This window comes from Rhodobacter ferrooxidans, from assembly GCF_000176015.1.
Taxonomy (GTDB): Bacteria; Pseudomonadota; Alphaproteobacteria; order Rhodobacterales; family Rhodobacteraceae; genus Pseudorhodobacter_B; species Pseudorhodobacter_B ferrooxidans.
Window position 1 is genome coordinate 1 of record NZ_ACYY01000021.1, and the last position, 55399, is coordinate 55399.

A 55399-nucleotide genomic window follows, 5' to 3' on the forward strand; every position below is an offset into this window, starting at 1 on the left:
TTCTTTCTTCTTTCGCCTTGGTTTAGGAAATATCCCACGGGGGTCCGGGGGGTGAAACCCCCGGCCTGTGGTGGTGTTATTCCGCCACGGTCACTTTCGCCATGCGGTCGGGGTCGGTGACCTCGCCATTGCCGCCCTCGCCCTTCTTCAGCGCGTCTACCACCTCCATGCCGGAGATCACTCGGCCGACCACGGTGTATTGGCCGTCCAGATGCGGTGCCGGGGCGAACATGATGAAGAACTGGCTGTTGGCAGAATCGGGGTCCGAGGACCGCGCCATGCCGACCACGCCGCGGTCGAAACTGACGTCCGAGAACTCGGCCTTCAGATCCGGCAGCTCCGATCCCCCCATCCCGGCCTGCGCCGAGGCGGCACCCTTGCCGTATTGCACGTCGCCGGTCTGCGCCATGAAGCCGTCGATGACGCGGTGGAACACCACGTCGTCATAGGCGCCTTGCGCGGCCAGCGTGGTGATCTGCGTCACATGCAGCGGCGCCACATCCGGCAGCAGGTCGATGACGATGGTGCCGGTCGTGGAACCGGCCACCTCGATCACCAGATTGGGGCCGGGGCCATCGGCGGCCGCATCGGTGGCGGTTTGCGCCAGCGCATAGCCGCCGACCACGGCCAGACCCAGGGCGAAAATGCCGCCCGCTATGAAACCATCACGCGACATCGGCGGCCACCTTCACCTTGATCATCCGGTCGGGGTTCGGCGCGGGCTCGCCGCGGGTGATCTTGTCCACATGCTCCATGCCGGAAATCACCCGGCCATAAACGGTATACTGGCCGTTCAGGAAATCGTTATCCTTGAAGTTGATGAAGAACTGGCTGTTGGCCGAGTTGGGGTTGGACGAGCGCGCCGCCCCCAGCGTGCCGCGCGCATGCGGCAGTTTGGAGAACTCGGCCGGCAGGTCGGGCAGGTTCGACCCGCCGGTGCCCGCACGCCGCAGGTTGAAGCCCTTTTCGGCATTGCCGTTTTCCACATCGCCGGTCTGCGCCATGAAGCCGTCGATGACGCGGTGAAACACCACATTGTCATAGGCGCCGCTGCGGGCGAGGGCTTTCATGCGTTCACTGTGTTTCGGCGCAACATCTGCCAGCAGTTCGATCACCACATCGCCGTCTTTCAGCGTGATGATGATGGTGTTTTCCGGGTCCTTGATTTCGGCCATCGGCGGCATCTCCTTTTTGCTGGCGCCAAGGTAATGATGCGAAGGCCGAAGGGAAAGGGCAAAGCTTCGGCGGCGGTTGACGAAAGCTTGCGAACGGCGGAAACAGGGACAAATGGATTTGGAGGGACGAATGGCCTGGAAGACTCTGGACGACGTGGCGCTGGCGGGCAAAGTGGTGCTGCTGCGCGTCGATGTGAACGTGCCGATGGAAAACGGCGTAGTCACCGATGCCACCCGCATCGAAAAGATCGTGCCGACGGTCGAGGATATTCTGGCGCGCGGCGGCAAGCCGGTGCTCTTGGCGCATTTCGGGCGGCCCAAGGGCAAGCCGGTGGCCGAGATGAGCCTTGGGCTGATCATTCCGGCGATGCAGGCGGCGATGCCGGGGCGCAAGGTGAAATTCTGCGCCGAAAGCACCGGGCCGGTGGCGGCGGCGGCGGTGAAGGCGATGGTTGCGGGCGAGGTTCTGGTGCTGGAAAACACCCGGTTCCATGCCGGCGAGGAAAAGAACGACCCCGAACTGGCCAAGGCCTTTGCCGCTTTGGGCGATGTCTATGTCAACGACGCCTTCTCGGCGGCGCACCGGGCGCATGCGTCCACCGAAGGCATCGCGCATCTGCTGCCATCGGCGGCGGGGCGGTTGATGGAGGCGGAACTGCGGGCCTTGGAGGCCGCGCTTGGCAACCCGAAGCGGCCGGTGGTGGCGGTGGTGGGCGGGGCCAAGGTCTCGACCAAGCTGGACCTGCTGGGCAATCTGGTGACCAAGGTCGATCATCTGGTGATCGGCGGCGGCATGGCCAACACCTTCCTGGTGGCGCAGGGCATCGAGGTCGGCAAATCGCTGGCCGAGCGTGACATGGCGCCGACAGCACTTGAGATTGTCGCCAAGGCCAAGGCGGCGGGCTGCACCATCCATCTGCCGATCGACGTGGTGGTGGCCTGGGAGTTCAAGGCGGGTGCCGCCAACAAGGTGGTGGATGTCAAGGATTGCCCGGCTGACGCAATGATCCTCGATGCCGGGCCTGCCACGGTGGCGGCCCTGGCCAAGGTGTTTGCCAGCGCCAAGACCCTGATCTGGAACGGCCCGATGGGGGCGTTTGAAATCGAGCCGTTCGATGCCGCGACCAATGCCGCGGCCTTGCAGGTGGCGGCGCTGACCAAGGCGGGCGGGCTGATCTCGGTGGCGGGCGGCGGTGACACGGTGGCGGCACTGAACAAGGCGGGGGCTGCGGATGATTTCACCTTCATCTCGACCGCGGGCGGCGCCTTCCTGGAATGGATGGAAGGCAAGGAACTGCCCGGTGTGGCGGCGCTGAACGTCTGAACCGGCGAAAAAAGGCGTTGGCGCGCAATGGTCGCGCCAATGCGCTTGCCGCTGCAAGTCGCAGGCTTGCCGCACTGCAAGGAATTGATCACGTGTGATTCTTTTGGGATTCACAAAGTGATTCGGCTGTGCCATGGTGCGGTATCCGCCTGCATAGAACGACAGGCAGAACCAGAGGCCGCGCATGACCATCCGCTCCAACCGCCCCGCGATCAGCAATGCGCTGATCCTGATGGCCGCCGTCCTGATCGGTGGCTATTTCACCTTTGCCGCGGTGCAGGGTGATTTCGGGGTGTTCCGCCAGGTGCAGATCAAGGCCGAGGCCGAGGCGCTGCGGGCCGAGCGTGACCGGCTGAAGCAGGCGCTGGCCGAGATGCAGAACCGCACGCTGCGGCTGTCGGATGCCTATCTGGATCTTGACCTTTTGGACGAACAGGCCCGCGACGTGTTGGGCTACATCCGCGCCGACGAGATCGTGATCCGTTAGGGCGGGCGTGCTGGAAGGCAGGGCCTCCGGCGGGGATATTTTCGAACAGATGAAGCTGGATTTCGCCGATTCAAATGCGGCGCGAATTTCCGCTCGAACTTTGTTTTCCGATGCGGTAAGAGTAGTTTAACACTAAACTATCTTTGCCGCCGAGGGAGGACCGCCACGATGGCCACCAAGAAAACGCCCGAGAAATCAAATGTTTCCAAGGATGAACTGCTGCATTTCTACCGCGAGATGCTGCTGATCCGGCGATTCGAGGAGAAGGCCGGGCAGCTTTACGGTATGGGGCTGATTGGCGGGTTCTGCCATTTGTATATCGGGCAAGAGGCGGTTGTGGTCGGGCTGGAGGCGGCGGCCAAGCCCGGCGACAAGCGGCTGACCAGCTATCGCGACCACGGCCACATGCTGGCCTGCGGCATGGATGCCAAGGGGGTGATGGCCGAACTGACCGGGCGCGCGGGCGGCTATTCGCGCGGCAAGGGCGGCTCCATGCACATGTTTTCCAAGGAGAAGCATTTCTACGGTGGCCATGGCATCGTGGGGGCGCAGGTGCCGCTGGGGGCGGGGCTGGCCTTTGCCGACAAGTATCTGGGCAATGACAACGTGACCTTCGCCTATTTCGGTGACGGGGCGGCCAACCAGGGTCAGGTTTACGAGACCTACAACATGGCGCAACTGTGGAACCTGCCGGTGATTTTCGTCATTGAAAACAACCAGTATGCCATGGGCACCAGCATGAAACGCTCGACCCGGGGCCCCAGCCTGTGGGAACGCGGTGCGGCCTACGGCATCAAGGGCGAGCCGGTCGATGGCATGGATGTGCTGGCGGTGAAGGCGGCGGCGGAAAAGGCGGTGGCGGTGTGCCGCGCCGGCGAGGGGCCGTATATTCTGGAGATGATGACCTATCGCTACCGCGGCCACTCGATGTCGGACCCCGCGAAGTATCGCACCCGCGAGGAGGTGCAGAAGATGAAGGACGAAAAGGACGCGATCGAGCATGTGCGCGATCTGCTGCTGGGTGCCGGGTTGGCCTCGGACGAGGATCTGAAGGCCATCGACCGCGACATCAAGGCCATCGTCAATGAAGCGGCGGAATTCGCCAAGGAAAGCCCCGAGCCGGATGTTGCCGAGCTTTGGACCGACATCTACGCCTGAGGGGGAAAAGACATGGCCACGCAAATCCTTATGCCCGCACTGTCGCCCACCATGGAGGAGGGCACCTTGGCGAAATGGCTGGTGAAAGCCGGTGACAAGGTGAAATCCGGTCAGATCCTGGCCGAGATCGAGACCGACAAGGCGACGATGGAATTCGAGGCGGTGGACGAGGGCGTGATCTCGGCCTTGCTGGTGGCCGAGGGCGCCGCGGGTGTGAAGGTCAACGCGCCGATTGCCGTGCTGGTGCAGGAAGGCGAAAGCGCCGCGGTGGTGGCAGCGCCGCAGGCCAAGGTGGCGGCGGTGGTTGCCGCGGCCCCGGCGCCGGTGGCGGTGCAGGTCTCGCGCTCGCCCGATTGGCCGGAAGGCACGGCGATGAAGCCGATGACCGTGCGCGAGGCGTTGCGCGAGGCGATGGCCGAGGAGATGCGCGCCAACGACCGGGTTTTCCTGATGGGCGAGGAAGTCGGCGAATATCAGGGCGCCTACAAGATCAGCCAAGGCTTGCTGGAGGAATTTGGCGCCCGGCGGGTGATCGACACGCCGATCACCGAGCATGGCTTTGCCGGGCTGGCAGTGGGTGCTGCCTTTGGCGGGCTGAACCCGATCGTCGAATTCATGACCTTCAACTTTGCCTTGCAGGCGATGGATCACCTGATCAACTCGGCGGCCAAGACGTTGTACATGTCGGGCGGCCAGATGGGGTGCCCGATCGTGTTCCGTGGCACCAATGGTGCTGCGGCGCGGGTCGGCGCCCAGCACAGCCAGGATTTCGCCGCCTGGTTTGCCCATATTCCGGGGCTGAAGGTGGTGATGCCCTATTCGGCCTCCGACGCCAAGGGCCTGCTGAAATCGGCCATCCGCGACCCCAACCCGGTGATTTTCCTGGAAAACGAAATCCTTTACGGCCGCAGCTTCGAGGTGCCGGTGCTGGAGGATTTCACCATTCCGTTCGGCAAGGCGCGGGTGTGGCGGATCGGCACCGATGTGACCATCGTCAGCTTCGGCATCGGCATGAGCTATGCTTTGGAGGCTGCCGACAAGCTGGCCGCCGAGGGCATCAGCGCCGAGGTGATTGATCTGCGCACGCTGCGGCCCATCGACTATGACACGGTGATTGCTTCGGTGCAGAAGACCAACCGCTGCGTGACGGTGGAAGAGGGCTGGCCGGTCGGTGCCATCGGCAACCATCTGTCGGCCACGATCATGCAGCGGGCGTTCGACTATCTGGACGCGCCGGTGATCAACTGCACCGGCAAGGACGTGCCGATGCCCTATGCCGCCAATCTGGAAAAGCTGGCGCTGCTGACCACCGCCGAGGTGGTCGCCGCCGTCAAATCCGTCTGTTACCGGTAAGGAGGCACCGCCATGGCCACGCAGATTCTGATGCCCGCGCTGTCGCCCACCATGGAAGAGGGCACCCTGGCCCGCTGGCTGGTGAAGGTGGGGGATGCGGTGAAGTCCGGCCAGATCCTGGCCGAGATCGAGACCGACAAGGCGACGATGGAGTTCGAGGCCGCCGATGACGGGGTGGTTGGGGAATTGCTGGTGGCCGAAGGTGCTGCCGGGGTGAAGGTCAACACGCCGATTGCGGTGTTGCTGGAAGAGGGCGAGGCGCTGAGCGAAAGCTCTTCGGTCGCGGCCGCTCCCTCATCGCCTGTGGCCGCGCAGAGCGCAGCACCTGCAAACGACAAGCCCGCGCCCGTGGTGGCGAAACCCGCAGGCGCGCGGGTGTTCGCCTCGCCTTTGGCGCGGCGGATCGCGGCGGACAAGGGCCTTGACCTGAGCGCCGTGCAAGGCTCCGGCCCGCATGGTCGCATTGTGAAATCTGATGTCGAGGGGGCGAAACCCGTGGCCGCCCAGACCCCTGCCGCGGCTGCCCCTGCCCCGGCCATGGCTGCACCCATGCCCACTGGCGCCAGTGCCGATGCGGTGAAGAAGCAATACGCCGACCGCGCCTATACCGAGGTGCCGCTGGACGGCATGCGCCGCACCATCGCCGCGCGGCTGACCGAGGCCAAGCAGACCATCCCGCATTTCTACCTGCGCCGCGAGGTGCGGCTGGATGCGCTGTTGGCCTTCCGCGAGGCGCTGAACGCCCAGCTTGCCCCCCGGAACATCAAGATTTCCGTCAATGATTTCATCATCAAGGCCTGCGCCTTGGCGCTGCAGGCGGTGCCCGATGCCAATGCGGTCTGGGCCGGCGACCGCATCCTGCGGCTGACGCCCTCGGATGTGGCGGTGGCAGTGGCGGTGGAAGGCGGTCTGTTCACCCCGGTGCTGCGCGACGCGCATCTGAAATCACTGACCGCGCTTTCGGCGGAAATGAAAGACCTCGCCGCCCGCGCCAAGACCCGCAAACTGGCCCCCGTCGAGTATATCGGCGGCAGCTTTGCCATCTCGAACCTCGGGATGATGGGCATCGACAGCTTCGATGCGGTGATCAACCCGCCGCATGGCGCTATTCTGGCGGTGGGGGCCGGGGTGAAAAAGCCGGTGGTGGCCGAAGATGGCAGCCTGAAAGCCGCCACGCTGATGACGCTGACTCTGTCGGTGGATCACCGGGTGATCGACGGCGCCCTTGGGGCGGAGCTGCTGAAAGCCATCGTCGGCCATCTGGAAGCGCCGCTGGCGATGCTGGCCTGAGGGGCGCGCGGCCCCTCAGATATCCTCGTCCAGCAACTGATCCATCATCACCGCAGGCTGGGCGCAGCCCGCCTCGCCCACCACCCGCGCCGGCACCCCGGCCACGGTGGAGCACGGCGGCACGTCATGCAGCACCACCGACCCCGCGGCAATCCGCGAGCAGTCGCCGACGTGGATATTGCCCAGCACCTTGGCCCCGGCACCGATCATCACCCCGTTGCCGATCTTCGGATGCCGGTCGCCATCCTCCTTGCCAGTGCCGCCCAGCGTCACCGAATGCAGCATCGACACGTTGTCGCCCACCACCGCGGTTTCACCGATCACAATGGAATGGGCGTGGTCGATCATCACGCCGCGGCCGATCTTCGCTGCCGGATGGATATCCACCCCGAAAACCTCGGAGACCCGCATCTGCACCAGATAGGCCAGATCGCGCCGCCCCTGCCCCCACAGCCAGTGGCCGACCCGATAGGCCTGCACCGCCTGATAGCCCTTGAAGAACAGGATCGGCTGCAGATAGCGGTGGCAGGCCGGGTCACGGTCATAGACCGACATCAGATCGACCCGCGCCACCTGCCCCAGCTCCGGTTCGGCCAGATAGGCCTCGTCGGCAATCTCGCGCAGGATCTGCTCGCCCATCTCGCTGGAGGCCAGCTTCATCGCAAAGCGGAACGACAGCGCCCGTTCCATGCTGGCGTGGTGCAGCAAGGCCGAATGCACCATGCCGCCCATCAGAGGCTCGACCCGGATCGCCTCGGCGGCTTCCTCGCAGACCCGTTGCCAGACCGGATCGACGGCGGAAAGATTGGGGTGCTTCTTGGCCATGGCAATTGCTCCGGTTTTTTCCCTTTTAGCACACCGGGACGAAAGCCGACAGACCCACGCCCCTTGGGCTTCTTCTCTGCGAAAATATCCCCGCCGGAGGCCCCGCCCTGTCAGGTCGGATCAGCGATCACGTCCTGGCGCTGCTGGCCCAGCCCCTCGACCCCCAGTTCCACCACATCGCCGGGTTTCAGGTAACGCGGCGGCTTCATCCCCAGCCCGACTCCCGGCGGCGTGCCGGTGGAGATCACATCGCCCGGATGCAGCGTCATGAACTGCGTGAGGTAGCTGACCAGATGCGCCACGCCATAGACCATGGTGCGGGTGGAGCCGTTCTGCACCTTTTCGCCGTTCACCGTCAGCCACATCGCCAAAGCCTGCGGGTCCGCCACTTCGTCGCGCGTCACCAGCCAGGGGCCGATCTGGCCGAAGTTGTCGCAGGATTTGCCCTTGGTCCACTGGCCCGAGCGTTCGGTCTGGAACGCCCGCTCGCTGACATCATTGGTGATGGCATAGCCCGCCACATGGTCCAACGCCTTGTCCTCGCTGACGTATTTCGCCTTCGTGCCGATGATCACCGCCAGCTCCACCTCCCAGTCGGTCTTGACCGAGCCGCGCGGGATGATGATCGGGTCGTTCGGGCCGCAGATGGCCGAAGTGGCCTTCATGAAGATGATCGGTTCGGGCGGCACCGAGGCCCCGGTCTCGGCGGCATGGTCGGAATAGTTCAGCCCGATGCAGATGAATTTTCCAGTGCCCGCCACGCAAGGCCCCAGCCGCGTGCCCGGCGCCACAACGGGCAAGCTGGCCGCATCCACCGCGCGCAGGGCGGCGATGCCTGCATCCGACAGCGCAGCGCCGCCGATATCGGCCACCACGCCCGAAAGATCGCGGATGCTGCCATCGCTGTGCAGAAGGCCGGGCTTTTCGGCCCCGATGGGTCCGTGGCGCAGAAGTTTCATCGTCTCATCCCTTCAGGTATTGACCCAGCCGCCGTCGATCACATGCGCGACGCCGGTGGTATAGCTTGATTCGTCCGAGGCCAGATAGACCACCAGCGCGGCAATCTCCTCGGGCTGGCCGATGCGGCCGATCGGCTGGCGGGCGACAAAGGCAGCCCGCGCCGCTTCGAAATCGCCGGTGGCGCGCAGCCGGGCCTCCAGCGACGGGCTTTCCACCGTGCCGGGGCAGATGGCGTTGGCGCGGATGCCTTTGGTGATGAAATCGGCGGCAATCGCCTTGGTCAGCCCGATCACCCCGGCCTTGGTGGTGCCATAGACAAAGCGGTTCGGCGCCGCGATCACCGACGACACCGCCGAGGCCATGTTGATGATCGACCCGCCGCCCTTGGCCAGCATCCCCGGCAGAAAAGCCTTACACATCAGATACATCGCCGTCATGTTCAGGTCGAGGCTGAAGGCCCATTGCTCTTCGTCACAGTCGAGAATCGTCCCCGACGCCACAAACCCCGCGCAGTTGAACAGCACGTCCAGCGGCCCCACAGCCTCCACCGCCGCGGCAATGCTGGCCGGGTCGCGCACGTCCAGCAGCCGGGTTTCCAGCCCCTCGGCAGCGAGGTCCGCCAGCGCCGTGGCGTTGACATCGGTCGCAATCACCCGCGCCCCCTCCCGCGCCATCGCCAAGGCCGAGGCCCGCCCGATGCCCTGCCCAGCCGCCGTCACCAGTGCCGTCTTGCCCGAAAGCCTGCCCATCATCCGCCCTCGCCTACACGTTCACCCAGGCCGCATCGGCCTGCGACGAGGCCACGCAGGCCACCTGAAACCGCATCCCCAGCATCCCGTCGGCCAGCCCGGGTGCTGTCACCGCAGGGTCCAGCGGCGTGCCGTATTTGGCATGGGCGATCAGCGCTGCCGCTTCCGCGTAGATGGTGGCAAAGCCTTCCAGATAGCCTTCCGGGTGCCCTGCGGGCGTGCGGCTGACCCGCGCGGCTTGCGGCCACGACCCCGCCCCCGCCCGCGTCAATATCTGCGTCGGCTGACCCAGGGGCGTGAAGCGCAGCACGTTGGGATTTTCCTGCTGCCACTCGATGCCGCCCTTGTCGCCATACACCCGCAGCCGCAGGCCGTTTTCATTGCCGGTGGCGACCTGGCTTGCCCAAAGCAGGCCCTTGGCGCCACCGGCAAAGCGCAGCCGCACCTGCGCATCGTCATCCAGCCGCCGCCCCGGCACAAAGCTGGTCAGGTCGGCCGAAAGCTGCGTGACCTGCAAACCGGTGACAAACCCCGCAAGGTTCAGCGCATGGGTGCCAATGTCACCAATCGCGCCACCAACGCCCGACCGCGCGGGGTCGGTGCGCCACTCGGCCTGCTTGGAGCCGGTCTGTTCCAGCGGCGTGGCCAGCCAGTCCTGCAGATATTCGGCATTGACCAGCCGGATGGTGCCCAGCGCGCCGGATGCCACCATGGCACGGGCCTGCCGGATCAGCGGATAGGCGGTGTAATTGTGGGTCAGGATGAACTGCTTGCCGCTTTCGGCCACGACCTTGGCCAGATGCTCGGCCTGCGCCATGGTCGCGGTCAGCGGCTTGTCGCAGATCACATGGATCCCGGCGCGCAGGAAGGCCTCGGCCACCGGCGCGTGCAGGTGGTTCGGCGTCACGATGGCCACGGCGTCGATGCCATCGGCGCGGCCGGCCTCGGCCACGGCCATGTCGAGGTAGTTTTCATAGCTGCGGTCGATGCCAAGCTCTGCCGCCGAGGCCGCCGCCCGCGCGGGGTCGGACGACAGCGCCGCCGCCACCAGATCCCAATGCCCGTCCAGCCGCGCCGCGATCCGGTGCACCGCCCCGATGAACGCGCCCTGCCCGCCACCCACCATCCCGAGTTTCAACCGCATGTCATCCCCCCTTGGCATTTGTTGAAAGACTAGCGGCAACAGCATTGGTTGGCAAACCCAAGCGGTGGCGAAAAGCAGGCGGCCGCCGCTGCGCTGGCGCAGCGGCGGCCGCCTTTTGCCGGACCGACCGTCTGGTTCAAACTGCTCCGGCCGCCGCAAGGCCAAGCGCGATGTCGGCCAGGATGTCGTCGATATGCTCCAGCCCGATCGACAGCCGCACATAGCCTTCGGTCACCCCGGTTTTCAGCCGGTCCTCGGCCGAAAGCTGCGAATGGGTGGTGCTGGCCGGATGGATCGCCAGGCTGCGGGCATCCCCGATGTTGGCGACATGATACAAAAGTTCCAGCGAGTTGATAAACCGCTGCCCGGCCTCGCGGCCCGCCTTCAACTCGAACCCGACCAGACCGCCATAGCCGCCCTTCAGGTATTTGTCGGCCCGCGCCTTGGCCGTGCCGGTTTGCAGGCTGGGGTGGATGACCTTGGAAACCTCGGGTCGCCCGGCGAGGAACGCCGCGACTTTGGCCGCATTCTGGCAATGCCGCTCGATCCGCAGCGGCAGGGTCTCGATGCCTTGCAGGGTCTGGAAGCTGTTGAACGGCGAGGGTGCCGCGCCCAGATCGCGCAGCAGCGTGGTGCGGGCCTTGATGATATAGGCCACCGGGCCAAGCGGTGCCGTGGCCTCGACCCAGACCGCGCCATGATAGCTGGCGTCCGGGGTGTTCAGCGCCGGTTGCCGCTCGGGGTGTGCCTTCCAGTCGAAATTGCCGCCATCCACGATCACCCCGCCGATCGAGGTGCCATGGCCGCCCAGATATTTGGTGCTGGAATAGACCACGATGGCCGCGCCATGCTCGAAGGGCCGGGCCAGCAAGGGGGCGGCGGTGTTGTCAACGATTAGCGGAATCCCCAGCGGGCGGCCAAGGGCGGCCACTTCGGCAATCGGAAACACTTCCAGCTTGGGGTTCGGCAGGGTTTCGGCATACCAGGCCCGGGTGCGGGCGTCGGACGCCGCCACGAAGGCCTGCGGGTCGGCGGGATCGACAAACCGCACCTCGATGCCCTGATCCTTCAGGGTGTTGGCGAACAGGTTCCAGGTGCCGCCGTAAAGGTTGGTCGAGGACACGATGTTGTCGCCGACTTTGGCAATGTTCTGAATTGCATAGGCACTTGCCGCCTGCCCCGAGGATACCGCCAGCGCCGCAACGCCCCCTTCCAGCGCCGCCACCCGCTGCTCCAGCACGTCGGTGGTGGGGTTGCCAAGCCGGGTGTAGATATTGCCCAGCTCCTGCAAGGCAAACAGTGCCGAGGCATGTTCGGTATCGCGGAACTGATACGAGGTGGTCTGGTAGATCGGCACCGCCACCGCCCCGGTGGTCGGATCGGCGCGGTAGCCCGCGTGCAGGGCAAGGGTTTCGGGATGCTTGGAGGCCATGGGATTTCCTTTGTGCGGATTTGGCGGCGCGCGCCTTGATAGACGATCAACTTGGTCGATTTTGAACCTAGCGGGATCGCGGGCTGGTCGCCATTCTAAAGACCGGACAGCAGACAGCAATGATTTTTCCGGGTGCCGCGGCGGCGGAGAAGGATCTTCTGTTTCGGCGCCGGATTTGGCCGCTGGCGGGCGTCAGGGCCGGAAAAGTTCGGCCAGATCGTCGGGCAAGGCAAACTCGGCCAAGGCCCGCGCACGAGCTGCATCAGACATCTTGCGCGCGGTCTGCGCCACGATCTTGTGCAGGCTTTCGGCGTCACGCTCGGCGGCGAAGGGCTGGAAATACCAGCGCAGGAACACGAAACAGATGGTGTCCTCCAGCGCCTGCACTTGCGCGTCGCGCTTGATCCCCTCCTTGCGCAGCATCTGGCCCGCCGCCTCGATCTCGGCGCTGGCAAAGCCCGCCGCGGCCATGATGCCGCCCACACGCGCCGCATGCCGCCGCCCCTGCTCGCGCCGCCAGTCCAGGTAACCTGCGCGGCCTTCGGGGTAGCTGTCACGCGGCAGCAGCCAGCGTTCGACATGCTGACCGCGCGCCGCGATCTGCAAGGCCGGGGACGCCGCCGGAAACAGCCGCGCCAGTTCGGCGCTCATCCGCTGGCCATACAGCAGCGCCGCCGGTGAACCGTCTTCCAGCGTCGGATCGGCGGCATTGGCCGCATCAATCGCCGCAAAAGCCTGCTTCAGATCGCCCATCCGCCCACCCTTTCGCCGTTTCGCCGCACCCTGCCGCGGAACCATCGCCGTCCCCTTGCACTTTGCCGCAAAAACCCCCAGCTTCAAGGCTTCACAGCGCCGGAGGCCCGCATGATCACCCTTTCGATCCCCGACATGAGCTGCGGCCATTGCAGCGCCTCGGTGCAACAGGCCTTGGGCGCGCTGCCGGGTGTGAGCGGCATCGTGGTGGACTTGAACAGCCGCACCGTCACCGTGGACGCCGCCCCCGCCCCGCAGGCGCTGATCGCGGCGCTGGACGGCATCGGCTTTCCCGCCAGCCTGATCTGACGCGCAAAAATGTGATGTGACGTCGCGGCCTGACAGTTGCAGCGGCTGCGGTTTCGGCTTATTTAACACGGTAAGCGCCCAAATTTCGCCCCAACCTGCTGTTAATCAGGGCGGCATGCAAACAAGAGGCGCTTACCTTGAGTCGAGCCAGTAAACCGGAGCCTTCCATGCCCAAATCCCCCGTCAAAGCCGCCCCGCAACAGGGCAGCGCGCAGCCGTCGCAACAACAGGGCCAGCAAAGCGCGCCCGTGCAGCAAGGCGATCAGCCGGTGTTCCGCGACTGGGCAGCGATCTGAGGCTTTGCGCGGGCGGGCCCAGCGGTTAGGCTAGGGCTTTTCGCGCAAGGTTTCCTGATGCCGTCAGCGGTTTCAACAATTCCCAACCTCGGCCCGGCCTCCGAGGCCGCGTTCGCGCGTGCGGGCATTGAGTCTGCTGAAGAAATCCGTGAAATGGGGGCAGATGCCGCCTATCTGCGGCTGCTGCAAGCAGGCACGTCCCCGCATTTCATCGGCTATTATGTGCTGGTCATGGGATTGCAGGGCCGGCCCTGGACCGATTGTCAGGGTGCCGAAAAGGCTGCCCTGCGCGTGCGCTTCGATGCGTTGAAGGCGCAGGTCAAACACAAGGGCCGCTCCGAAATCGAAGCGGCCCTTGATGCGTTGGGGGTGGTGGAACGGCGCCGCTAGCGCCGTCCAAAATCCTTCGAAGGATTTTGCAAAAGTTTTCGAAAACTTTTGCGCACCCGGATCAGCCGACCAGTTCAAGCCCCGAGAAGAAGAAGGCGATCTCGCGCGCCGCCGAGGCCTCGCTGTCGGAGCCGTGCACCGAGTTTTCACCGACCGACAACGCAAATTCCTTGCGGATGGTGCCATCAGCGGCATTGGCCGGGTTGGTGGCCCCCATCACGTCGCGGTTTTTCGCAATGGCACCTTCGCCTTGCAGCACTTGCACCACCACCGGCTCGGAGGCCATGAATTCGCACAACTCGCCGTAAAAGCCGCGGGCGGCATGTTCGGCATAGAAGGCACCGGCCTGCGCCAGCGACAGGTGGATGCGCTTGGAGGCGACGACGCGCAGCCCGGCATCCTCGAACTTGGCAACGATCTTGCCGGTCAGGTTGCGTTTGGTGGCGTCGGGTTTGATGATCGAAAGCGTGCGCTCGATGGCCATGGTGATCTCTTTTCCAGTTTCGCAGCCAGGCCCCTGCCCGGCTTGCCGATTGCGCCGCCCTGCTAGCAGAAGCGGCGGCGCTTGAAAAGGCGGGGCTTGAAAAGCCGTGACCAAGCAGGATTGACGCCGCCGCGCCCTTCGGGCAGGGAACGCCATGCTCAGGATTTCAGACATCAGCTATTCCGTCGAAGGCCGCCCGCTGTTTTCGGGCGCTTCGGCCACCATTCCCTACGGCCACAAGGTCGGGCTTGTCGGGCGCAATGGCGCGGGCAAGACCACGCTCTTTCGCATCATCCGCCGCGAACTGGCGCTGGAGGGTGGCGACATCAGCCTGCCCGCCCGCAGCAAGATCGGCGGCGTGGCGCAAGAGGTGCCGTCCTCCGACACCTCGCTCTTGGACACCGTGTTGCAGGCCGACACCGAACGCACGGCGCTGCTGGCGGAATCGGAGACCGCGCAAGACCCGCACCGGATTGCCGATATCCAGCACCGGCTGGCCGATATCGACGCCTGGTCGGCGGAAGGCCGGGCCTCCAGCATCCTGAAAGGCCTGGGTTTCGATGCCGAGGCGCAGTTGCGGCCCTGTTCGGATTTCTCGGGCGGCTGGCGGATGCGGGTGGCTTTGGCGGGGGTGCTGTTCGCCCAGCCAGACCTTTTGCTGCTGGACGAGCCGACCAACTATCTTGATCTGGAAGGCGCGCTGTGGCTGGAGGCTTACCTTCAGAAATACCCCCACACCGTCATCATCATCTCCCACGACCGCGGGCTTCTGAACCGCGCGGTGCAGGGCATCCTGCATCTGGATCAGAAAAAGCTGACCTACTGGACCGGCCCCTACGACCAGTTCGCCCGCCAGATGGCCGAACGCCGCGCCGTGCTGGCCTCGGAGGCCAAGAAGCAGGAAGCCCGCCGGGCGCATCTGCAAAGCTTTGTCGATCGCTTCAAGGCCAAGGCGTCGAAGGCCGTGCAGGCGCAAAGCCGGGTCAAGATGCTGGAGAAGATGACCACCATCACCCCGCCGGAAGAGGCGAAAAAGCAGGTCTTCACCTTCCCCAAGCCCGAGGAATTGTCGCCCCCCATCATCAACATGGAAGGCGTGGCGGTGGGCTATGGTGGCCCGCCGATCCTGCGCAAGCTGAACCTGCGGATTGACCAGGACGACCGCATCGCCCTGCTGGGCCGCAATGGCGAGGGCAAATCGACGCTGTCCAAGCTGCTGGCAGGCAAGCTGGAGGCTTGCGAGGGCAAGATGGTCAGCTCGTCGAAGCTGCGCATCGGCTATTTCGCCCAGCATCAGGTCGATGAATTGCACATCGACGAGACGCCGTTGCAGCACATCATGCGGCTGCGGCCCAACGAAGGCCAGCCACGGCTGCGGGCACGGCTGGCCGGCTTCGGGCTGATGGCGGATCAGGCGGAAACCGTGGTGGGGCGACTGTCGGGCGGCCAGAAGGCGCGGCTCAGCCTGCTGCTGGCCACCATCGACGCGCCGCACTTGTTGATCCTGGACGAGCCGACCAACCACCTCGATATGGAAAGCCGCGAGGCGCTGGTGGAGGCGCTGACCGAATATTCCGGCGCCGTGGTGCTGGTGTCGCACGACATGCACCTGCTGGGGCTGGTCGCCGACCGGCTGTGGCTGGTCAAGGGCGGCGCTGTGGTGCCCTATACCGAGGATCTGGAAACCTATCGCGCGCAACTGCTGGCGGGCGACGAGGATGCCAAACCCAAAGCCGCCGCCGCGGTGGAAAAGCCGAAAAAAGCCAGCCGCGACGAGGTGTTGGCGCTGAAAGCTGACGTGCGCAAATGCGAGGAGCGCCTGGCCAAGCTGAACGACATGCGCGACCGGCTGGCGAAAAAGCTGGCCGACCCGGAACTGTATGAACCGGGCCGCGGCACCGAGGCCGAGACCTGGCAGAAGAAATACGCCGAGGTGATGGACGGGCTCGACCGCGCCGAGGCGATGTGGCTGAAGGCGCAGGAAAAGCTGGAGGCGGCAAGCTGATGGTCAGCACCGGGTTCCTGATCACCGCCTTTGCCACGCTGTTCGTGGTGGTCGATCCGCCCGGTCTGATCCCGCTGTTCATCGCCCTGACCCCCGGCATGACCGCCGCCCGCCGCCGCACCATCGGCTGGCACGCCTGCGTCATTGCCATCGGGCTCTTGACGCTGTTCGGGCTAGCGGGCGAGACGGTCTTGAATTTCATCGGCATCTCGATGCCCGCCTTCCGCATCGCGGGCGGCATCTTGCTGTTCCTGACCGCCCTCGACATGCTGTTCGAACGCCGCACCCAGCGCCGCGAGGGGCAGGCGAACGAACACCCCGACGACCCCTCGGTTTTCCCGCTGGCCACGCCCTTGATCGCCGGACCCGGGGCGATGGCGACGATGATCCTGCTGGTGGGGCAAGCCGGGCCGGGCTGGTCCGGGGTGATTGCGGTGCATCTGGTGATGATCGTGGTGATCGCCAGCGCCTTCGCGCTGTTCCTGGTCGCCGGACCGTTGGAGCGGCTGCTGGGCCGCACCGGCACCATGGTGATCACCCGGCTCTTGGGCATGCTGCTGGCGGCGCTGTCGGTGCAATTCGTCATCGACGGCATCCGCGGCACCGGGCTGATCGGCTAAGGCGGAACTTGCGCGCGCCGCCCTGCGCCCCTACATCTTGTCGACCGCAAGGGGGCTGACATGGACGGCAACAGCATCGCGCAACTGGCTTATCTGTCGCTGTTGCTGGCGGCGGTGGGCGGCTGGGTGCTGGTGGAATACCGCGGCCGCCTGAGCTTTGCGCTGCGCTCGGCGCTGGCCTGGGGGATGATCTTCATCGGCGTGATCGCGGGTTACGGGCTTTGGGGCGACATCCGCTCCAGCATCGCGCCGCAGCAGCAGATCAGCGGCGAACGCATCGAGGTGCCACGGGCCGAGGACGGGCATTATTACCTGACGCTGACCATCGCGGGCACGCCGGTGCAGTTCATGGCCGACACCGGGGCGTCGAATGTGGTGCTCACGCGCCAGGACGCCCGCCGCCTTGGCATCGACCCTTCGGTGTTGAACTACTTCGGCGAGGCCAATACCGCCAATGGCGTGGTGCGCACCGCGCGCATCAAGTTGACCGATGTCGAACTGGGGCCGGTGAAGGACGCGGTGCTGACCGCCTATGTCAACGATGGCGAGATGGAAGGTTCGCTGCTGGGCATGGACTATCTGGGCCGCTTCCGCATCGAGATTGCCGGCGACCGGATGATCCTGACGCGCTGACGCTCGCAATTTCACCTTTGCCCAAATATCCCCGCCGGAGGCTCCCGACCGCAACGCAGGTGCCTCCGGCGGGGATATTTGCGCAAAGGTGAAGCCAACAGCGCCGGTCAATCCGGCGGATTGCGTTCGGTCTTCATCTGCCAGCTGCCACTGTCTTCGGACCAGTATTTTGCGTGCAGCCCCTGCGCCGTCAGGGTTTTCCACTGCGCCCGCGCGGTCTCCAGCGCCGCAGGGTCGTTGCCGTCGAACAGCACCCAGACCCGTTCCAGCGCCTCGGCCTCGCCGGTCAAGGGTTCGGCCCCATCGACCAGCATCAACGCATGTGCAGCGTTGCCGATGGCACCGGTGCCCAGCAGCACCGGCTGATCGGCATCCTGCGGCCCGCCTTGCAGGCCATGCGGCAGGAAGCCTTCCTCCGGCCCCAGCCAAAGCCGCTCATCCAGCAGCGCCAGCCGCGCCGGGTCGGTGCCGCGCAGCATCACCCGCCAGCCCAAATCCAGCGCGCGCGACAGCAGCCCCGCCGCCGTCGCCTCGACCGGCGAGCGGGTCAGGTGGTAGAACAGCACCAGCACCAAGCGCTCAAGCCTCGAAACGGTCAGCGATCAGCCGGTTCAGCGCCAGCACGCCCCAGCCGGTCGCGCCCTTGGGGGCGAGTGTGGTGTCGGCCTTGACCAGCGCCGTGCCGGCGATGTCCAGATGCACCCAAGGCATGTCGGGCTGAATGAAGCGTTTCAGGAACTGCGCCGCGGTGATCGCGCCGCCGTCGCGGCCCCCGACGTTCATCATGTCGGCAATCCGCGATTTCAGCTTGTCGTCATAGGCTTGCCCCATCGGCATCCGCCAGGCGCCCTCGCCCTCCGCCGCCGCCGCCTTCAGGAAAGCATCGCACAGCGCGTCGTCGTTGGAGAAAACCCCGGTATTTTCATGCCCCAGCGCCACGATGATGGCGCCGGTCAGGGTGGCCAGATCAATCACCCCCTTCGGCTTGAAGCGATCCTGGGCATACCAAAGCACATCGGCCAGCACCAAGCGGCCCTCGGCATCGGTGTTGATCACCTCGATGGTGTCGCCCTTCATGGATTTAACCACGTCGCCCGGCCGCTGCGCCCGCCCGTCGGGCATGTTTTCCACAAGGCCGACCAGCCCCACCACATTGGCCTTGGCCTTGCGCATCGCCAGGGTGCGCATGACGCCCGCCACCACGGCGGCGCCGCCCATGTCCATGGTCATTTCTTCCATGCCCGCCGCGGGTTTGATCGAAATGCCGCCGGTGTCGAACACCACGCCCTTGCCGACCAGCGCCAGCGGCGCCTCGCCCTTCTTGCCGCCGTGCCATTGCATCACCACGACCTTGGAGGGCGTTTCAGACCCCATGCCGACGCCCAGCAGCGCGCCCATCCCGAGGTGCAGAAGCTGGTCTTCCTCAAGGATCTCCACCTCCAGCCCCAATTCGTGCATGGCGGCCAGACGGGCGGCGAAATCGAAGGTGGTCAAGACGTTGGCGGGCTCGTTCACCAGATCGCGGGTGAAGAACACGCCTTCGACCAGCGCCGCCATCGGGCCTGCGGCGGCGGCCACGGCTTCGGGGGCGTTGACCATCAGGGTCACCGGGCCGGGGCTGGTTTTCTCGCCGGTCTTGTGGGGCGTGAAGTCATAGGCGCGCATGGCGATGCCAAAGGACAGCTCGGCGGCGCGGGGATGCGCCTCGGCCAGCACCAGCGTGCCGGCCTTGGACAGCGCCTTGCCGATCACGCCGCCGGCCTTGCGGGCGGTGGCTGCATCGGCACGCTTGTCCAGCCGCACCACCTGCACCGCCTCGGCGGCCAGACCCGCGGGCCAGGCCAGATCCTGCGCCTCGCCCGGTTTCAGCTTGGCAAAGGCCTCCGATCCCAGATAGCGCACCAGCGCCCCGCGCATCAGCTTGTCCAGCTTGCGCGCCGCCAGCCCGAGGCTGCCACCCTCGGCCACAAGCACCGCAATCCGCCCGGGCGCCTTTGCCAGGACCTCGGCATCGACGGCTTGAAACTGGATCGGAACGGGATGGGACATGCGATTTCTCCAAGGTCATTGCCACCTGCGTCGGGGTTCGGGCCCAGGTTCAGCCCGGGCACGGCAGGGTTCTGCCCGACGCTAGCCCCTGAGGCCGGGCTTGACCAGATATGAGTTTTCCCCGCCGCCAATTTCGGCTAGCGTCGCGCGCAAGAGCAAAACCCCGGAGGCCTGCCTGACGTGTCGAGATTCGACAGATACCTGCTGTCGCAATTGCTGGCGCTGTTCGGCTTTTTCTCGCTTGTGCTGGTGGCGGTCTATTGGATCAACCGCGCGGTGCTGCTGTTCGACAAGCTGATCGGTGATGGCCAGTCGGCGCTGGTGTTCCTGGAGTTCTCGTTGCTGACCCTGCCCAGCGTGATCATGCTGGTGCTGCCATTTTCGGCATTTGTGGCAACGGTTTACGGCATCAACCGCCTGACGCGCGACAGCGAGCTGGTGGTGATGCAGGCAACCGGCTTTTCGCCGCTGCGGCTGGCACGACCGGTGGCGATCTTCGGGCTGATCGTGGCGGCGATGATGGCGGTGCTGCTGCATGTGCTGGTGCCCGAAAGCCGCGCCACGCTGGCGCAGCGCACGCTGGAGGTTTCGGAAAACCTGGCGGCGCGGTTTCTGATGGATGGGCAGTTCATGCATCCGGCCAAGGGGATCACGCTTTACATCCGGGAAATCAGCCCGAAGGGCGAATTGCGCGACGTGTTTCTGGCCGACACCCGCAGCCCGACCAGCCATGCAACCTATACCGCCAGTCGCGCCTTGCTGGTGAAGGGTGACAGCGGGCCGAAACTGGTGATGCTGGACGGCATGGTGCAGAACCTGAACAACAAGGAAGGCCGGATGTCGGTCACGCGTTTTGCCGATTTCACCTATGATCTGGCGACGTTGATTGCCGGGCCGAAAGTGCTGAAACGCAATGCCTCGGCCCTGTCCACATATGATCTGCTCTGGCCCAGTGCCGAGATTCTGCAGGAAACCGCCGAAACGCCCGAGGCCCTGTGGTTTCAGGCCCACAACCGGCTGGCGCAGCCCATTCTGGGGTTGGCGGCGGCGCTGATCGGGTTTTCGGCGCTGTTGCTGGGGGCGTTCAGCCGCTTTGGCCTTTGGCGGCAGATCGCGGTGGCGGTGGCGCTGATGATCACGGTGCAGGGCATTGCGACCACCATGCTCAGCCTGGGCCTGAAGCAGCCGGAATTCTGGCCCTTGGCCTATGCGGCGCCGCTGGCGGGGCTGGCCATGGCGGCGGGGTTGCTGTGGCTGGCGCAACGGCCGCAGCGGCTGCGGCAACCGGGCTCTGCCGAGGCCGTGGCATGACGCTGAGCCTGTATATCGCGCGGCGGTTCGTCTGGCTGTTGCTGGGAATCATTCTGGGGTTTGCCACCATCCTGTTGCTGATCGACAGCCTGGACCAGTTGCGCAGGCTTTCCGGCCAGGGGATCAGCCTGGGACAGGCCACGCTACTGGCGGCGATGAACATGCCGTCCAGCCTGTATCGCATCCTGCCGCTGCTGATGATCCTTGCGGCGATCACGCTGTTCATGGGCCTCGCACGGTCCAGCGAACTGGTGGTGGTGCGGGCCTCGGGGCGGTCGGGGCTGCGGTTTCTGGCCACGCCGGTGCTGGCGGCCCTGCTGTTCGGGGCGGTGGCGGTGGCGGTGCTGAACCCGCTGGTGGCCGCGACGCTGAAACGCTACGACACGCTGCTGTCGAAATACGCGCAAGACGGCGAAAGCGTGCTGTCGATCAACGATGACGGGCTGTGGTTGCGGCAAGGCGGGCCGGACGGGCAGACGGTGATCCACGCCGCCCGGGCCAATGCCGATGGCACCGAGCTGTTCTCGGTCACCTTCCTGTCGTTCGATGCCGCCGGTCTGCCCAGCGCGCGCACCGAGGCCCGCGAGGCCCGGCTGGGCGATGGGGCCTGGGCCTTGGTGGATGCCAAGACCTGGCCGCTGAATTTGGCCAACCCCGAGGCTTCGGCGGCGCGGGAAACCGGAACCCGGCTGCCCTCTGATCTGACCCGCGATGCCATCCGCGACAGTTTCGGCACGCCGGCGGCGATCTCGATCTGGAACCTGCCGTCCTACATTGCCGGGCTGGAGCGCGCCGGGTTTTCCGCCCGCAGCCACCGGGTGTGGTTGCAGACCGAGCTGGCGCTGCCGTTGCTGCTGGCCGCGATGGTGCTGATCGCCGCGGGTTTCACCATGCGCCCCACCCGGTCGGGCAAGACCGGCACCTATGTGCTGCTGGCGCTGCTGGGCGGTTTCGGCATCTTCTTTCTGCGCAACTTCGCGCAGGTGCTGGGCGAAAACGGCCAGATCCCGATCGCCATGGCGGCCTGGAGCCCGCCTGCCGCCGCCGTGCTGTTCGCGGTCGGATTGCTGCTGCATCTGGAGGATGGCTGATGCGTGGCCTGCGGCTTCTGGCGCTGACTGTTGCCCTGTGGCTTGGCCTGCTGGTGCCGCCGGCAGCCGCGCAGGACATGGCCACGCTGATTGCCAACCGGGTGTCGGTGGTGGGCGATGACACGCTGGTGGCCGAAGGGGCTGTCGAAGTGCTGTATCAGGGCCGCCGTCTGCGCGCCGCCCGCATCACCTATGACCGGCCCGCCGACCGGCTGCACATCGAAGGCCCGATCACCCTGATCGACGGCACCGGCAGCTTCCTGCTGGCCAGCCAGGCCGATCTTGCGGCCGATCTGTCCGAAGGCGTGCTGATTTCCGCCCGCATGGTGCTGAACCAGCAATTGCAGATCGCCGCGGCGCAGATCATCCGGGTCGGTGACCGCTATACGCGGATGTCGAACAGCGTGGCCTCGTCGTGCCAGGTCTGCGCCGACAATCCGGTGCCGCTATGGGAGATCCGGGCGGCCAGTGTCGTGCATGACCAGTTGCGCCAGCAGCTTTACTTTGACAGCGCCCAGTTGCGGGTGGGCGGCGTGCCGGTGTTCTATCTGCCGCGGCTGCGGATGCCCGACCCGACGCTGAAGCGCGCCACCGGCTTTCTGACCCCGGAGCTGCGCACCACCTCGGGCCTGGGGCCTGGGGTCAAGGTGCCGTATTTCATTGCGCTTGGCCCGTCGCGCGACCTGACGCTGACGCCGTATCTGACCGCCAAATCCGGCCGCACGCTTGGGCTGCGCTATCGGCAGGCCTTTGCCACCGGCCAGATCGAGGTGACGGGGGCGGTTTCGACCGACGACATGCGGCCCGACAAGACCCGCGGCTATGTTCTGGCCACCGGCGCTTTTGATCTGCCGCGCAATTTCAAGCTTGATTTCAATCTGCAGGCGGTCAGCGACCCGGCCTATTATCTGGACTATGCGGTGTCCGATCAGGACCGGCTGGACAACCGCGTCGAGATCAGCCGCACCCGGCACAACGAATACATCTCGGGCCGGGTGATCCAGTTCCGCTCGATCCGGGCGGGCGAGGACAATGCCACGCTGCCGTCGCTGATCGGCGATTTCACCTTCCATCGCCGCTTTGACGGCGGGCCGCTGGGCGGCGAGGGCGGGCTGCGGTTCCAGACCCACAGCCATTACCGCACCTCGTCCAACCCGCTGGACGCCGATCTGGACGGCCATGCCGATGGCCGCGATCTGAGCCGGGTGTCGCTGCGGGCCGACTGGCGGCGCAACTGGGTGTTGCCCGGTGGCGTGCTGGGGGCGGTGATGGGCGAGGTGTCGGGCGACATCTATGCGATCCGTCAGGACGCGCTGTATCAGGGCCAGACCACCCGGCTTGACGGCGCGGCGGCGGTCGAACTGCGCTGGCCCTGGGTGTCCACGGCGACCACCGGTGCGGCCTATGTCATCGAGCCGGTGCTGCAACTGGTGGCCAGCCCGCGCCGCCTGGCCCCGCTGCCCAACGAGGATTCGGCGCTGGTGGAATTTGACGAGGGCAACCTGTTTTCGCTGAACCGCTTTGCCGGGTCGGATGCGCGCGAACGCGGGGTGCGGCTGAACCTCGGGATCGGCTGGACCCGCTATGACCCGGCGGGCTGGAACCTGGGCGCCACGCTGGGCCGGGTGCTGCGGCGCACCGACCCGGCGCAATTCGGACCGGCCTCGGGGTTGGCGGGGCGCAGCTCGGACTGGCTGGCGGCCACGCAACTGTCGCTGGGCAGTGGCATCAAGATGACCAACCGGCTGCTGTTTGACGACAGCTTTGCCGTCACCAAGGCCGAAGTGCGGATGGACCTGAACCGCGACCGCTACGGGATCGGATCAAGCTATGTCTGGATGCTGGCCGATGCCGGCGAGAACCGGCTGACCGACACCTCCGAGCTTTACCTTGATGGCCGCTACGACCTGACCGCCGCCTGGACCGGCAAGGCCGCGACGCGCTATGACCTGATCGCCGACCGCGCCACCAATGCCTCACTCGGGCTGGAGTTCCGCAACGAATGTCTGGCGATTGATCTTTCCCTCTCGCGTCGCTTCACGTCCTCGACTAGTGTGGAGCCGACAACCGATTTCGGCCTTTCGGTCGATCTTCTGGGGTTTGGCAGCGGCACCAAGGCCGGTCCGGCACGGGTTTGCCGCCGATGATCCCGAACCTTTCTGCGGCAGCCCGCCGCGGGTATGCGCCTGCACGACCAAACAAGACCTGCTGATCCCATGATGAGAATGCCCCAGATGATGCGTATCAAGACCGTGATCTTCGTGTTCCTGCTTGGACTGACCGGGGCCATTCCCGCGGCCGCACAGGATGGCCCGTTCGCGCCGCGGGTCTATGTCAACGACCGGGTGATCAGCCAGTATGAACTGGACCAGCGCATCAGTTTCATGACCGTTCTGGGCCTGCGCGAGAATGTCGAGGAAGTCGCCCTGAACGCGCTGATCGACGAGCGGTTGCAGATGACGGTGGCCAAGCAATACAACGTCAAACTGACCCCGAAACAGGTCGAGGCCGGGATGGCCGAATTTGCCGGCCGCGCGCAACTGAGCACCGAGGAGTTCCTGACCGCCCTGGCTCCGGCAGGTGTCGAAGCGCAGGGGTTTCGGGATTTCGTGACCGCCGGTCTGATCTGGCGTGAAATCGTGCGGGCGAAATTCGGCCCCCGCGCCAGTATTTCCGAGGCCGAGATCGACCAGGCGATTGCCCAGATCGACAAGAATACTTCGGTGCAGATTCTGGCCTCGGAGATCGTGATTCCGGCGCCGGAAGGCCAGTTGCCGGTGGCGCTGGCCACGGCGCGGCGGCTGAAGGCGCAAAGCCGCACGCCGGAAGATTTTGCCAAGGCCGCACGCGAGAATTCGTCATCCAGTTCCGCCGGGCGCGGCGGGCGGCTGAACTGGACCCCGGTCGGCAATCTGCCGCCCGATGTGGTGCCGGTCTTGCTGGCGCTGAAGCCCGGTCAGGTCTCGGCCCCGGTCAAGCTTGAGGGCAGCGTGGCGCTGTTTCTGCTGCACGAGATCAAGGCGCAAGAGCAGGACGGGCCGGTGACGATGTCGGTGGATTACGCGCAGTTCCTGCTGCCCAACACCACCGCCGCCGACGCCGAATTTGCCCGTATCCGCAACGAGGTGGATGTCTGCAACGACCTGAACAAGGTGGCGCTTGGCCTGCCGGCCGAGCAGTTGCTGCGCGAGACAAAGCCGATGGCGCAGGTGCCGTCGGACATCGGGCTGGAACTGGCCAAGCTCGATCCCGGCGAAAGCTCGACAGCCCTGGTGCGTGGCGGCAACCGGGTGTTCCTGATGCTGTGCAACCGGATTCCGGTGCTGGACGTTCCGCCGTCGCGCGAAGCGGTGCGGGCGCAACTGCTGAATCAGCGGCTGGCGGCCTATGGGGCGGGCTATCTGGCCGATCTGCGCGCCAACGCCATCATCCGCGAGCCGTGAGCCCGGCTATGCGGGCGCCGATCGCGCTAAGTTGCGGCGAGCCGTCGGGCATCGGTCCCGAGATTGCGGTCAAGGCGCGGTTGGCGCTTGGGCCCGAGGTGCCGCTGTTCTGGATCGGCGATCCGCGGCATCTGCCGGCGGGCAGCCTGTGGCAAGAGATTTCTGCACCCTTTGAGGCTTTGGCGGTGCCTGCCACCCACCTGCCGGTGCTGCGGCATGACTTTCCGGCGCTTGCCGTGGCCGGGAAGCCCGATCCGGCCAATGCCGCCGGCGTCATCGACGTGATCTCGCGTGCCGTGGCGCTGGTGCAGGCGGGTGCGGCTTCGGCGGTCTGCACTTGTCCGATCAACAAGCAGGCGCTGCACGACGGCGCGGGCTTCGGCTTTCCGGGCCATACCGAATATCTGGCCGCTTTGGCGGGGGTGCCGCATGTGGTGATGATGCTGGCCTGCCCGCAATTGCGGGTGGTGCCGGTGACCATTCATATCGCCATTGATCAGGTGCCCGAGGCGTTGACCGCCGATCTGCTGGAGCAGACCATCCGCATCACCCATGCCGGGCTGATCCGCGATTTCGGCATTGCCAAGCCGCGCATCGCCGTGGCCGGGTTGAACCCGCACGCGGGCGAAGGCGGGGCGATGGGGTCGCAGGAGGCGACTTTGATCGCGCCGGTGCTGGGCTGGCTGGCGGGCGAAGGCATGCAGATCACCGGCCCCTGGCCTGCCGACACGTTGTTTCATGCGGCCGCGCGGGCGAGGTATGACGTGGCGGTGTGCATGTATCACGATCAGGCGCTGATCCCGATCAAGACGCTGGATTTCGCCGGGGGGGTGAACGTGACGCTGGGCCTGCCGTTCATCCGCACCTCGCCCGACCATGGCACGGCGTTTGACATTGCCGGGCGTGGGGTGGCGGATGCGGCCTCTCTGGTGGCGGCGTTGCGGATGGCGCGGGACATGGCGGCGTCGCGCGGGCTTTGATGCCGGTGCCTCCGGCGGGGATATTTGTGCAGAGAAGAATACGGGTGCGGGGTGGGGTTTGATGGCGGCGATTGATGGGTTGCCGCCGTTGCGCGCGGTGATTGCGGCGCATGATCTGGTGGCGAAAAAGCAGCTGGGGCAGAACTTTCTGCTGGACCTGAACCTGACGGCGCGGATTGCCCGGGCGGCAGGCGATCTGTCGGGCTGCGACGTGCTGGAGGTAGGGCCGGGGCCGGGCGGGTTGACCCGCGGCTTGCTGGCCGAAGGCGCGCGGCGGGTGCTGGCGGTGGAGAAGGACGCGCGTTGCCTTCCGGCGCTGGCCGAGATTGCCGCGGCCTATCCGGGGCGGCTGGAGGTCATGCAGGGCGACGCGCTGGCGCTGGACGTGGCGGCGCATCTGGTGCCGCCGATCAAGATCGTGGCCAACCTGCCCTACAATGTCGGCACCGAGTTGTTGATCCGCTGGCTGACGCCGGCGCACTGGCCGCCGTTCTGGGACAGTCTGACGCTGATGTTCCAGAAAGAGGTGGCCGAGCGGATCGTGGCCAAGCCGGGGCCGAAAGCCTACGGGCGGCTGGCGCTGTTGTCGCAATGGCGGGCCGATCCGAAGATCGTGCTGACCCTGCCGCCCGAGGCCTTCACCCCTGCCCCCAAGGTGCATTCGGCGGTGGTGCATTTCCGCCGCCTGGACGCGCCACGCTTTGCCGCCGACGAGGCGGTGCTGGGACGGGTGACGGCGATGGCGTTCAACCAGCGGCGCAAGATGCTGCGATCGAGCCTGAAGGCGCTGGCGCCGGATATCGAGGTGCGGTTGCGGGCGGCGGGCATCGAGCCGACCGCGCGGGCCGAGGAAATATCGCTGGAAGGCTTTTGCGCGCTGGCCCGCGAGGTGGCGGCGACATGAAAAAGGGGGCCGCGGCCCCCTGTTCCTATTCGGCTGCGGCGTTGCGCGGCGGGGTTTCGGGCGCATCGCCCTCGGCCTGCGGTTTGGGTTTGCGGCGCGGCTTGGGGGCTGCGCCTTCGGGGCGCGGCGCCTTGGCCGGGGCATCGGCGGCAGGCTTGGCGGCCTGTTCGGCGGCCGGGCGCGGCCGCGGCACGCGGTGTTCGAACCGCGGCTTCGGCGCCGGTTCGACGCCGGTGTCGTCAGCCTCGAAACCGCGGCGCGGCGTCGAGTGACGCGATTCCGGGGTTTCGACCAGGCCGCTGTCGTCGGGGATCAGTTCGAAGGCTTCGGGCTGGCGCAGGTAGGGTTGGTCGCCGTCGCGGTCGTCCCGCTCGGGGCGCTGGTCGTTGCGGTCGTTGCGCTGATCGTTGCGCTGCTGGTCGGGGCGATAGTCGCCACGGTCCTGGCGGTCGCGCTGCTGGTTCTGGTTCGGGTTGCCCTGCTGCTGCGGCTGTTGCTGCTGCGGCTGGCGCTGTTCCTGTTCGGCGGCCAGTTCGCGCTGCGCTTCGGCCAGCATGCGGGTGTAATGCTCGGCATGCTGGTTGAAGTTTTCCGCCGCAACCCGGTCGTTGGAAAGCTGTGCGTCGCGCGCCAGGAACAGGTATTTCTCGATGATCTGCTGTGGCGTGCCGCGGACCTTGCCATCGGGACCGGAGCTGTCGAACACGCGGTTGACAATATTGCCAATGGTGCGCGGGCGGTTCGATTTCGAACGCGAACGGGACTTGGAGGATCTCATATTGTCCTTGTATCCAGATTGATCTGGCTTAGCCCGAACACCTGCCGCTTGTTGGCGTTGCACCCAACCGGGGCGTTTCGTGCATTTTTGGCTTGAACATGCAGGGAACGGTGGAATGCCATCCGCCTGTCATGTGGGCCTGAGTAATCACGCAAGCGCGGCGCTGACAAGATGATTCTGGCAAACTGCACCGGATTTGCTGGATTTTTCAGCGGAAAACGGCGGTTTGTGGCCTTTTTCCCGCAAGGTCAGGCGATTTGCCGCACCGATCCGGCCTGGGCCGAGATCACGCGGTCGCGGCCGTCGAGGTCGGGCAGAACCCGGATGTCGGGCAGCCCGCAAGCGCGGAAAAGACCGGAAACGGCCTGGGCCTGGGTGGGGCCGATCTCGACCAGCAGCCGTCCACCGGGGGCAAGGTGCGGTGCCACCCCGGCAGCAATCGCGCGGTAGGCGTCCAGCCCGTCGCCGCCCGGGGTCAGCGCCAGGTGCGGCTCCCACAGCCGCACTTCGGGGGCAAGGGCGGCCATTTCGGCTTCGGCGATGTAGGGCGGGTTGGCGACGACCAGGTCGTATTGGCCCGGGACGGCGGTAAGCCAGTCGGACAGCGCGAAGGTCGCGCGGTTGGCGAGGCTCAGGGTTTCGGCATTGGCCTGGGCGACGTTCAGCGCGGCGGGGGAGAGGTCGATGCCAAGGCCCGATGCGGCGGGGCGTTCGGCCAGCAGGGTCAGCAGGAGGACGCCCGAGCCGGTGCCAAGGTCGAGCACCCGTTGGAACGGCTGGGCCAGGGCGGCCGCGATCAGGGATTCGGTTTCGGGGCGGGGGTCGAGCACGTCCTGGGTGACGCGGAAATTGCGGCCCCAGAACAGCCGATTGCCGGTGATCTGGCTGACCGGCTGGCGTTGGCTGCGGGCGGCGAGGTTGGCGGCCAGCAAGGCGGCGGCGTCGGGGGTCAGCGGGTCCGCGAGGTGCAGGGTCAGCCGGTCGGGCGGCAGACCCATGGCGTGGGCCAGCAGGTGGCGGGCGTCGCGGGCGGCGTCGGGGATGCCGGCATCGGAAAGCTGCGCCACGGCGGCGCGCAGGGCTGCTTGCGCAGAGGCGGTCATGCCTCCATCTCGGCCAGCTTGTCGGCCTGATCCTGCGCCACCAGCGCGTCGATCACGCCGCCCAGATCGCCCGCCATGATCTGCGGCAGCGCATACAGCGTCAGGTTGATGCGGTGGTCGGTCAGGCGGCCTTGCGGAAAGTTGTAGGTGCGGATGCGTTCCGAGCGGTCGCCCGAGCCGACCTGCGCCTTGCGGTCGGCGGCGCGGGCGCCATCGACGCGGGCGCGTTCCAGGTCGTAAAGCCGGGCGCGCAGCACCTGCATCGCCAGATCGCGGTTGCGGTGCTGCGATTTCTGCGCCGAGGTGACGATGATGCCGGTGGGCAGGTGGGTGATCCGCACCGCCGAATCGGTGGTGTTGACGTGCTGCCCGCCTGCCCCGCTGGCGCGCATGGTGTCGATGCGGATATCCGAAGCCGGGATGTCGAGGTCCACTTCCTCGGCCTCGGGCAGCACGGCGACGGTGGCGGCAGAGGTATGCACCCGGCCCTGACTTTCGGTTTCCGGCACCCGCTGCACCCGGTGCACGCCGGATTCGTATTTCAGCTTGGCAAAGACCCCCGCGCCTTGCACATGCACGGTGACATCGCGGATGCCGCCAAGGTCGCTGTCCTGCTGGTCGATGATCTCGAAGCGCCAGCCCTGGGATTCGGCGTAGCGTTGATACATCCGCAAGAGATCAGCGGCGAACAGGGCGGCTTCGTCGCCCCCCGTTCCGGGACGAATTTCAAGGATGGCCGGGCGGGCGTCGGCGGCGTCTTTCGGCAGCAGGGCAAGGCGCAGCGCCTGTTCCAGTTCCGGGATGCGGGCCTTGAGGCTGGGCAGTTCCTCCTCGGCCAGAGGGCGCATTTCGGGGTCGGCCAGCAGCGCCTCGGCCTGCGCCAGATCGTCGAGCGCGCGGCGATAGGCACTGATCTCGGCCACCACCGGTTTCAGGTCGGTATATTCGCGGCTGAGGGAGGCTATTTCGGCATGGCCCGCACCAGCGGCCAGCTTCGCTTCGAGAAACTCGAAGCGGCGGCTGATCTGGTCGAGTTTTTCCATCGGCACCATGCGGGCGGTTTGGCCTATGGTGCGCGGTGGGTCAAGGGCAGGACCGGGGGGTTTCACACCCCCCGGACCCCCTGTGGGATATTTGTGCAAAGGTGAATGGGATCAGGGTTGAAGTTGGGCCAGCCAGTTTTCCACCCGGGCCTGGTTCACGCCCATGTCGGAATAGCCGAAACGGGCGCGGGCGAAGAGGGTCAGTTCCGAGCCGGTGGCGGTGGGGGTGAGTTTGACGGAGGTGAAATCCGGAAAGCCCCAGAGTTTGGAGCGGGTGATGTAGGTGGTGAACAGCCCCTCGCCGGCGAGTTTCGTCGTGCCGGGGCTGGCCAAAGCGATGGCGTCGAGTTTGGCGGCGGCCTGATCGGGCGGCAGGGTCAGTTGCACGGGTGCGGCGTCGCCGTTGGCCGCGACCAGCCAGTTGTTCGGCTTGTCGGGTTTCACTGCGGTGGTGGGATCGGTGTGCCAGGCGGCGGCATCGGTCGGCAGCAGGCGCACCGCGGCGAAGGCGGCGACGAGGGCGATCAGGGCAAGGATCAGCAGCGTGGACATGAGGCGTTTCATTCTTTCCGGCGGCTCCAGTGATAAAGGCAGATCAACTCGTGGGCGACATGCGCCGCAGCAATCGCGGTGGCGCCGGTGGTGTCATAGGGCGGCGACACCTCGACCACATCGCCGCCGACCAGATGCACACCGGCCAGATCGCGCAACATAGCCGCCGCCTGCCACGAGGCAAGGCCACCCCAGACCGGCGTGCCGGTGCCGGGGGCGAAAGCGGGGTCGAGCGCGTCGATATCGAAGGTGAGGTAGGTGGGGTTCGCCCCGACGATGGCGCGGGCCTTGGCGACGGCGGCTTTGGTGCCATGTTCATGCACGTCGCGGGCGTCGATCACATTCATGCCAAGGTAGTCGTCGCAATGGGTGCGGATGCCGATCTGCACGCTTCGGGCGGGGTCCACCAGGCCCAGCTTCACCGCTTTATACATCATGGTGCCGTGGTCGATGCGCGAGAAGTCGTCGTCCTGCCACAGGTCGGAATGGGCGTCGAAATGGATCACCGACAGCGGGCCGAATTTCTCGGCATAGGCTTTCAGGATCGGCAGGGTGATGTAGTGGTCGCCGCCCAGGGCGATGCTGCCTGCCCCGGCGGCCAGGATGTTGCGGATATGGGCGGTCAGGGCGTCGGGGAAATCGGCAACCTTGGCATAGTCGAAGGCCAGATCGCCGTAGTCGATGATGTTCAGCTCTTCCAAGGGGTTGGTGGGCCAGCCGTAGGGCGGATCGTAGGGTTGCAGGGCGCTTGCCTCGCGGATGGCGCGGGGGCCGAAGCGGGCGCCGGTGCGGTGCGTCACCGCCTGATCGAAGGGCACGCCGGTGATCGCGAGGTCAACCCCGGTCAGGTCCTTGGTATAGGTCCGGCGCAGGAACGAGGTGGCGCCGCCGAAGGCATTCTCGAAGGCAAGGCCGCGCAGTCCCTTGCGGGTGAAAGCAGTATCGACCTGCGATTTCGCGTCTTCCAGTGCCATAGGTCAGGGTTCCCCTTGCTGGTGCGGATCGTTGGCGACCTGCCCGATCGCTTTTCCGATTCCGCAAGGCAAAAGTCCAGCACCGGCGGTGCCGACGCCAAAGACGCACCGCTACCCGCCGGACCGGCGTGACAGGCGAGCCTCGGCCAGAAGCCGAAACCCGCCTGCCCCGACTGCCTATTTCAGCGCTTCGGCCCGCGCAGCAATCACCTTTTCCGCCTCGCGGCCTTCAACTTCGCGCAGATGATCGAACACCGTCTCGAAGAACCCCACGCCCAGACTTTGCGAGCGCAGGTCAATGATCAGATCGGCGGTTTCGGATTGCGGCATCACCGCCTGCACTTCGTCCCAGCCCTGCCAGCCGTCCTTGGCGTCATAGCCCAGAAGCTGGCCGCGACGGCTGTTGACGATGCGCTGGACCTTGGGGGTGAACTCGGTCGGCACCGATACCGTGACCCGCACGATCGGCTCCAGCAGCACCGGGCCGCAATTGGCCATCGCCTCGGTCATCGCCTTGGCGGCCGCCTTCTGGAAAGCCATGTCAGAGCTGTCAACGGCATGAAAGCCGCCGTCGGTCAGCGACACCGCGACATCGACCACCTCGAACCCCAGCGGACCACGGGCCAGATAGGCCATGACGCCCTTTTCCACCGCCGGGATGTATTGCCGCGGCACCACGCCGCCGGTGATGCGGTCGTCAAAGCGGATGCCCTCGCCGCGCGGCAGCGGCGTGATTTCCAGATGCACATCGGCAAACTCGCCATGGCCGCCTGACTGCTTCTTGTGCCGCGAATGTTGCGAGGCCGGGCGGGTGATGGTTTCCTTGTAGGGCAGCGACGGGGCGTGGTGCGATACCTGCAACCCGTAATCGCCCTTCAGCCGCGAGATGGCGATCTGCAACTGCATCTCGCCCTGCCCGCCAAGCACCAGTTCGCCCGAGCCCGCATCCAGCGACGAGGTCAGCGACGGGTCTTCTTCCGACAGCCGCGCCAGTGCTGCGGCAAGCTTCACCTCGTCCGATTGCCGCTCGGCGCGGATGGCATGGGCGAAATGCGGTGCGGGTGGCACCGGCCACTTCGCCGCCAGCACGCCATGCTCGCCCAGCAACTCGCCGGTGGCGGCGGTGGCCATCCGCCCCAGCACCACCACTTCGCCCGCCACCGCCGTTTTCCGGGCGGTGATCTTCTTGCCCAGCGGCGAGCCGATGCTGCCCAGCCGGTCGTTGCCAAGCGGCATGCCGTCGCGCAGATCGCCCGCCCAGACCCGCGCCAAGGACATCTTGCCCGATTGGCCGGCATAGACCGTCTTGAACACCTGCGCCTGCGTGCCGCCCGCCGGGTCGATGCCCAGCCGCTGCGCGGTGACAGCCACCCCCGGCGCTTCGTGGCGCAGGGCTTTCCACAGCCGGGTGATGCCGTTTTCCTGCTCGGCAGAGCCGAAGAACACCGGCACGATCAGATCCTGTTGCAGGTCGCGCACCAGATTGGCGTAGATCTCGTCGGTCGATGGCACGGTGTCTTCCAGCAGTTCGCCCATCAGCGTGTCGTCAAAGTCCGCCAGCGATTCCAGCATCTTGCTGCGCGAAGTTGATTCGTCCTGCTTCAGGCGTTCCGGCAGGCTGATCAGGTCCGAGGGTTTGTGCGGGTTCCAGCGCCAGGCGCGTTCGCTGACCAGATCAATCAGGCCGGTGATCTTGCCGGTCTCGTCGCGCAGCGGAATTTCGCGCAGCACCAGCGGGCGGCTTGATACCGTCTGCAACGCCTCGAAGGTGGCGCGCACCGAGGCTTCGGCCTGATCCATCTTGTTGATATACAGCAGGTGCGGGATCTTGTGGTCATCGACGAATTTCAGGATGGGCGACAGCGCCACCGCGCGTTCCGGCACCGGCTCGCAGACCACCACCACCACATCGGCCACCATCATGGCGCATTTCGCCTCGTAGGCCAGTTCCACCGAACCGGGGCAATCAATCAGCGCCCAGGGCTCGCCCATGAAGTCGATGCTGGCCACCGACAATTCGGTGCTCATCGCGCGTGCCCGCGCTTCGGTTGCGCCATCTCCGACGGTGTTGCCCTCCCGCACGGTGCCGCGCCGGTCAACGGCACCGACGGCAAACAGCAGGTCTTCGAACAGGGTCGTCTTGCCGCTGGTATAGGTTCCCACCAGGGCGGCGCAGCGCGGTCCCGAAACAGTGTTGCTCATTTCCATATTCCAATCAGAGAAGCCATCCGCCCCCGGCCGTCATCCCGCTGCCCTGCCTCTGCGAAAGGCTGCTTCAGCCAACGGGATGCCGCTCGATCACGGCTTTGTCAGTGTCACCTGCGGTGAACCTGTCATTGAACGGTTTGGCGCTGCCATGACTTGAATCAAGCCGGGAACCGGGTTTGCGGGCGACAGGGTTGGCTGGACCTGTCGCCCGCTGGATCAAAGCACGAAGAAATCGGCCTCGGTCAGCGCCAGCCCGGTGCCGAGTGTGGCAAACTGCACAGCCACAGCCGCGCCATTGCCGTCGGCATCGAACATCAGCCGCCCGGTGTCGGTTTCGTAGAGGATGCGTTGCAGCGCATCGGTGGCCAGCCCGGTCAGGTTGGCCGCAAAGGCCGAAGCCGCCAGCCCGCCTGCGGCAAGGCCTGCGAAGCCCGGCCCCCCCACGGCCATCATGTCGTCGATCACGGCAAAGTCGGTGATGCGGTCGATGTTTCCCACCCCCGGCGCGGTATTGAAGATGAAGATGTCCGCCCCCGCGCCGCCCGACAGGGTATCGTTGCCGATATCCCCCCCCAGAATATTGGCCCCGGCATTGCCGTTCACGATGTTGTCCAGAGCATTGCCAGAGCCGTTGATCGCCGCCGTTCCGGTCAGGGTCAGGTATTCCAGATTGGCCGCCAGCGTGTAGGTGTTGGAACTGGCCACGCGGTCCAGCCCGGCGCCTGCCGCCTCGACGATGCTATCGCCGCCATCGACGACATAGATATCGTCGCCCTGCCCGCCCGCCATGGTGTCGTTGCCGCCCGCGCCATTCAGGGTGTTGGCCCCGGCATTGCCGTTCAGGATGTTGGAAAGGGCGTTGCCGGTGGCATTGATCGCCGCTGTCCCGGTCAGCGTCAGGTATTCCAGATTGGCCGCCAGAATGTAAGTGACCGAACTGGCCACCCGGTCAAGACCTGCCCCCACGGCTTCGACCAGGATATCGCTGCCGTCGGTGACATAGATGTCATCCCCGAGTCCTCCCACCAGGGTGTCCGCGCCGCCCGTGCCGCTGAGGATGTTGGAAGCAGCATTGCCGGTGATGATGTTATCAAGCGCATTGCCCGAGCCATTGATCGCCGCTGTGCCGGTCAGCACCAGATTTTCGATATTGGCGGCCAGCGCGTAGGTGGCCGAACTCAGCACCCGGTCGATGCCCGCACCGACGCCTTCGTTCAGGATATCCCCGCCATCGGTGATATAGGTGTCATTGCCAAGGCCGCCCGCCAGCGTATCGGTGCCGGTGCCGCCGTTCAGGGTGTTGACCCCGATATTGCCGTTGATGACGTTGTCCAGCGCGTTACCGGTGCCGTTGATATCGGACCGGCCGGTCAGGGTCAGGTATTCGACATTCGCGGCCAAGGTGTAGCTGCCGGAACTGGCCACCCGGTCCAGCCCCTGTCCGGCCAGTTCCACCAGCTGGTCATCGCCGTTGGTGACATAGATATCGTCGCCCAGACCGCCGGTCAGCGTATCGACGCCCAGCGAGGCCCGGGTGCTGGCCGAAAGCGTATCGCCTGCTGCCGAGCCGGTCAGGTGGGTGGCAAAACCGCTGTTGGTGACCCGCCAGCCGCTGCCCAGGGTGATGGCGGCCAGATTGACCGCCAGGCCGCTGGTGTTGATGTTCGCCACCCCGAAGTTCGAACTGGCCGCGGTTGCCGTCCAGGCGGCAGCAAGGCTGGCGGTCAGGGTAGCATTGCTGCCCACCGTGACAACGTCGGCCCCGCCAAGCCCGAGATCGGTGATCCGGTCGTGCCCGCCGCCCGAGGTGATGACAAAGGTATCCGCCCCGCCGCCGCCGGTCAGTGCGTTGTTGCCGCTGCTGCCCTCCAGCCGGTCGCCGGCCGCGGTTCCGACCAGATTTTCCACGGCACCCGCACCGCTGCCCAGCACCGTGTCGGTCGAGATCAGGTAGGAAAGCCCATCGAAGTAGTCGAAATAGTATTTGTCAACCCGATCCAGGCCGAGGTTGGCGACGATGAAATACTCGCCATTGCCGTAATCGTCGAACATGCCGGAATAGTCGGCGGTGTCGATGCCCGCGCCGCCGTCCATGTGGTCGTTGCCCTGGCCGCCGAACATCCGGTCATCGCCGTCGTTGCCGTTCAGGCTGTCATCGCCCATATCTTCGTTGCCACCCTGAAGGCCCCAGTCGTTGTCGCCCCAAAGGCTGTCATTGCCCGCGCCGCCATCCAGCCCGTCATTGCCGCCGCGGCCCAGCAGGCGGTCATTGCCGTTGTCGCCCCAGATCGCCGTGCCAAGGATGTTGCCCGAGATCGTGTCGTTGCCGAACGAGCCGACGATCTGGGTGATGCCATCGAAGGTGCACGAACCGGTGCCCTGGGTGGTGGCAAAGCCGGTGCCGGTGTCGTCGATCACCAGGTTGACCGCCCCGATCTCGCCGTTGTTGAAGGCCAGAATGTCGATGCCGCCGCCGCCATGCACGATGTCGGTGCCAGAGCCGCCAATCAGATAGTCGTTGCCCAGACCGCCGAACAGCGTGTCATTGCCTTCGCTGCCAAACAAGGTGTCATTGCCCGAACCGCCCGTCAGCCGGTTGGCATATTGGTTGCCGGTCAGATTGTCGTTGCCGCTGCCGCTTTGCAGATACTCCATCCCGGTGAACGTATCGAAATCCCCGGTGCCCGAGACCAGAACCGTGCCGCCGCCATTGTAGGACAGGTAAAGACTGAGGTTGGCCGCCATGTCGGAATAGTTCAGCTCGTCGCCGTCGCCATCGCCGCCGTTCAGCAGATCGCTGCCGGTGCCGCCGATCAGGGTATCGTCGCCGCCGCCACCCTCCAGCGTGTCGTTGCCGCCACGGCCCGACAGCAGGTCATTGCCCCAAAGCCCGTAAATCACGTTGACCCCGGCGGTGCCGAACAACTGGTCGCCGCCCGCATGATCGCTGCCGGTCAGGTTGGCGATCCCGTTGAACACATCGCCCGCGCCTTCACCGACACCGGCCACGGTCCCCTCCAGATCGGCCACCACCGACAGTGCCGCGCGGATATAGGAAACGGTGTCGGTGCCGCCCATGCCATTGAAAACATCGGCAAAAACCCCGCCGCCCAGCAGGTTGTCACCGGCATCGCCGTTGAACACCATGCCGGGGCGGTTGAACATCAGGTCATAGCGTGCGCCCGCCGAGGAGGCCATGAAGGTTCCGACGTCGATATTGAGATGGTCAAACGCCCCGCCGACGGATTCAAGCTCGAAGGCCCCGGCAAAGCCCGCAAGGCCACCCGGCGTGGTATGGGTGATCCAGCGGATCGTGCCCTGCAAGTTGCCGTTGACGTCGAAACTGAAACCGGCCAGATCGCCATGAAACACTGTCCATGTGCCGTCGGCATTGACAATGGCCGCAAGAGTTCCGACCAGGTTCGTGAACATCTGCGGAAACAGCACGGTGCCCGCCAGCCAGTTGACGTTGCTTCCGGCAACGGAGTTCAGAAAGTAGCTTTCATAAGTCGGCATCGGTCAAATCCTTCGATGAAAAATATAATGCTTTAACTATATCATGGCTGCGGGCGACCGGAAGAATATTTCCGGACCGCGCGAAATCACGGCCAAAGGTGGCCAATGGCGCCTAGCGCCCCTGAAACCGCGGCGGGCGCTTTTCCAGAAAGGCCGCGACTCCTTCGCGGAAATCGCGGCTTTGGCCGCAGAGGCCTTGCAGCCGCGCCTCCAGCGCCAGTTGACCGGGCAGGTCGTTGGCAAAGCTGGCGCGCATTGCCTGTTTCACGCCGCGGTAAGCCAGGGTCGGGCCGCTGGCCAGCGTGGCCGCCCGCGCCTGCCAGTGGCCGGCGAAATCGGCATCCGCGACACATTCGTAGATCATGCCCCAGTCGGCGGCCTGCCGGGCGCTGACGCGGTCGGCAAACAGCGCCGCCGCCATGGCGCGGGCCATGCCGATCTGCCGTGGCAACCAGTAGGTGCCACCGGCATCGGGGATCAGGCCGATCCGGGTGAAGGCCTGGATGAACGCCGCCGATTCCGTGGCGATCACCACATCGGCAGCCAGCGCCAGATTGGCCCCCGCCCCCGCCGCGATGCCGTTCACCGCTGCAATCGTCGGCACCGGGCAATCGTTGATCGCATGCAGCAGCGGCTCATATTCCTCGCGCAGGATGCGCTCCAGATCCAGCGCATCAATCGCCGCGGCATCACCCAGATCCTGCCCTGAACAGAACGCCCGTCCCGCGCCGGTCAGCACCAGCACCCGCGCGGTGCGGCCCAGGTCGGTGACGGCGGCCCGCAGTTCGGCCCGCATGGCCGAGGACAGCGCGTTCATCACCTCGGGCCGGTTCAGGGTGATCAGCCCCACGCCGTCGGTCAGGGAAACAGAGATCGTGTCATACAGCATCGCGGATCAGTCGCGCATGATCTGGTCAAGCCGGGTCTTTTCGGCCTCCGACAGGGCGGCCACCGGGGTTTCCGTGGCCCCGCGGCGGCGGCGCAGATAGGTCAGCGAGATGCCCAGGCCCCCCAGCAGCATCAGCGGCCCGGCCAGCCACAGCAGCAAGTTGGTGCCCTGCGTCGTCGGGTTCAGCAGCACATATTCGCCATAGCGGTCAACGATGAAGGCCACCGCCGCCTCGTCGGAGTCGCCCGCCACCAGCCGCTCGCGCAACAGCAGGCGCAGGTCGCGGGCCAGTTCGGCGTTGCTGTCGTCGATGTTCTCGTTGCGGCAGACCAGACAGCGCAGACCCTGCGACAACTCGCGGGCGCGGGCCTCCAGTGCGGGGTCTTGCAGAATCTCATCGGGCTGCACCGCCAACACGGGTGTGGCCAGAAGCATCAGGGATAGAAGGGCATAAAGCGGGGCGCGCATCTGGTTACTCCGCCGGAACTGCGGGCATATCGTGCCGCCGCGCCCCTGCCGCCACCCGGTATCGGCGGTCGGAAAGGCTGAGCAAGCCGCCAAGCGCCATGATCAGCGCCCCGCCCCACAGCCAGTTGGCAAAGGGCTTGATGTAGCTGCGCACCGCCCAACTGCCGTTTTCCTGCGGATCACCGATCACCAGATAGATGTCGCGCATCAGGCCATAGTCGATGCCGGCCTCGGTCGTGGGCATGCCCTGCACCGGATAGACCCGCTTTTCGGGATGCACGGTGGCGACCACGCGGCCCCCCTTCGAGGCGGTCATCTCGGCCATGATCGAGGTGTAGTTCGGCCCCTGCACCTGATCCACCTTGACCAGCGTCACCTCGTAACTGCCCAAGGGGAAGCTGCCGCCCACCGGCACCACGCGGATATCCTCGACCGCCCAGGCGTTCATGGCGCAGACCGCGAACAGGGTGATGCCCAGCCCGGAATGGGCGGTGCATTTGCCCCAGTCGGCGCGGGGCAACCGGGTCAGCCGCCCCAGACGGGCGCCGATGCCGCCGCGCCCGGTGCGCAGCCACAGGTCAGTCAGCGCGCCGAACACCACCCAGGCGCCCAAGGCCGCCCCCACCGGACCCAGCGCCGATTTGCCGGTCTGCATCGACCACGCCAGCCCGCCCAAAGCCAGCGCCAGAAGCAAGACCGGCACCAGACTGCGCAAGCCGCGGCCGATCTGCGCCCGTTTCCACGGCAGCAAGGCCCCCAGCGGCATCAGCACCGCCAGCGCCACCATGAAGGGCGTGAAGGCCGCGTTGAAGAACGGCGCCCCGACGCTCAGTTTTCGGCCCCACAAAAGTTCCGCCACCAGGGGCCAGATCGTGCCGGTGAACACCACGAAGGACGCCACCGCCAGCAAGAGGTTGTTGATCACCAGCGAGGATTCGCGGCTGACCATGGAAAACACCCCCTTGGCCTCCATGGCGCTGGCGCGCACGGCAAACAGCGTCAGCGCGCCGCCCATGAACACGCCCAGGATCATCAGGATGAACACGCCGCGTTCGGGGTCGTTGGCGAAGGCGTGCACGCTGGTGATGACGCCGGAACGCACGATGAAGGTGCCGATCAGGCTGAAACCAAAGGCCAGGATCGCCAGCAGGATGGTCCAGCTTTTCAATGCCTCGCGCTTTTCCACCACGATGGCAGAGTGCAATAGCGCCGTGGCGATCAGCCAGGGCATGAACGAGGCATTTTCCACCGGGTCCCAGAACCAGAAGCCGCCCCAGCCGAGTTCGTAATAGGCCCACCACGAACCCAGCGCGATGCCGATGGTCAGGAAAATCCAGGCGGCAAGCGTCCATGGCCGCACCCAGCGACCCCAGGCGGCATCGACCCGGCCCTCGATCAGGGCGGCGATGGCAAAGGAAAACGCCATGCTCAGGCCGACATAGCCGAGGTAAAGGAACGGCGGGTGGAAGGCCAATCCGGGGTCTTGCAGCAGCGGGTTCAGGTCTTGCCCGTTGAAGGGGGGCTGCTCCAGCCGCAGGAACGGGTTGGAGGTGAACAGAAGGAAGGCCAGAAACGCCACCCCGATCATCGCCTGCACCGACAGCACCCGGGCTTTCAGCGTCGGCGGCAGGTTGCCGCCAAACAGCGCCGCACAGGCCCCGAACAGCGACAGGATCAGCACCCACAGCAGCAAGGAACCCTCGTGGTTGCCCCAGACCCCCGCCACCTTGTAAAGCATCGGCTTGTCGGTATGCGAGTTCAGCACCACCAACCGCACCGAAAAGTCTGACGTGACAAAGGCATAGGTCAGCGCGCCGAAGGCCACCGCGATCAGCAGCAGTTGCACCACTGCCGCAGGCTCGGCCACCGCGATCCAGCCGTGCCAGCGCTTCTGCGCCCCGATCAGCGGCACGAAGGCCTGGATCAGCGCCACCGCAAGGGCCAGCACAAGGGCGAAATGTCCAAGTTCGACGATCATTCTGCTGTCCTGTTTGCCGTTTCGCCCCCGACCTTATGCGCAAATGCGGCGCTGTCCAAGGTTGATACGGGTCGCGGCAATCGGCTCGCGCAGCCGTGATCAACGCCGCCCGGCCTTGCGGGTGGTCAAGAGCAGGTTGGTCTCGGATGTGGTGACACCCTCGATGTTGCGGACCTTTGCGATCACCTCGTCGAGTTCCGGCAGCGTCGCGGTGCCGATCTCGGCGATCAGATCCCATTTGCCGTTGGTCGAATGTACCGCCTGCACCGCAGGCAGGCCGGACAGCCGGGCGGTGATGCGCTCGGCGCCGCGGCCCTCGATGCCGATCAGCATCAGCGCCCGCACCGGAGCCGGGTTCACATCGCCTCGGGTCAGCACGGTAAACCCGGCAATCTCGCCCCGCGCCGCCAGCCGGTCCATCCGCGCCCGCACCGTGGCGCGGGAAAGGTTCAGGATCGCCGCCAGATCAGACAGCGAGGCGCGGCCATCGCGGCGCAGCTCGGCGATCAGCCGGTGGTCGGTATCGTCCATCATGGTCACATTTCCCGCCGTTTCGCGCATTGGCTTGTGCAAAGCGACAATAATGCAGCTAGGATTTGCCGCAAGCTGCATAAATCTTCCCCCGACCTGAAGCCCGACCTGAAGGAGATGCCCATGCCCAATGTCGTTCTGATCGGCGCGCCCATCGACAGCGGCCAACGCCGCCCCGGCTGCCTGATGGGGCCTGCCGCCCTTCGCGTCGCCGGTATCGCGCAGGCGATCCGCGATCTGGGGCATGGGCTGGAGGACTGGGGCGATCTGGCCCTGGGCGATCTGGCCGCAGTAGCCTGCGAAAACCCCGCCGTTCATTCACTGGCCGAGACCCTCGGCTGGACCGAGGCCTTGGCCGACAAGACCGACGACGCGCTTTCGGCGGGCAGCCTGCCGATCATCCTCGGCGGCGATCATTCGCTGGCCTTGGGCTCGGTGGCCGGTGCCGCCGCCCATGCCGCACGGCAGGGGCGGACGCTGTTCCTGCTGTGGCTGGACGCCCATTCCGATTTCCACACGCCGATGACCACCACTTCGGGCAACCTGCACGGCACCCCGGTCGCCTATATCGCCGGGCGCAGCGGCTTTGACGCCTTCCCGCCCTTCCCCGCGCCGATTCCGGCGGAACGCATCTGCCTTTACGGCATCCGCTCGGTTGACCCCGCCGAACATGCGGCCTTGCTGCGCCACGACATCGCCATCAACGACATGCGGGTGCTGGACGAACGCGGCATCGTGGCCCCCCTGCGCGAGTTCCTGGAAACCGTGCGGGCGGCGGGCGGCATGCTGCATGTCAGTCTGGATGTCGATTTCCTCGACCCCTCGATCGCGCCTGCGGTCGGCACCACCGTCCCCGGCGGCACCACCTTCCGCGAGGCGCATCTGGTGATGGAGCTTTTGCATGAAAGCGGCCTTGTCACCTCGCTGGACCTGGTGGAGTTGAACCCGTTTCTGGACGAGAGGGGTCGCACCGCGCGGCTGATGGTCGATCTGGTGGCCAGCCTGATGGGCCGCAAGGTGTTCGACCGCCCGACAAGGGGCTACGCATGACCCTGAACCTGGTGCCTTTCGTCAGCGTCGAGCGGATGATGCAACTGGTGCTGCATCTGGGCGTCGAGCGCGTGCTGTGCGACCTTGCCGCCGAGATCGAGGCCGATTTCCGCCGCTGGCCGGCCTTCGACAAGACCCCGCGCGTGGCCAGCCATTCCGACGTTGGCGTGATCGAGTTGATGCCGACCTCGGATGGCGAGACCTATGGTTTCAAATACGTCAACGGCCATCCGTCGAACATGAAGAAAGGCCTGCAAACCGTTACCGCCTTTGGCCTTTTGGCCGATGTGGCCACCGGCTATCCGCTGCTGTTGTCGGAAATGACCATCCTGACGGCGCTGCGCACGGCAGCCACCAGCGCCATGGCGGCGAAATGGCTGGCACCGGCGGGCGCCACCAGCATGGCGCTGATCGGCAATGGCGCGCAGGCCGAGTTTCAGGCGCTGGGTTTCAAGGCGGTCTGCGGCATCACCGAGGTTCGGCTTTACGATATCGACCCCGAAGCCACCGCGAAATGCGTGACCAATCTGGCCGGCAGCGGCCTGCGGGTGGTGGCCTGCGGCAGTCCGGAAGCCGCCATCGAAGGCGCGCAGATCATCACCACGGTGACCGCCGACAAGCAATATGCCACCATCCTGACCGACAACATGGTGGGTGCGGGCGTCCACATCAACGCGGTGGGCGGCGATTGCCCCGGCAAGACCGAGTTGCACCGCGACATCCTGCTGCGTTCGGGGATTTTCGTGGAATACCCCGACCAGACCCGGATCGAGGGCGAAATTCAGCAACTGCCCGCGGATCATCCGGTGACCGAGCTTTGGCAGGTGATTGCCGGGCAAACGCCGGGGCGAACCGATGCCCGCCAGATCACCCTGTTCGACAGCGTGGGCTTCGCCATCGAGGATTTCAGCGCCCTGCGCTACATTCTGGCCAAGGCCCGGCAGACCGGGCATTTCGACAATCTCGACATGATCGCTGACCCCGACGACCCGCGCGACCTTTACGGCATGCTGCTGCGGGCCGCTTGTCGGCCCTGACCGGCCTCCGCGCTGATCAGCGACAAGCGACCGCAAGGGAGGGCGGAGCGCCCGGTTGGACGCTTTCGATTGCACCCCATATCCGCGATGGGCTATAGATGGGGCAACAATATATAGCACCCGCCCGCGGGCCAGCCAGAAAGTTGCGCCACCTTGACCGATCACCCCGAAGACACTGAAACCCCTAGCGAAATTCCCGAACGTCCGGTGTTCCACGGCCCGCAGGTCTCGATCTCGGCCGAGATGAAGACCGCCTATCTTGACTATGCGATGAGCGTGATCGTCTCTCGCGCCATCCCCGACCTGCGCGATGGCTTGAAACCGGTGCACCGCCGCGTGCTATTTGCCATGCACGAGACCGGCAACACCTCGGACAAACCCTATCGCAAATCGGCCCGCCCGGTGGGCGACACCATGGGGAAATACCACCCGCACGGCGACGCCTCGATCTATGACGCGCTGGTGCGGATGGCGCAGCCGTTCTCGATGAGCCTGAAGCTGCTGGACGGTCAGGGCAACTTCGGCTCGATGGACGGCGATGGCGCCGCCGCCATGCGTTATACCGAAGTGCGGATGGACAAGCCCGCCGCCTTCCTTCTGGCCGATATCGATAAGGACACCGTTGATTTTCAGGACAATTACGACGGCAAGGACCGCGAGCCGACGGTGCTGCCGGCGCGATTCCCCAACATGCTTGTCAACGGTGCCGAAGGCATCGCGGTCGGCATGGCCACCCGGATTCCGCCGCACAACCTGGGCGAGGTGATCGACGGCACGCTGGCGCTGATCGCCAACCCCGACCTGTCGACCGAAGCCTTGATGGAGATCATCCCGGCCCCCGATTTTCCCACCGGCGCCACCATCCTGGGCCGCTCCGGTGCGCGGAAAGCCTACCTGGAGGGCCGCGGCTCGATCATCGTGCGGGCGAAAACCCGGATCGAGGAGATCCGCAAGGACCGCTTTGCCATCATCATCGACGAGATCCCCTACCAGGTGAACAAGGCCCGGATGATCGAGATCATCGCGGAACAGGTGCGCGAAAAGAAGATCGAGGGCATCGCCCATGTGCAGGACGAATCCGACCGGATCGGCGTGCGGGTGGTGATCGAACTCAAGCGCGACGCCACCGCCGATGTGGTGCTGAACCAGCTTTACCGCTTTACGCCGATGCAGATCAGCTTTGCCTGCAACATGCTGGCGCTGAACGGCGGGCGCCCCGAACAACTGGCGCTGCGCGATTTTCTGACGCATTTCATCACCTTCCGCGAGGAAGTGGTGGCCCGGCGCACCGCGTTCGAATTGCGCAAGGCCCGCGAGCGCAGCCATATCCTGTGCGGCCTTGCGGTGGCGGTGGCCAACGTCGATGAGGTGGTGGCGACCATCCGCTCCTCGGCCGACCCGGCAGAGGCGCGGGAGCGGCTGATGACCCGGCGCTGGCCCGCGGGCGAGATCATCCCGTTCATCAAGCTGATCGATGACCCGACCCACAAGGTCAACGAGGATGGCACCTACAACCTGTCGGAAATTCAGGCCCGCGCCATCCTGGACCTGCGCTTGCAGCGCCTGACCGCGATGGGCGTCAAGGAGATCACCGACGAGTTGCTCGACCTTGCCGGCAAGATCAGGGACTACCTTGAAATCCTTGGCTCGCGCGACCGGATCATGGCGATCATCTCCACCGAACTGGCGGAAATGCGCGCCCTGTTCGCCGTGCCGCGCCGCACCGAGATTGTCGACTGGTCGGGCGACATGGAAGACGAAGACCTGATCGAGCGCGAGGATATGGTGGTGACCATCACCTCGGGCGGCTACATCAAGCGCACGCCCTTGGCCGAGTTCCGCAGCCAGAACCGCGGCGGCAAGGGTCTGGCGTCGATGTCCACCAAGGAAGACGACGTGGTGACGACGCTGTTCGTGGCCAACACCCACACGCAGCTTTTGTTCTTCACCACCGATGGCATGGTTTACAAGCTGAAGACCTGGCGCTTGCCGCTGGCGGGGCGGCAGGCCAAGGGCAAGGCCATCGTCAACATCCTGCCGATCGCGCAGGGGGTTTCGATTGCAGCACTTATGCCGGTCGATGTGCCCGAGGAGGAATGGGAAAGCCTGCAGATCGTCTTTGCCACCTCGGATGGCGACGTGCGGCAGAACGATCTTTCGGATTTCACCAACGTCATGCGCAACGGCAAGATCGCGATGAAATTGCCCGAGGGCGTCAGCCTGGTGAACGCGGCGATTGCCGACGAGAATGACGATGTGATGCTGGTGACCTCCGGCGGCCGGGCGATCCGCTTCCCGACCACCGAGATCCGGGTGTTCAAGTCGCGCGGCTCGACCGGCGTGCGCGGCATCCGGCTGGGCGCCGAGGACCGGGTGGTGTCGATGGCGATCATCCGGCATTTCGAGGCCGACCCGGCGGAACGCGAAGCCTATCTGAAACAGCGCCGCCTGATGGCAGGCGCGGTGGATGACGAGACCGAGGCCGATGAAGACGAGGTGGCGGTGGCCGCGGGCCAGCTTTCCACCGAACGCTATGCCGAAATGTCGGCGGCGGAAGACCTGATCCTGACCATCACCACAAGCGGCTCCGGCAAGCTGACCTCCAGCCACGATTACCCGGTGCGCGGTCGCGGCGGCATGGGCGTGAAGGCGATGGATGGCGCGATGCGCGGCGGGCCGCTGGTGGCGTCCTTCCCGGTCGAGATGTCGGACCAGATCATGCTGGCCACCTCCACCGGCCAGTCGATCCGGGTGCCGGTGGCGCAGATCAGCTTCCGCTCGCGCTCGGCGGGCGGGGTCAAGGTGTTCAACACCGGCGGCGACGAGCAGGTGGTCTCGGTGGCGCGGGTGGCCGAACAGGGCGACGACGAGGCGTGATTGCGGGGCTTGCGGCGCGGCTGGAAGGTCTGGCCGCCGCAGGGCAGACCATCACTTACGGCGCCCTGGCGCGTGAACTGGCCGTGCCCGGGCCGGGCGCAATTGCCCGGCTGACCACGGCGCTGGAGGCGCTGATGGCCGAAGATGCGGCGCAGGGGCGGCCGTTCCGCGCGGCGGTTTGCTGCGGCAGGCTTGGCGGCGGGTTGCCCGCGCCGGGGTTCTTTGACGCGGCCCGCAGGTTGGGGCGCGACCCCGCGCCTGACCTTGCCGGGTTCGTGGCGGCCGAGCGCGCGGCCTTGCGCAACCGGTGAGGGCTGCTTGGTGCTGCCAAGGCAAGGCGAAGCAACCATCGCACTGATATGAAAAGAGAAATGCTGAAATGCAGCCTTGTGGCATGGCTGCATCGGCGCAACTTTTTACCGGATCGGCAATCCCGGGCACCGACAAATCATGCTAAAGTTGCGCAACGAAAAAATATGAGGATCAGAGCGATGAAAACTCTTCTGGCAACTGTTGCAGCACTGGGCGTCTTTGCACAATCCGCCATGGCCTTCGAATTTACCGGCGGCGACGTGGCGCTGCGCTGGGGTCACAACAAAGACTTCAACCAGACGCAGGTCAGCGGCAACCTGGCCTTCGGTCTTTCCGGTGCGATTGGCATGCAGGTCGGCCTGAAATTTGCCGACTACACCGACGATACCGTGGCACGTTCGGGCGAAGTGCAACTGACGTATGATCTGGGTGCCACCGATCTGGCGGCCTTTGTCGGCAGCGAGACGTTCGGCGGCAATGATGACTACACCTATTTCGGCGTCGCAACCGCCTTCACAAGCGGCCCGGTCGCGATCAAGGCGGCGATCAGCAGCTACGAAGACAGCCACTCCGCCTGGCATTCTACTGATCTGTTCATTGATGGCGAATATTCGTTCGGCCAGCGGTCAGCCCTGTTGGGGGGCGCGCACACCTCGCACAGTTCGTCGGGCTGGACCGACAAATACTTCTACATGGGCGTGAGCTATGAAGTGATGCCAAATGTTGACCTTTCGGTGACCTATGGCAACCACAAATGGAATACCGACAACGTGAACGTCGCAACGCTGGGCGTGACCTACGACTTTGGCCAAGGCGCGACCTTCGGGCAGCACAGCTTTACCGACCTCTATCCCAGCGACTGAGACGGGTTCGGATCGGATCAGGGGGGCAAGGTTTCCTTGCCCCTTTTTGCTGTGCAAGCCACCGCTTTCCTTCCCGCCGCAAACGCCCTAAATGGCGGGCATGACGCAAGCAGTTCACATCATCGGCGGCGGTTTGGCGGGGTCGGAAGCGGCTTGGCAGGTGGCGCAAGCCGGGGTGCCGGTGGTGATCCACGAGATGCGCCCAAAGGTTGCCACCTTCGCGCATCGCGGCGGCAATTTTGCCGAAATGGTCTGTTCCAACTCGTTCCGCTCGGACGATGACGAGCGCAATGCCGTCGGCCTTCTGCATTGGGAAATGCGGGCGGCGGGCGGGTTGATCATGGAGATGGCCGCCGCACACCGGCTGCCTGCGGGTGGTGCGCTGGCGGTGGACCGCGAGGCGTTTTCGGCGGCGGTGACGGCGCGGCTTCTGGCGCATCCGTTGATTTCGACGTGTTGTGAAGAGGTTACCGAGCTTCCTTCAAGTGGATCATGGATCATCGCCACCGGCCCGCTGACCTCGGGCGCGCTGGCGGAAAGCATCCGCGCCGCGACCGGGGCCGAGGCTTTGGCGTTCTTTGATGCCATCGCACCGATTGTTTATGCCGATACGGTCGATATGTCGGTGGCCTGGATGCAATCGCGCTACGACAAGGGCGAGACGGCGGAGGAGCAGACCGCCTACATGAACTGCCCGATGGACCGTGCGCAATACGAGGCCTTCATCGACGCGCTGCTGGCCGCCGAAAAGACCGAGTTTCACGAAGGCGAAACGGCCAGCTACTTCGACGGCTGCCTGCCCATCGAAGTGATGGCCGAACGCGGCCGCGAGACTCTGCGCTTTGGCCCGATGAAGCCGGTGGGCCTGACCAACGCCCATGCACCGGGGGTCAAGCCTTATGCCGTGGTGCAACTGCGCCGCGACAACAAGCTGGGCACGCTTTACAACATCGTCGGCTTCCAGACCAAGATGAAGTATGGCGCACAAACCACTGTTTTCAAGATGATTCCCGGCTTGCAGGATGCCCGTTTTGCCCGACTTGGCGGCATCCACCGCAACACCTTCCTGAATTCCCCGACGCTGCTGGACAACCGGATGCGGCTGAAATCGCGGCCCAACCTGCGGTTTGCGGGCCAGATCACCGGGGTCGAGGGCTATGTGGAATCCGCAGCCATGGGCCTCTTGGCCGGGCGGATGGCGGCGGCGGAACTGCTGGGCCGCGATCTGCCGCCACCGCCCCCCGAAACCGCCATGGGGGCGCTGATCCACCACATCACCGGCGGTGCCGAGGCCAAGACCTTCCAGCCGATGAACGTGAATTTCGGGCTGTTTCCGCCCAATGACGCCAAGGGCGGGCGGCGTGGCCGCAAGGACCGCTACAAGGCCTATACCGACCGCGCCAAGGAGGCGTTTCTCGGGTGGCTCGGGTAACGCGCTTTGCCCCCTCGCCCACCGGGCCGCTGCATCTGGGCCATGCCTATGCAGCGCTGGTGGCGGCGGCGCGCGGTGATCGCTTCCTGTTGCGGATCGAGGATATCGACAGCGCCCGCTGCAAACCGGCGTGGGAGGCGGCGATTTACGACGATCTGCGCTGGCTGGGGCTGGTCTGGGAAACCCCGGTGATGCGGCAAAGCAGCCGCGCGCCCGCCTATGCCGCGGCGCTGGACCGGCTGGCGGCGCTGGGGCTGACCTATGCCTGCGCTTGCAGCCGGGGCGACATTCGGGCAGCGCTTTCGGCACCGCAGGAAGGGGTGATCGGGCCGGATGGGCCGGTCTATCCCGGCACTTGCCGCGGGCGGCAGGGGGAAGGTGCCGTTCGGCTGGACATGGGCAAGGCGATGGCGCTGCTGGGAGAGGTTGGCTTCACGGAAACCGGCACCAAGGCCGGGCAGCACCATTTCGACGCCACTTTCATGGCCCGCGAGGTTGGCGATATCGTGCTGGCGCGGCGGGATATCGACACGTCCTATCATCTGGCGGTGGTGGTGGATGATGCGGCCCAAGGCATCACCGAGGTGACGCGCGGCGAAGACCTGTTCTCCGCCACGCCGATTCATCTGGTTTTGCAAGGGCTTCTGGGCCTGCCCTCGCCCGCGTATCACCACCACCGGCTGATCCGCGACGATCAGGGCAAGCGGCTGGCCAAGCGCGACGATGCCCGGGCTTTGGCTAAGTATCGTGCCGAGGGGGCCACGCCCGCCGACATCCGCCGAATGGTCGGGTTTCAGGCGATGGGGTCGGAAATCACCACCTCGTCGCCGTCCCGCAGCGCCGTATAGAAACACGACCGGCGGTTGGTGTGGCAGGCGGGGCCCTGCTGTTCCACCAGCGCCAGCAGGCAATCGCGGTCGCAATCCAGCCGCAGCTCGACCAGCCTTTGCACATGCCCCGAGGTTTCGCCCTTGACCCAGAACGCCTGCCGCGAGCGCGACCAATAGGTGACCCGCCCGGTTTGCAGCGTCTGCGCCACCGCCTCGGCGTTCATCCAGGCCAGCATCAGCACCTCGCCCGAGGCATGGTCCTGCGCGATCACCGGCAAAAGACCATTGGCGTCATAGGTCAGGCTTTTGGGGTCGAAGGCCATGGGTCGGTCCTTTGCAAAGGCGGGCTTGGCGGTCTATCTAAGGCAGGGCGGCAGGCGAGGGAAGCCATGAGCGACAGCGACCCGGGGAAGGTATGAGCGACAGCGATCTGATCAGGCTTTACTCGGGGCGAATCCTGCAACTCGCCGCCGATATCCCGCATCTGGGGCGGCTTGCGGCGCCCACCGGCACGGCGCAGCGCCGCTCGCCGCTGTGTGGGTCAACCGTAACGGTGGATGTGGTGATGCAGGGTGGCCGGGTGACCGAGTTCGCCCAGGACGTGAAGGCCTGCGCCTTGGGTCAGGCCGCGGCTTCGGTGCTGGGGTCGGCGGCTTTGGGGCGTTCGTTGGCCGAAGTGGAGGCCGCACGCGATGCGCTGCGGGCGATGCTGACCGATTCGGGGCCGGTGCCTTTGCCGCCCTTCGACGGCTTCGAGGTGCTTCTGCCCGCGCGGGAATACCGCAACCGCCACGCCTCGATCCTGCTGGCAATCGAAGCTTTGGCCGAAGCGATGGCGGCATAAAAAAGCCGCCGCACTTCGGGTGAAGGCGGCGGCAAGTGGCGTATCTGCTCGGACAGGGGGGCAGGACAGCCCCGGCGTCAGAGAGGCAAAACGCTTGGCATCACTTGGGGACAGATGCAGCGTCCGAAAACAGACCGCAGGCAGTAGGCGTCAGACAAGCGCGGGCAGGTAAAGCCCGACAATCAAAAGGGAAAACAGCGAAGCCACGCCGATGGCGTCTTCGATCAGGGTGCCTTGGGAACGGGCGAGGATGGCTTTGATCTGGGTCAGCATGGGTCACCTCCTGTTTTGTTGCCCAATTGTTCTCACGTTCTTAACCATGTGTAAAGAACTTTTTAGGAACATTTGGGAACAAAAGGCGATTATGGAGGAGAGTCAGCAGGTTGGGCATCTAGACCAGGCTAAAACCAAGGCGAATCAGCCGACCGAAATCAGCTTGATGGCGCGGTCCTGATCCAGCAGCCACAGCAGCAGGCGGGCGGCCTTGCCGCGCGGGCTTTGCAGGCCGGGGTCTTCTGCCAGCAGGCGACGGGCGTCGGATTGGGCGACGGCCATCAGCGCCGACTGGCGTTCCAGGTCGGCCACGCGAAACTTCGGCAGGCCGGATTGGGCGGTGCCGATCAGATCGCCGGCGCCGCGCATCGCCAGGTCTTCCTCGGCAATGCGAAAGCCGTCCTCGGTGTCGCGCAGCGTGGTCAGGCGGCGCATCCCGCCTTCGGACAACGGCGCCTGGTACATCAAGAGGCAGGTCGATTGCGCCGCGCCGCGCCCGACCCGGCCGCGCAACTGGTGCAACTGCGCCAGACCGAAAATCTCGGCCCGCTCGATCACCATGATCGAGGCGTTGGGCACGTTGACGCCGACCTCGATCACCGTGGTGGCCACCAGCACCGCGGTTTTCCCGGCGACAAAGCTGGCCATGGCGGCATCCTTGTCGGCGGGCGGCATCTGGCCATGCACCAGCCCCACCACGCCTTCGCCCAAGGCGGCGCGCAACTGCTGGAACCGCGCTTCGGCCGAGGCGTAATCGACCAGTTCGCTGTCCTCGACCAGCGGGCAGACCCAATAGACCTGCCGCCCCTCGGCCACGGCACGCGTCAGATGCGCCACCACCTCGTCGATCCGGGCGGTGGTGATCAGCGCGGTTTTCACCGGCTTGCGACCGGCGGGTTTTTCGTCCAGCACCGACACATCCATGTCGCCATAACTCGCCAGCGCCAAGCTGCGCGGGATCGGCGTGGCGGTCATCACCAGCACGTCGGCGGCAGTGCCCTTGGCGCCAAGCTCCATCCGTTGCGCCACGCCAAAGCGGTGCTGCTCGTCCACCACCGCGAGCCTAAGATCATGGAAATGCACGTCTTTCTGGAACACCGCATGGGTGCCGACCAGCACGTCGATGCGCCCGGCAGCCAGATCGGCCAGCTTGGCCTCGCGGTCGCTGCCCTTGTCGCGCCCGGTCAGCAGCGCCAGATGAATGCCCGCCGCCTTGGCCAGCGGCGAAAGGATTTCCAGATGCTGCCGCGCCAATATCTCGGTGGGGGCCATCATCACCCCCTGCCCGCCCGATTCCACCGCCACCAGCAGCGCCAGAAACGCCACCAGGGTCTTGCCCGAGCCGACATCGCCCTGCAGCAACCGGTTCATCCGCAAGGGCGTGGCCATGTCGGCGGCAATCTCGGCCACGGCACGGGTCTGTGCGGCGGTGGCGGCATAGGGCAGACTGGCCAGAACCCGGGCCTGCAAGATGCCGGTGCCAAGGCTCGCCACCCCCTTGCCGCGGCGCAGCGAGGCGCGGGCCAGCGACAGCGTCAACTGATGCGCGAACAACTCGTCATAGGCCAGCCGCAGCCGATAGGGGGCGGTCAGCGCGATATCGGCGGCGGTGCGCGGGGCATGGACGGCGGTGATGGCGGCGTGCCAATCGGGCCAACCCTCGCGCAGCTTCAGCGGGCCGTCGATCCACTCCGGCAGTTGCGGCGCCCGCGCCAGCGCCGATTGCGCCGCCTTGGCCACCTGTTTCTGCGTCAGACCGGCGGTCAGCGGATAGACTGGCTCGAAGGGCGGCAGTTCTCCCGCCTCCTCGGGGCGCAGCACATGGTCGGGATGAACCATCTGCGCCACGCCGTCAAAGATTTCCACCCGGCCCGAAACCAGCCGCTTCTGCCCGGTCGGCAGCAGCTTGGTCAGATAGTCGGCGCGGGCGTGGAAGAACACCAGTTGGAACTCGAAGGCCTCGTCGCGCACCATCACCCGGTAGGGGCGGCCCTTGCTGCGCGGCGGAAAATGACCGCCCACGGTGACCTCGACCGTCACGGTGCAGGGCGGCACCACGTCGCGCACCGATGCCTTGCGGCTACGGTCGATGCCGGAATGTGGCAGCAAAAACAACAGGTCCTTGGGGCGTTCGACCCCCAAGGCGGCAAAGGCACGGGCGGTTTTCGGGCCGACGCCGTCCAGCGTTTCGAGGTCCGCATACAGCGGGAAAAGCTGTTCCGGGCGGCTCATGGGCTGCCGATCAGCGCCAGCCAGGCGGCTTCATCGATCACCTGAACGCCCAGGGCTTCGGCGGCCTTGGCCTTGGACCCGGCCCCCGGACCGGCGATCACCAGATCGGTTTTCGCCGAGACCGAGCCCGCAACCTTTGCACCAAGGCTTTCGGCGCGGGCCTTGGCCTCGGCGCGCGACATCTTTTCCAGCGTGCCGGTGAACACCAGGGTCTTGCCCGCCACCGGGCTGTCGGTGGCCACCGGGGCGGCGTCCTGCACCGTCAGATGCGCCACCAGCGCGTCGATGGCGGCACGTTCGGCGGGTTGGTGGAAGGTGGTGATCAGCGAGGTCGCCAGCACCGCGCCCACCCCGTCGATCGCCGTCAGGTCGGCCCAATCGGCACCCTGGCCAATCTCGGCATGGGTCATCGCCGCCTCGAAGTTGGACCAACTGCCGTAGTGGTTGGCCAGCAGCGCCGCCGAGCTTTCGCCGACATGGCGAATGCCCAGCGCAAAGATCAGCCGGTGCAGCGGGATGCTGCGTTTTTCGTCGATGGCGGCGAACAGGTTCGTGGCGGATTTCTCGCCCCAGCCGTCGCGATTTTTCAGCTTTTTCAGTGGGCTGGCGGCGTCTCTTGACGCAAGGGTGAAAATGTCGGCGGGGGTTTTCAGCGGCAGATCGGGGTCGTTGAAGAACGCCTCGATCTGCTTGGCCCCAAGGCCTTCAATATCGAAGGCGGCGCGCGAGACGAAGTGTTTCAGCCGCTCGACCGCCTGCGCCGGGCAGATCAGTCCGCCGGTGCATCGGCGTACGGAATCGCCGTCCTCGCGGATGGCGTCAGAGCCGCATTGCGGGCAAATTGTTGGAAAAGTGAAAGTTTCAACGGTTTTCGGACGCTTTTCTAGATCAATATTGTTGATTTTTGGTATGACATCGCCGGCGCGGTAAACCTGAACCCAGTCGCCGATGCGGATATCCTTGCCGTCGCGGATCGGGTTGCCCTTCGAGTCGCGCCCGGCGATATAGTCTTCGTTGTGCAGGGTGGCATTTGCCACCACGACGCCGCCCACCGTGACCGGCGTCAGCCGCGCTACCGGGCTAAGCGCGCCGGTGCGACCGACCTGGATGTCGATGGCTTCCAGCCGGGTCCAGGCCAGCTCGGCGGGGAACTTGTGGGCGATGGCCCAGCGTGGGGTGGCGGCACGAAAGCCGAGGCGGGCTTGCAGGGCCAGGTCGTTGACCTTGTAAACCACGCCATCAATGTCATAGCCGAGGCTGGCCCGCTGCGCCTCGATCTCGCGGTAGACGGCCAGCAGGTCGTCGGGGCTGGTGCAGGCGCGGGTCAGCGGGTTGGTGGCAAAACCCAGGGCGGCCAGCCGGGCGATGGCCTCCAGTTGCGTCGCCGCCAGCGGTTCGGACAGCGCGCCCCAGGCGTAGGCGAAGAACCGCAGCGGTCGGGCGGCGGTGATGCTGGCATCCAGTTGGCGCAGGCTTCCGGCGGCGGCATTGCGCGGATTGGCAAAGGTTTTCTCGCCACGCGCGGCCTGCCGGGAGTTCAGGGCGGCGAAATCGGCGTGGCTCATGTAGACCTCGCCACGCACCTCCAGCACCGCGGGCGCGCCGGTCAGGCTTTGCGGGATATCGGAGATGGTGCGGGCATTGTCGGTGACATTCTCGCCGACCTCACCATCGCCCCGGGTGGCGGCCTGCACCAGAACGCCAGCCTCGTAGCGCAGGCTGAGCGACAGCCCGTCGATTTTGGGCTCGGCGGTGTAGGTCAACGGCGCAGCATGGCCAAGGAATTTGCGCACGCGGTCGTCGAAATCGGTGACATCAGTGTCGTCAAAGGCGTTTTCCAGGCTGAGCATCCGCACCGCATGCGGCACCTTGGCAAAGCCATCGGCGGGGGCGGCACCCACCTTGCTGGTCGGGCTGTCGGTGGCAAGCTGCGGGAACAGCACCTCGATCGCCGCCAGCCGACGCTTCATCGCATCATAGGTGGCATCGGTCAGCTTTGGCGCATCATTCTGGTGATAGTCGATATTGGCCTGCGCCACGGCGCGCGCCAGTTCCTGCCATTCGACCGCAGCCTCGGCTTCGGTCAACTGCTCAATCGCCTTGTCAGCGGGCATCGGCACCTCCCCGGATCGCTCTCCCATGGTTTAGGAGACCGTCCCGGCGAGGTAAAGCACTCAGGCGCCGATGGCGAAACGGCGTTCCATGTCGGCGGGGGCAGGATCGCGCAGCACGTAGCCGCGGCCCCAGACGGTTTCGATATAGCTTTGGCCGCCCGTGGCCTCGGCCAGTTTCTTGCGCAGCTTGCAGATGAACACGTCGATGATCTTCAGTTCCGGCTCGTCCATGCCGCCGTAAAGATGGTTGAGGAACATTTCCTTGGTCAGCGTCGTGCCCTTGCGCAGGCTGAGCAGTTCCAGCATCTGGTATTCCTTGCCGGTCAGATG

52 protein-coding genes (1 of these 52 cut by a window edge) are annotated in these 55399 nt (G+C 65.7%); 25 read left to right on the forward strand and 27 right to left on the reverse strand.

Annotated elements, in window-relative coordinates; all coding sequences use genetic code 11:
• Positions 1-76 precede the first annotated feature (76 nt).
• Complete coding sequence (locus tag RSW2DRAFT_RS13525) at positions 77-676, reverse strand: peptidylprolyl isomerase (RefSeq protein WP_008031864.1); 600 nt, start codon at positions 674-676, stop codon at positions 77-79.
• On the reverse strand, positions 666-1175 hold the full coding sequence (locus RSW2DRAFT_RS13530; RefSeq protein ID WP_008031865.1) for a peptidylprolyl isomerase: 510 nt from the start codon (positions 1173-1175) through the stop codon (positions 666-668). The genes RSW2DRAFT_RS13525 and RSW2DRAFT_RS13530 overlap by 11 nt, the downstream gene beginning before the upstream one ends.
• A 130-nt stretch (positions 1176-1305) precedes the next feature.
• On the opposite strand from RSW2DRAFT_RS13530, the gene RSW2DRAFT_RS13535 reads away from it, so the two are divergent.
• The 5 genes from RSW2DRAFT_RS13535 (at position 1306) to RSW2DRAFT_RS13555 (ending at position 6787) form a co-directional block, all read left to right on the forward strand.
• A complete protein-coding gene (locus tag RSW2DRAFT_RS13535; protein ID WP_008031866.1) occupies positions 1306-2499 on the forward strand; it encodes a phosphoglycerate kinase in 1194 nt (397 codons plus the stop codon).
• 184 nt (positions 2500-2683) lie between these two features.
• Complete coding sequence (locus RSW2DRAFT_RS13540; RefSeq protein WP_008031867.1) at positions 2684-2986, forward strand: FtsB family cell division protein; 303 nt, start codon at positions 2684-2686, stop codon at positions 2984-2986.
• Positions 2987-3154: 168 nt separating this feature from the next.
• A complete protein-coding gene (pdhA, locus tag RSW2DRAFT_RS13545) occupies positions 3155-4144 on the forward strand; it encodes a pyruvate dehydrogenase (acetyl-transferring) E1 component subunit alpha (protein ID WP_008031868.1) in 990 nt (329 codons plus the stop codon).
• A 12-nt stretch (positions 4145-4156) separates the two neighbouring features.
• Positions 4157-5497, forward strand: coding sequence for a pyruvate dehydrogenase complex E1 component subunit beta (locus RSW2DRAFT_RS13550; RefSeq protein WP_008031869.1), 1341 nt, complete (start codon positions 4157-4159; stop codon positions 5495-5497).
• A 12-nt stretch (positions 5498-5509) separates the two neighbouring features.
• Positions 5510-6787 (forward strand): pyruvate dehydrogenase complex dihydrolipoamide acetyltransferase, encoded by a 1278-nt coding sequence (locus tag RSW2DRAFT_RS13555; protein ID WP_008031870.1) that lies wholly within the window; start codon positions 5510-5512, stop codon positions 6785-6787.
• A gap of 15 nt (positions 6788-6802) precedes the next feature.
• On the opposite strand, the gene cysE is transcribed toward RSW2DRAFT_RS13555, so the two are convergent.
• The 6 genes from cysE to RSW2DRAFT_RS13585 form a co-directional block, all read right to left on the reverse strand.
• The gene (gene cysE / locus RSW2DRAFT_RS13560) at positions 6803-7612 is read right to left on the reverse strand and encodes a serine O-acetyltransferase (RefSeq protein ID WP_008031872.1); all 810 of its coding nucleotides are present in this window, start codon (positions 7610-7612) and stop codon (positions 6803-6805) included.
• A 110-nt stretch (positions 7613-7722) separates the two neighbouring features.
• Complete coding sequence (locus tag RSW2DRAFT_RS13565; protein ID WP_008031874.1) at positions 7723-8571, reverse strand: fumarylacetoacetate hydrolase family protein; 849 nt, start codon at positions 8569-8571, stop codon at positions 7723-7725.
• A 12-nt stretch (positions 8572-8583) separates the two neighbouring features.
• Positions 8584-9324, reverse strand: a complete 741-nt coding sequence (locus RSW2DRAFT_RS13570; RefSeq protein WP_040672233.1) for an SDR family oxidoreductase — start codon at positions 9322-9324, stop codon at positions 8584-8586.
• Positions 9325-9334: 10 nt separating this feature from the next.
• Positions 9335-10465 carry a Gfo/Idh/MocA family protein gene (locus tag RSW2DRAFT_RS13575; protein ID WP_008031880.1) on the reverse strand — a complete coding sequence of 377 codons (1131 nt, stop codon included), beginning with the start codon at positions 10463-10465 and terminating at the stop codon, positions 9335-9337.
• 136 nt (positions 10466-10601) lie between these two features.
• A complete protein-coding gene (locus tag RSW2DRAFT_RS13580; protein ID WP_008031882.1) occupies positions 10602-11897 on the reverse strand; it encodes an O-acetylhomoserine aminocarboxypropyltransferase/cysteine synthase family protein in 1296 nt (431 codons plus the stop codon).
• 192 nt (positions 11898-12089) lie between these two features.
• Positions 12090-12650 (reverse strand): DUF4202 domain-containing protein, encoded by a 561-nt coding sequence (locus RSW2DRAFT_RS13585; RefSeq protein ID WP_008031884.1) that lies wholly within the window; start codon positions 12648-12650, stop codon positions 12090-12092.
• Between the two features lie 111 nt (positions 12651-12761).
• On the opposite strand from RSW2DRAFT_RS13585, the gene RSW2DRAFT_RS13590 reads away from it, so the two are divergent.
• The 3 genes from RSW2DRAFT_RS13590 (at position 12762) to RSW2DRAFT_RS13595 (ending at position 13645) form a co-directional block, all read left to right on the forward strand.
• A complete protein-coding gene (locus tag RSW2DRAFT_RS13590) occupies positions 12762-12959 on the forward strand; it encodes a heavy-metal-associated domain-containing protein (protein ID WP_008031885.1) in 198 nt (65 codons plus the stop codon).
• Positions 12960-13126: 167 nt separating this feature from the next.
• Complete coding sequence (locus RSW2DRAFT_RS18730) at positions 13127-13255, forward strand: hypothetical protein (protein WP_008031888.1); 129 nt, start codon at positions 13127-13129, stop codon at positions 13253-13255.
• Positions 13256-13312: 57 nt separating this feature from the next.
• Entirely contained in the window at positions 13313-13645 is a 333-nt protein-coding gene (locus tag RSW2DRAFT_RS13595) for a TfoX/Sxy family protein (protein ID WP_008031891.1), read from the forward strand.
• A 61-nt stretch (positions 13646-13706) separates the two neighbouring features.
• Here the strand turns inward: RSW2DRAFT_RS13595 and ndk are convergent, their stop codons facing one another.
• Positions 13707-14129 (reverse strand): nucleoside-diphosphate kinase, encoded by a 423-nt coding sequence (ndk, locus tag RSW2DRAFT_RS13600; RefSeq protein ID WP_008031894.1) that lies wholly within the window; start codon positions 14127-14129, stop codon positions 13707-13709.
• A 154-nt stretch (positions 14130-14283) separates the two neighbouring features.
• Here ndk and RSW2DRAFT_RS13605 point away from each other — a divergent pair, with 154 nt between their 5' ends.
• Genes RSW2DRAFT_RS13605 through RSW2DRAFT_RS13615 form a run of 3 tightly spaced genes read left to right on the forward strand, consistent with a single transcriptional unit; the run spans position 14284 to position 17387 of the window.
• On the forward strand, positions 14284-16134 hold the full coding sequence (locus RSW2DRAFT_RS13605) for an ABC-F family ATP-binding cassette domain-containing protein (RefSeq protein ID WP_008031897.1): 1851 nt from the start codon (positions 14284-14286) through the stop codon (positions 16132-16134).
• Positions 16134-16754, forward strand: a complete 621-nt coding sequence (locus tag RSW2DRAFT_RS13610) for a MarC family protein (protein WP_008031899.1) — start codon at positions 16134-16136, stop codon at positions 16752-16754. The genes RSW2DRAFT_RS13605 and RSW2DRAFT_RS13610 overlap by 1 nt, the downstream gene beginning before the upstream one ends.
• Positions 16755-16814: 60 nt before the next feature.
• The gene (locus tag RSW2DRAFT_RS13615; protein ID WP_008031900.1) at positions 16815-17387 is read left to right on the forward strand and encodes a retropepsin-like aspartic protease family protein; all 573 of its coding nucleotides are present in this window, start codon (positions 16815-16817) and stop codon (positions 17385-17387) included.
• A 107-nt stretch (positions 17388-17494) separates the two neighbouring features.
• On the opposite strand, the gene RSW2DRAFT_RS13620 is transcribed toward RSW2DRAFT_RS13615, so the two are convergent.
• A complete protein-coding gene (locus tag RSW2DRAFT_RS13620) occupies positions 17495-17962 on the reverse strand; it encodes a DNA polymerase III subunit chi (RefSeq protein WP_008031902.1) in 468 nt (155 codons plus the stop codon).
• A gap of 4 nt (positions 17963-17966) precedes the next feature.
• The gene (locus RSW2DRAFT_RS13625) at positions 17967-19436 is read right to left on the reverse strand and encodes a leucyl aminopeptidase (protein ID WP_008031903.1); all 1470 of its coding nucleotides are present in this window, start codon (positions 19434-19436) and stop codon (positions 17967-17969) included.
• A 180-nt stretch (positions 19437-19616) separates the two neighbouring features.
• On the opposite strand from RSW2DRAFT_RS13625, the gene lptF reads away from it, so the two are divergent.
• From lptF to rsmA, 6 genes are all read left to right on the forward strand, one after another.
• Positions 19617-20747, forward strand: a complete 1131-nt coding sequence (gene lptF / locus RSW2DRAFT_RS13630; protein ID WP_008031905.1) for an LPS export ABC transporter permease LptF — start codon at positions 19617-19619, stop codon at positions 20745-20747.
• Complete coding sequence (gene lptG / locus RSW2DRAFT_RS13635) at positions 20744-21838, forward strand: LPS export ABC transporter permease LptG (RefSeq protein WP_008031908.1); 1095 nt, start codon at positions 20744-20746, stop codon at positions 21836-21838. The genes lptF and lptG overlap by 4 nt, the downstream gene beginning before the upstream one ends.
• Positions 21838-23985, forward strand: coding sequence for an LPS-assembly protein LptD (locus RSW2DRAFT_RS13640; protein WP_008031910.1), 2148 nt, complete (start codon positions 21838-21840; stop codon positions 23983-23985). Before lptG ends, RSW2DRAFT_RS13640 begins: the two co-directional genes overlap by 1 nt.
• Positions 23986-24072: 87 nt before the next feature.
• On the forward strand, positions 24073-25281 hold the full coding sequence (locus RSW2DRAFT_RS13645) for a peptidylprolyl isomerase (protein WP_008031912.1): 1209 nt from the start codon (positions 24073-24075) through the stop codon (positions 25279-25281).
• Positions 25282-25289: 8 nt separating this feature from the next.
• Positions 25290-26261 carry a 4-hydroxythreonine-4-phosphate dehydrogenase PdxA gene (gene pdxA, locus RSW2DRAFT_RS13650; RefSeq protein WP_008031913.1) on the forward strand — a complete coding sequence of 324 codons (972 nt, stop codon included), beginning with the start codon at positions 25290-25292 and terminating at the stop codon, positions 26259-26261.
• Between the two features lie 61 nt (positions 26262-26322).
• On the forward strand, positions 26323-27165 hold the full coding sequence (rsmA, locus tag RSW2DRAFT_RS13655) for a 16S rRNA (adenine(1518)-N(6)/adenine(1519)-N(6))-dimethyltransferase RsmA (protein ID WP_008031915.1): 843 nt from the start codon (positions 26323-26325) through the stop codon (positions 27163-27165).
• 25 nt (positions 27166-27190) lie between these two features.
• On the opposite strand, the gene RSW2DRAFT_RS13660 is transcribed toward rsmA, so the two are convergent.
• The 11 genes from RSW2DRAFT_RS13660 to RSW2DRAFT_RS13710 form a co-directional block, all read right to left on the reverse strand.
• Complete coding sequence (locus RSW2DRAFT_RS13660) at positions 27191-27943, reverse strand: DUF4167 domain-containing protein (RefSeq protein WP_008031917.1); 753 nt, start codon at positions 27941-27943, stop codon at positions 27191-27193.
• A gap of 248 nt (positions 27944-28191) precedes the next feature.
• A complete protein-coding gene (prmC, locus tag RSW2DRAFT_RS13665; protein ID WP_008031918.1) occupies positions 28192-29046 on the reverse strand; it encodes a peptide chain release factor N(5)-glutamine methyltransferase in 855 nt (284 codons plus the stop codon).
• Entirely contained in the window at positions 29043-30098 is a 1056-nt protein-coding gene (gene prfA, locus RSW2DRAFT_RS13670; RefSeq protein ID WP_008031921.1) for a peptide chain release factor 1, read from the reverse strand. The genes prmC and prfA overlap by 4 nt, the downstream gene beginning before the upstream one ends.
• A 102-nt stretch (positions 30099-30200) precedes the next feature.
• The gene (locus RSW2DRAFT_RS13675) at positions 30201-30641 is read right to left on the reverse strand and encodes a DUF1499 domain-containing protein (RefSeq protein WP_156790727.1); all 441 of its coding nucleotides are present in this window, start codon (positions 30639-30641) and stop codon (positions 30201-30203) included.
• Between the two features lie 8 nt (positions 30642-30649).
• On the reverse strand, positions 30650-31615 hold the full coding sequence (gene speB, locus RSW2DRAFT_RS13680) for an agmatinase (protein WP_008031925.1): 966 nt from the start codon (positions 31613-31615) through the stop codon (positions 30650-30652).
• 177 nt (positions 31616-31792) lie between these two features.
• The gene (locus RSW2DRAFT_RS13685; RefSeq protein WP_008031928.1) at positions 31793-33817 is read right to left on the reverse strand and encodes an elongation factor G; all 2025 of its coding nucleotides are present in this window, start codon (positions 33815-33817) and stop codon (positions 31793-31795) included.
• A gap of 222 nt (positions 33818-34039) precedes the next feature.
• A complete protein-coding gene (locus RSW2DRAFT_RS18560) occupies positions 34040-37339 on the reverse strand; it encodes a calcium-binding protein (protein ID WP_008031930.1) in 3300 nt (1099 codons plus the stop codon).
• A 112-nt stretch (positions 37340-37451) separates the two neighbouring features.
• Positions 37452-38228, reverse strand: coding sequence for an enoyl-CoA hydratase-related protein (locus RSW2DRAFT_RS13695; protein WP_008031931.1), 777 nt, complete (start codon positions 38226-38228; stop codon positions 37452-37454).
• 6 nt (positions 38229-38234) lie between these two features.
• On the reverse strand, positions 38235-38696 hold the full coding sequence (locus tag RSW2DRAFT_RS13700) for a cytochrome c-type biogenesis protein (RefSeq protein WP_008031932.1): 462 nt from the start codon (positions 38694-38696) through the stop codon (positions 38235-38237).
• A 4-nt stretch (positions 38697-38700) separates the two neighbouring features.
• On the reverse strand, positions 38701-40674 hold the full coding sequence (locus RSW2DRAFT_RS13705; RefSeq protein WP_008031933.1) for a heme lyase CcmF/NrfE family subunit: 1974 nt from the start codon (positions 40672-40674) through the stop codon (positions 38701-38703).
• Between the two features lie 99 nt (positions 40675-40773).
• Positions 40774-41205 carry an Lrp/AsnC family transcriptional regulator gene (locus RSW2DRAFT_RS13710; protein WP_040672249.1) on the reverse strand — a complete coding sequence of 144 codons (432 nt, stop codon included), beginning with the start codon at positions 41203-41205 and terminating at the stop codon, positions 40774-40776.
• A 123-nt stretch (positions 41206-41328) separates the two neighbouring features.
• Here RSW2DRAFT_RS13710 and rocF point away from each other — a divergent pair, with 123 nt between their 5' ends.
• The 7 genes from rocF (at position 41329) to gluQRS (ending at position 49624) form a co-directional block, all read left to right on the forward strand.
• Complete coding sequence (gene rocF, locus RSW2DRAFT_RS13715; protein WP_008031935.1) at positions 41329-42255, forward strand: arginase; 927 nt, start codon at positions 41329-41331, stop codon at positions 42253-42255.
• Positions 42252-43292 carry an ornithine cyclodeaminase gene (locus RSW2DRAFT_RS13720; RefSeq protein WP_008031936.1) on the forward strand — a complete coding sequence of 347 codons (1041 nt, stop codon included), beginning with the start codon at positions 42252-42254 and terminating at the stop codon, positions 43290-43292. The genes rocF and RSW2DRAFT_RS13720 overlap by 4 nt, the downstream gene beginning before the upstream one ends.
• Before the next feature lie 153 nt (positions 43293-43445).
• On the forward strand, positions 43446-46169 hold the full coding sequence (gene gyrA / locus RSW2DRAFT_RS13725; protein WP_008031937.1) for a DNA gyrase subunit A: 2724 nt from the start codon (positions 43446-43448) through the stop codon (positions 46167-46169).
• Complete coding sequence (locus tag RSW2DRAFT_RS13730; RefSeq protein WP_008031938.1) at positions 46166-46480, forward strand: hypothetical protein; 315 nt, start codon at positions 46166-46168, stop codon at positions 46478-46480. Before gyrA ends, RSW2DRAFT_RS13730 begins: the two co-directional genes overlap by 4 nt.
• 180 nt (positions 46481-46660) lie before the next feature.
• Positions 46661-47344: a hypothetical protein gene (locus tag RSW2DRAFT_RS13735; RefSeq protein WP_008031939.1), complete on the forward strand. Its 684-nt coding sequence runs from the start codon at positions 46661-46663 to the stop codon at positions 47342-47344.
• Between the two features lie 100 nt (positions 47345-47444).
• Entirely contained in the window at positions 47445-48776 is a 1332-nt protein-coding gene (gene trmFO / locus RSW2DRAFT_RS13740; protein WP_040672253.1) for a methylenetetrahydrofolate--tRNA-(uracil(54)-C(5))-methyltransferase (FADH(2)-oxidizing) TrmFO, read from the forward strand.
• The gene (gene gluQRS, locus RSW2DRAFT_RS13745; protein WP_008031941.1) at positions 48764-49624 is read left to right on the forward strand and encodes a tRNA glutamyl-Q(34) synthetase GluQRS; all 861 of its coding nucleotides are present in this window, start codon (positions 48764-48766) and stop codon (positions 49622-49624) included. Before trmFO ends, gluQRS begins: the two co-directional genes overlap by 13 nt.
• Here the strand turns inward: gluQRS and hisI are convergent.
• On the reverse strand, positions 49570-49929 hold the full coding sequence (gene hisI, locus RSW2DRAFT_RS13750; protein WP_008031943.1) for a phosphoribosyl-AMP cyclohydrolase: 360 nt from the start codon (positions 49927-49929) through the stop codon (positions 49570-49572). The two genes, gluQRS and hisI, sit on opposite strands and share 55 nt — an antisense overlap.
• Before the next feature lie 92 nt (positions 49930-50021).
• Here hisI and RSW2DRAFT_RS13755 point away from each other — a divergent pair, with 92 nt between their 5' ends.
• Positions 50022-50450 carry an iron-sulfur cluster assembly scaffold protein gene (locus RSW2DRAFT_RS13755; RefSeq protein WP_008031945.1) on the forward strand — a complete coding sequence of 143 codons (429 nt, stop codon included), beginning with the start codon at positions 50022-50024 and terminating at the stop codon, positions 50448-50450.
• A gap of 150 nt (positions 50451-50600) precedes the next feature.
• Here the strand turns inward: RSW2DRAFT_RS13755 and RSW2DRAFT_RS18735 are convergent, their stop codons facing one another.
• From RSW2DRAFT_RS18735 to ctrA, 4 genes are all read right to left on the reverse strand, one after another.
• Positions 50601-50723, reverse strand: coding sequence for a hypothetical protein (locus tag RSW2DRAFT_RS18735; protein WP_008031947.1), 123 nt, complete (start codon positions 50721-50723; stop codon positions 50601-50603).
• A gap of 144 nt (positions 50724-50867) precedes the next feature.
• On the reverse strand, positions 50868-52955 hold the full coding sequence (gene recG, locus RSW2DRAFT_RS13765) for an ATP-dependent DNA helicase RecG (protein ID WP_008031950.1): 2088 nt from the start codon (positions 52953-52955) through the stop codon (positions 50868-50870).
• Entirely contained in the window at positions 52952-55069 is a 2118-nt protein-coding gene (gene ligA / locus RSW2DRAFT_RS13770; protein ID WP_008031951.1) for an NAD-dependent DNA ligase LigA, read from the reverse strand. Before ligA ends, recG begins: the two co-directional genes overlap by 4 nt.
• Positions 55070-55129: 60 nt before the next feature.
• On the reverse strand, positions 55130-55399 hold the 3' end of the coding sequence (gene ctrA / locus RSW2DRAFT_RS13775; RefSeq protein WP_008031953.1) for a response regulator transcription factor CtrA. 444 nt of this gene lie beyond the right edge of the window; 270 of the gene's 714 nt are visible here — the last part of the coding sequence; its start codon lies off the right edge, out of view; the stop codon is at positions 55130-55132.

What these genes read in the sequence shown, in the direction of transcription:
- RSW2DRAFT_RS13525 (WP_008031864.1), bottom strand. Translation starts at nt 676, where the DNA reads ATGTCGCGTGATGGTTTCATAGCGGGCGGCATTTTCGCCCTGGGTCTG.
- RSW2DRAFT_RS13530 (WP_008031865.1), bottom strand. Translation starts at nt 1,175, where the DNA reads ATGGCCGAAATCAAGGACCCGGAAAACACCATCATCATCACGCTGAAA.
- RSW2DRAFT_RS13535 (WP_008031866.1), top strand. Translation starts at nt 1,306, where the DNA reads ATGGCCTGGAAGACTCTGGACGACGTGGCGCTGGCGGGCAAAGTGGTG.
- RSW2DRAFT_RS13540 (WP_008031867.1), top strand. Translation starts at nt 2,684, where the DNA reads ATGACCATCCGCTCCAACCGCCCCGCGATCAGCAATGCGCTGATCCTG.
- pdhA (WP_008031868.1), top strand. Translation starts at nt 3,155, where the DNA reads ATGGCCACCAAGAAAACGCCCGAGAAATCAAATGTTTCCAAGGATGAA.
- RSW2DRAFT_RS13550 (WP_008031869.1), top strand. Translation starts at nt 4,157, where the DNA reads ATGGCCACGCAAATCCTTATGCCCGCACTGTCGCCCACCATGGAGGAG.
- RSW2DRAFT_RS13555 (WP_008031870.1), top strand. Translation starts at nt 5,510, where the DNA reads ATGGCCACGCAGATTCTGATGCCCGCGCTGTCGCCCACCATGGAAGAG.
- cysE (WP_008031872.1), bottom strand. Translation starts at nt 7,612, where the DNA reads ATGGCCAAGAAGCACCCCAATCTTTCCGCCGTCGATCCGGTCTGGCAA.
- RSW2DRAFT_RS13565 (WP_008031874.1), bottom strand. Translation starts at nt 8,571, where the DNA reads ATGAAACTTCTGCGCCACGGACCCATCGGGGCCGAAAAGCCCGGCCTT.
- RSW2DRAFT_RS13570 (WP_040672233.1), bottom strand. Translation starts at nt 9,324, where the DNA reads ATGATGGGCAGGCTTTCGGGCAAGACGGCACTGGTGACGGCGGCTGGG.
- RSW2DRAFT_RS13575 (WP_008031880.1), bottom strand. Translation starts at nt 10,465, where the DNA reads ATGCGGTTGAAACTCGGGATGGTGGGTGGCGGGCAGGGCGCGTTCATC.
- RSW2DRAFT_RS13580 (WP_008031882.1), bottom strand. Translation starts at nt 11,897, where the DNA reads ATGGCCTCCAAGCATCCCGAAACCCTTGCCCTGCACGCGGGCTACCGC.
- RSW2DRAFT_RS13585 (WP_008031884.1), bottom strand. Translation starts at nt 12,650, where the DNA reads ATGGGCGATCTGAAGCAGGCTTTTGCGGCGATTGATGCGGCCAATGCC.
- RSW2DRAFT_RS13590 (WP_008031885.1), top strand. Translation starts at nt 12,762, where the DNA reads ATGATCACCCTTTCGATCCCCGACATGAGCTGCGGCCATTGCAGCGCC.
- RSW2DRAFT_RS18730 (WP_008031888.1), top strand. Translation starts at nt 13,127, where the DNA reads ATGCCCAAATCCCCCGTCAAAGCCGCCCCGCAACAGGGCAGCGCGCAG.
- RSW2DRAFT_RS13595 (WP_008031891.1), top strand. Translation starts at nt 13,313, where the DNA reads ATGCCGTCAGCGGTTTCAACAATTCCCAACCTCGGCCCGGCCTCCGAG.
- ndk (WP_008031894.1), bottom strand. Translation starts at nt 14,129, where the DNA reads ATGGCCATCGAGCGCACGCTTTCGATCATCAAACCCGACGCCACCAAA.
- RSW2DRAFT_RS13605 (WP_008031897.1), top strand. Translation starts at nt 14,284, where the DNA reads ATGCTCAGGATTTCAGACATCAGCTATTCCGTCGAAGGCCGCCCGCTG.
- RSW2DRAFT_RS13610 (WP_008031899.1), top strand. Translation starts at nt 16,134, where the DNA reads ATGGTCAGCACCGGGTTCCTGATCACCGCCTTTGCCACGCTGTTCGTG.
- RSW2DRAFT_RS13615 (WP_008031900.1), top strand. Translation starts at nt 16,815, where the DNA reads ATGGACGGCAACAGCATCGCGCAACTGGCTTATCTGTCGCTGTTGCTG.
- RSW2DRAFT_RS13625 (WP_008031903.1), bottom strand. Translation starts at nt 19,436, where the DNA reads ATGTCCCATCCCGTTCCGATCCAGTTTCAAGCCGTCGATGCCGAGGTC.
- lptG (WP_008031908.1), top strand. Translation starts at nt 20,744, where the DNA reads ATGACGCTGAGCCTGTATATCGCGCGGCGGTTCGTCTGGCTGTTGCTG.
- RSW2DRAFT_RS13640 (WP_008031910.1), top strand. Translation starts at nt 21,838, where the DNA reads ATGCGTGGCCTGCGGCTTCTGGCGCTGACTGTTGCCCTGTGGCTTGGC.
- RSW2DRAFT_RS13645 (WP_008031912.1), top strand. Translation starts at nt 24,073, where the DNA reads ATGATGCGTATCAAGACCGTGATCTTCGTGTTCCTGCTTGGACTGACC.
- pdxA (WP_008031913.1), top strand. Translation starts at nt 25,290, where the DNA reads ATGCGGGCGCCGATCGCGCTAAGTTGCGGCGAGCCGTCGGGCATCGGT.
- rsmA (WP_008031915.1), top strand. Translation starts at nt 26,323, where the DNA reads ATGGCGGCGATTGATGGGTTGCCGCCGTTGCGCGCGGTGATTGCGGCG.
- RSW2DRAFT_RS13660 (WP_008031917.1), bottom strand. Translation starts at nt 27,943, where the DNA reads ATGAGATCCTCCAAGTCCCGTTCGCGTTCGAAATCGAACCGCCCGCGC.
- prmC (WP_008031918.1), bottom strand. Translation starts at nt 29,046, where the DNA reads ATGACCGCCTCTGCGCAAGCAGCCCTGCGCGCCGCCGTGGCGCAGCTT.
- prfA (WP_008031921.1), bottom strand. Translation starts at nt 30,098, where the DNA reads ATGGTGCCGATGGAAAAACTCGACCAGATCAGCCGCCGCTTCGAGTTT.
- RSW2DRAFT_RS13675 (WP_156790727.1), bottom strand. Translation starts at nt 30,641, where the DNA reads ATGTCCACGCTGCTGATCCTTGCCCTGATCGCCCTCGTCGCCGCCTTC.
- speB (WP_008031925.1), bottom strand. Translation starts at nt 31,615, where the DNA reads ATGGCACTGGAAGACGCGAAATCGCAGGTCGATACTGCTTTCACCCGC.
- RSW2DRAFT_RS13685 (WP_008031928.1), bottom strand. Translation starts at nt 33,817, where the DNA reads ATGAGCAACACTGTTTCGGGACCGCGCTGCGCCGCCCTGGTGGGAACC.
- RSW2DRAFT_RS18560 (WP_008031930.1), bottom strand. Translation starts at nt 37,339, where the DNA reads ATGCCGACTTATGAAAGCTACTTTCTGAACTCCGTTGCCGGAAGCAAC.
- RSW2DRAFT_RS13695 (WP_008031931.1), bottom strand. Translation starts at nt 38,228, where the DNA reads ATGCTGTATGACACGATCTCTGTTTCCCTGACCGACGGCGTGGGGCTG.
- RSW2DRAFT_RS13700 (WP_008031932.1), bottom strand. Translation starts at nt 38,696, where the DNA reads ATGCGCGCCCCGCTTTATGCCCTTCTATCCCTGATGCTTCTGGCCACA.
- RSW2DRAFT_RS13705 (WP_008031933.1), bottom strand. Translation starts at nt 40,674, where the DNA reads ATGATCGTCGAACTTGGACATTTCGCCCTTGTGCTGGCCCTTGCGGTG.
- RSW2DRAFT_RS13710 (WP_040672249.1), bottom strand. Translation starts at nt 41,205, where the DNA reads ATGGACGATACCGACCACCGGCTGATCGCCGAGCTGCGCCGCGATGGC.
- rocF (WP_008031935.1), top strand. Translation starts at nt 41,329, where the DNA reads ATGCCCAATGTCGTTCTGATCGGCGCGCCCATCGACAGCGGCCAACGC.
- RSW2DRAFT_RS13720 (WP_008031936.1), top strand. Translation starts at nt 42,252, where the DNA reads ATGACCCTGAACCTGGTGCCTTTCGTCAGCGTCGAGCGGATGATGCAA.
- RSW2DRAFT_RS13735 (WP_008031939.1), top strand. Translation starts at nt 46,661, where the DNA reads ATGAAAACTCTTCTGGCAACTGTTGCAGCACTGGGCGTCTTTGCACAA.
- trmFO (WP_040672253.1), top strand. Translation starts at nt 47,445, where the DNA reads ATGACGCAAGCAGTTCACATCATCGGCGGCGGTTTGGCGGGGTCGGAA.
- hisI (WP_008031943.1), bottom strand. Translation starts at nt 49,929, where the DNA reads ATGGCCTTCGACCCCAAAAGCCTGACCTATGACGCCAATGGTCTTTTG.
- RSW2DRAFT_RS13755 (WP_008031945.1), top strand. Translation starts at nt 50,022, where the DNA reads ATGAGCGACAGCGATCTGATCAGGCTTTACTCGGGGCGAATCCTGCAA.
- RSW2DRAFT_RS18735 (WP_008031947.1), bottom strand. Translation starts at nt 50,723, where the DNA reads ATGCTGACCCAGATCAAAGCCATCCTCGCCCGTTCCCAAGGCACCCTG.
- recG (WP_008031950.1), bottom strand. Translation starts at nt 52,955, where the DNA reads ATGAGCCGCCCGGAACAGCTTTTCCCGCTGTATGCGGACCTCGAAACG.
- ligA (WP_008031951.1), bottom strand. Translation starts at nt 55,069, where the DNA reads ATGCCCGCTGACAAGGCGATTGAGCAGTTGACCGAAGCCGAGGCTGCG.